This is a genomic window from Paenibacillus radicis (ex Gao et al. 2016), from assembly GCF_014641555.1.
GTDB lineage: Bacteria > Bacillota > Bacilli > Paenibacillales > Paenibacillaceae > Pristimantibacillus > Pristimantibacillus radicis.
This window is the reverse complement of record NZ_BMHY01000003.1, coordinates 272,075-327,321: the sequence shown is the minus strand read 5'-3', so window position 1 is coordinate 327,321 and position 55,247 is coordinate 272,075. Positions and strand designations below refer to the sequence as shown.

Below are 55,247 nucleotides of genomic sequence, written 5' to 3'. Positions count from 1 at the left end.
GTAAGAGTAAGAGTAAGAGTAAGAGTAAGAGTAAGAGTAAGAGTAAGAGTAAGAGTAAGAGTAAGAGTAAGAGTAAGGACAACCAGCACTCAGTCCATAACAAAGAAGTTTACTAAAATATACATTAGAGCTTAAGTTGTCACAAATTTAGTTTTGTCAAATATCCTACATCGACGTTTAGCTTCCATGTTTTATATTTTATCATTTAAAATAGTTGTTGTTGAGGGTTAGGGATCATGTTCAGGCAGATGTGGCTAGGTTGCTCCTGATCGGGTAACCTAGCTAAACCATGAAACATGATCCCTTTACTTTTCTAAGGTTTTCTTTTTAAGGAAAGGCTTTATTTAAATAAGCTAGCAAAATATTGTATAGACTATGCAGAAATATAATCTAATTTGCTTTCAATTTTTTTTATGTTTGACAAAATCAAATCAATATTTTTATCCTCTAATAATTTTGCTTTGTCTCCTACTAAATATAGTTCTTTTTTTATTGTATCTAAATCAATTCCGTTCTCAATAAGAGTGACAATTTCAACAATTTTTTCATCAATCTTTGAACTTGTCGTTATATTTTCAAAGAAATAATTTAAGGTTTTAAACAAATGTACCCCTCCGTATTTACTTACAGAAGGTGTTTTAATAGCATCAACTCCAAAAATTTTAATAAATCCAATAATAGTATCGAGTTTAGTAATGTCATTATAAAATAAATATAAGAACTTATCGTTTTCATATAAATCGGCGTTTAATGTAATAGAGTTGATTTGAATATCTCTTTGAGTAAATAAGTTCATCTCTACTTGAAATAATGATATATTTAATAAAAGCTTATCATTTGAAGATTCATTAGATATAATCTCGCCTAGTATTTTTTCAATCATATACCTGTACTTGTCGTGATTAACAATACTAGTAAGCCTTCTAAATAACTTTGAGGTTATGGGTTTATCCCATAAACTATATAGACAGATCTCAATAGATTTCTTGACTAAATCGTATATTAGCGATTCATTTACATTTTTTAATTTGTGTACTATCGCTAGAAAAAATAAATAAGCATCATTATTATTCGATATGTTTTCGGTTAAAATATTATCAATAATGTCAGTGTCAGGCTGATTCTCATCAATTAAATTGATTAACAATTCAATAACTATATGCCAATATGGGTTTCCAATATATTGATTTATTATTTGGTTTCTTTGTGTGAAGTCACCCTTTAGATCACTATTTTGATAAATCCAAAAAGCAGTGTAGTACTCCAAGAATGTTTTGTGAGTGAAATTATTATCAAAATACAACGATCTATTTTTAGCATATTCTAAAAACTCGTCTGCCCATCTACTAGATTCAAATGCGTCATCAGTTAATTTTAACTTGTTTTGAATGATTCTAGAAACTTCATCTTTAACTAAAGTGTATGTAATATTACCATTCCCTACGTTATCTTTATTCCTACTAAGGGATTCATATTGCCAAAAGGCTAGATTAGCGAAAATACTATCTTTTCTGTTTTTAACTTTTATATCTATTTCTAGTTTCTTTACTTCATCCCATTTCTCAACAAGGGTTCGAGTACAACTTCTATATATCTCTAATTTTGAGTGTGGTAAACGACCGTTGTTTCTATAAAGAATCATGATTAATGATAAAAGAAGTGGATTTGCGATCAATTCCTCATCGATATCTTCTTTCAGTTCAAGAAAAGACTGAATTTCTTGTTTTGCAACTTCATCACGAACAGCTTCACATTGATACCATTTTGTTGCATACTCTTTAATTTGTGTATCATTAAATTCCTTCATTGATAGTTCAATAAATATGTCTGAATCCAATTTGACTTCTTCATATCCAATATACCTTGATGTAACTATTGCCTTACTCATTGGATATGTGATTAAAAAGTTTTCAATATCTTTCTTCACATCATATTTTTCATCCTCATTGAAAATTTCATCTAGACCATCAAAGAAAATTAATGTTAATTGAGTATCTAGTATTCTTTTTAATTGGACTTCTGAGAAGTTAACGACACTAAATTCTTTTTCAAGAAGGTATGATATATATTGAGTAAAATTGGTGCTAGAAGACTTTTTTTGTGATAAATACTTTCTAAGCTCAATTCTGATAGGTAACCCATTAAGAGATTCAGAATATTCAAATTCATTCGTATTTCCTTCAAGCAAGCAACAAATGATATATTTAATCAAAACTGATTTACCAGCTCCAGGATCACCTAAAATTACAATATTTTTCGATGATGAGGTGAAAATATCTTTAAAATCAATAGTTGTATTTCTCATTTCCCTCTCAAGAAAATTATCTTCCTCAGTAGATACACTATAATTTTTTAATGTGAACTCTGGCTTTACATAAATATCATTAAGTTTTTTCATTCCTCTTCTAATATCCGGAGATAGACCTAATCCAATATAATTAACTTCATTGAAGTTGTTTAAAGCAATTTTTTTGTAATTCTCAAAAAAGTTATCATAAGAGAAGTTATCAGCTATCTTTTCTTGTATCGTTTCTCTTATTTTTTTTAGCTCATTAAGAGATAATTCTGTGGAATGAGCTATTTTATTTAAATTAGAATCTATACCAATAATCATAAAGTAAATTTCATTATTACTAAGTATTAAATCGAATACGTGATCTTTTAGTAACTCATCTTTAAGGGTAGTAACAAATTCAGATAAAAAATTAGGAGGCAGGGTCTGAAGATCAAATTTTTCTTCAATTACTGAATGATTTATAATTGATTTTCTAAATAGCAGCTTTAGTAATTCTTCTAGTAGTTGTTTATCTTTGAAAAAGAAATCTAAGCTACCACCCAATGCCTCAGGATATCTATTTTGAATTATTGCTGTTGCGTTAGTAAGAGCTATTTTGAATTTTTGATCTAATTCTGTTTGGGTTATTTTCTTGCCTAATTGATTGAAAATCAAATCTCCAGTTTTCTCGAGCAAATAACTACCCACGCTGATTAAAAAACTAGTAGCAACCATTAAACATCTCTCCTAGATTATTTTGTGATAATTATACTAAATAATAGAAGATATTGATAGGTATATTTTACTACATACTTTGGTTTTATGTTGTACTTTATGCATACTTTAACTTTAAATCCGGAAATATTAGACTCAAGAATAAGGTGACGAGTAATATGGTTGGATAGTTCCATCTCCATGAAGATTAAGTTTAGCTCTCCGAATCGCATCCCAGCTTATTCTCATCAATAAGTATATGATTCATCTGCGTGATGCAGACAAGCAGCACATGAAACAGTGCCTGCATCGTGCCTACATGAACGTATCCCCGCAGTAATCTAAGTGGAACAGAGTAATTAATACTTTTCGATAACTTCTCTTAGTAGTGACAAATTTAATTAGTTCGACTATATATTTCTTTATGAAGAGAGCGAATCGGCATTGTCGCTAGTAAGAACTCGAAAAATCGCGTCGGGCACGGATGGGAGGGCTGAGACAGGTTGGGAGCAAGTAATCTGTCTCAGCCCTCTTTGGACCTTTCTGTCAATAGCTTGCAAAAAAGACGTTCTACCGCGCAGGCTGAAAATTTCATTGTTCGAAGTCGTTACGTCCATCCGAGAGAGGTTGAATGATCCTAAGCTTTTGTAAACTGAATTAACTCATATAAATTCAATATCCCACGCATCTGAGATTCGAGGATCTTATCCAAATAACCCCTGATATTCTCAGCCACATTCACGAGCGCTTGCAGATCAGTATGTTCTACCGCAGCGATAGATTGCCTGAAATTCACCGTTTCTTCTGAATACACAGTGCTTTGCAGCATTTGAATCAACCTGATTTTTAGCAAATGAGATCCGCTGTATCGACGATAATGGTTGGCAGGATCCCGATCGGCCCTTACATATCCAGCTTGATCCCAGTAGCGGATCGCAGATTTGGGAATCTGCGTCAATTCGGATGCTTCTTTGATGGTGAAGAGTTTATCGGCACACCAAGCTTTACTTTCGATAGAGTAAACTCGAATATCCTCGATTAACCTCTCTAATTTCTCTTTTTCCTCGTACAAAGCGATTTCCTTTTCCCTGATGATCCACATTGCATATTGCGGTTTGTTTTGATGGAGACAACGAAGAACCTCAGCAGTCACTTCCATTCCGAATGGCTGGGCCATGGCTTGGATACACGACAGATAGGCTGCATGCAAGTCCGTATAAATGCGATATCCATTTGGTGACCGTTCAGTTGGAGGGATTAGGCCTTTAGCCTCGTAATTCCTTATCGTACTGGCGCTGATCCGGAACCTCTCCGCCAGTTTTTTGGGACGCATCGTCAACTTGTCATCTCTCCCCGCCACATTTTTAAAGATTAAACTTCCTTACAAGGTTTTCAATGAAAACAGCTGATATTCCTTCTCTTATTGTGCATAACCTTCTAATTTGCTTACGAGTAGTACAATGGATTCGAAATGAAGAGAAGGAGGTTTTTGGATATGGTGAAAGGGTCCACGATTTTCCGCGAAGACATGGCGATTGAAGAAATAAGTGAGGTGGCGAACCGTTATATCGAGTCTGAGTGGAGGTCTTTGTACGAATCGATGCATGAGCAATTGACGGCTGCTTTTGCTGAAATTGAAGATGCGGCCTATGGACTTTATTTGGATCAGCTTATGCCGTTCGTATTCGAGCAGCTGGAGGATGCCGGCTTCAGCACGATGGAGAAGCTCAATGAGAATGATTTCGTTATCGGCAAGCGCTTGATTTTCCGTAACTCTCTTGAGAAATGGGGTACGGAAGACAACAGATCCAGAATATTTTGGAACATAATCTATGACAAGCAAGGCAGCCCAATTGGCACCATACTGACGGAAATTCCCCATTCTCATCTGAAATTCGACATACCTTCGGCACCGGTCATTTACTCGCTGCGGGAGAGTGTCAAGGAGCAAGTGTTGCAAGGCATCCGGCGAATAAAGGAATCAGGCTGAGTTAAATAGAATAGAGGTATATTTGATATTGAAGGTATGCTTAGGCTCTTGCATGAGAGAGTCCTGTTCAGAAATTATTCCAATGGCGAAATGGACACGGAGACCAGAGGGATACTGGAATTTGAGGGATTGGCGGAAAAGTCTGCAGGGATTTTCTCTAGCCGGCGCCAAACGATCACTCATTATAGCGCTATTGCTGGCAAAGCCGAGGTGCAAATTGATTATGAGGCCATATTGTCGGCAGATTTACCCAATGGATTGAAAAAAGGAGAAAAGCTTCAGCTTCAGGGGAAGTCTGTATTTGAAATTCAAGAAGACAAAATATTGGTCATTGAAGATTATAGTTAAGTAGCTTCGATCTTGGGGTCGCCCTTTCGTTGTAATTAGTGCTTTTCTAACTTGTATATTCATTATTTCCAAAGTATAGTATTCATATATTTTCATCTATTTTCATATATTAGGGAGAGATGAAGTTTGAAGAAAAAAACGATGGCCGCAATTTTAGGAGTAACGATTTTGGCAAGTATGAGCACTGGAGCATATGCGGCGACAAAGCTGCAAGAAATTAAAGCCTACTTGAATCCCGGTGTTAAAGTTAAAGTAAATGGGACGCTCGTGCAGCTAAAGGATGCTAAAGGAAGTGCAATCGTACCTATCGAGTACAAAAATAGCAACTACGTTCCAGCCAGGGCGATAGCGGATGCACTAGGTGTAGCCGTCGATTATGACCAAGCCACACAAACGATTATTTTTGGAGAGAAGGTCGAAGGCACGGCTTTGTCTGTTGGCTTCGATGATATGTATTACACGAAAGACCCGGCTTTCACTTCCTATAAGGGCAAGGATTACAAAGAGGCCTATTTCAATAATGGTACTGGAGACCGCAGCGTGAACTTTATGCTGCATCCTAATAAACAGTATCAAACACTTCAACTGCAAATTGCCGCTATCGGCTCCGACCTTAAGAATATTACCGTTAAAGATACTAAAAAAGATATTATCTTAAAAGAAGTTGAGCTTATTAAAGCAGAGGATGGCTTGACAACGATTGAGGTTAACGTTGGCGGAGTTGAAGAATTGTTTGTTGAAGGCAGTATTTCTAGCGGGGGCACCGTATTTGTTCCGCTAACAACTTCGCATTATAAATAACACGATAAAGGCTGGAAGCTCTTCTCAAGAGAGCTTCCAGCCTTTTCACATTCCCTATTCCTTCTCCGCCAGCGCAAACTCCCGATACGCCGAAGGCGTCATCCCGACGACCTTTTTAAATGCGGAGTAAAAGTGGCTGCTGTTGACGTAGCCGCATATTTCCGCTACGTCGCTTACTTTATGCTCGTCGTTCTTCAGCAGTTCCTTCGCCTTGCCGATACGGACTTTGCGGATGTACTCGCCGGAATTGATGCCGGTCATCTCCTTGAATAGCTTGGAGAAGTAGTTGGGCGTATAGCCCGCGACTTCGGCGAGCATCTCAACACTCAGGTTGCTGTCGGAATAGTTGTTCTGGATGTATTGAATTGTTTCTTCAATTTTACGGTAAAATTTATTTTCCTTGAGATGCTGAATGTTCTCGAGGCTTTTCCGGTACTCATCGAACTGAGTCAGCAGCCAGTGCTTCGCTTGGCCCAGCGTCTCCATCTCCGTGAAGATGAGGTTCAGCTCACCGAACCGCATCCCCAGCTTCTTATTCTCGTCATTGAGCATCTGATTCATCTGCGTAATGCAGACGAGCAGCACGTGAAACAGCGCCTGCATCGCATCTGCATGGACGTATCCCCGCAGCAGAGCAGCCATATTTTCCAAGCCTTCCACGAACCGTTCCCGGTCGTTGCGCTTGATCGCGGCCGTCAGGCTTTGTTCAATCTCGGTAGGGAGGTCGAAGCTATGCGCGAGCATCTCCTCCACGTATTGCGGATAGATAATTCGGTTTAACCCCAGTACGAACCGTTGCTTCGTCATCTCCTGAGCTTGAAGGTAAGCGTTCGGGCAATCGCCCCAAGCGTCGATCGGGCTGCTGATGCCAATTGTAACGGTGATGTCCAACGTTACTGCAATTGAATCTTTGACGCTAGCCAGCTTGGCTAGCAAATGAGGGAAGCCGTCCTCGACGCTCTCTGATTCATTGATGAGCAGTACGATTTCACCCTTGGGCATTTGCAGCGCTTCGTATCGGAACTCATCGTTCAACAGCTCTGTCACGCTCTGGAGCAGAACGGATTCGAGCACCATTGCGCTTTGCCCATCCAACTGCGAATATCCGTCAATCTTAATGGAGCAGAGCAGCAGCCGGTCGAAATCAATGCGCAGCTTAAAGTCGTCTGTACTTTGGCTAGTCACGCCCTCGGATTCATCCGTTGTCAGCTTCCGCCGGAGGAAGTTGTTCTTCATGAGCTGCTGGCTGTCGCGATTTTTGTTCTCAAGCGATTGCATATGCTGCAGCGTTTCCGTGTAAACCTGACTAATTAAAGAAATGTCGCTCGAGGCAGTGCTGCCGACATTGAACTGTGAGCCTTTGAATAACTCCGTAAGTCGTTGTACGGGATTGTATAGCTTTTTCGAAATAAGGAAAATCAGCGCCAGGCATAACAACAAAATAGAAAGACATACGCCAAGCAGTTCATTCCGTTTGTCTTGAATCGGCTGTATCAGGCTTTGATAGGGCGTAGACCCGAGAACGTACCAGCCGGTCGTCCGGTTAATGACGAACGTAGTCAACGTGCGGTCATTTCCCTGTTTATTGATGACATCGCCCGACTCCGCAATTGAATTCCTCGCAGCTTGGAACGAAGGGGTATCCTTGATGTTTTGCCCAATCTCATCAATATTGCTGTGCGCGATCGTATTGCCGTCCACATCGACGAGCATCAGAAGATCGCCTGTCTTGGACAAGTAATCGCGGACGAGCAGGTCATCGTTCAAATTAATGATAACGGTCTGCTGCTCACCGTTTACGCTGCGGTTCGTATATTCCATGCTAATGATGTATTTTGCTTTTTTATCAGTAAGGAAGGACGGGGTCACTTCCGATTCTTTCAAACGGGTCAAATAAATGGTACGCGAGTCGTTCACGCTTTTCTGGAATGAAGCATCTCGTTTCAAGTAGCTGTCCACATCAAAGCCTGGCTCGCCTTCGACGATAAACTCGTCAAGGACGGAGTTGTAGACGAAGATGGACTGGATGTAGGGATTGATCTGACGGATGTTGGATATTTGAAGCCGGGCTTTGTTGGTTCCTAAAGCGTCATGGGATCGGGAAGACAAGAAGAGCTCGATGTCTATGTTGATCTCAAGATTCAAGTAGATCTGGTCCATCTCTTTAAACAGATTGTCGATATTTTCGCTCAACATTTCCAGACCCTTCACCTGCTCGCGGGAGATCTGGTTGTACAGCGTCGTGGAATATAAGTTGGAAAAGATTAATGTAATGGTCACGATGACGATCATGACCAGAATCGTGAAAGATAAGAGAGTACGAACGAATAAGGAATTATTCTTGAGTCTGAGCCATTGAAACATCGATTTGCCTCCCTCCCTAGCAATATAAGCGCTGTCAATTCACGTTTACTAGTATAGACAAAAACGATCGCGAATGGCTAGTAAAAAGCTGCCATTCGCGATCGCTGCAAGTTTTCGTGAACGCTTGGAGCGATTCAGTTCGGATTACTTCGCCAAGTAAGCGTCCAACTGTTTTTGGACCTCGGTCACGATTTTGTCTGTGCCCGCATCTTTCTCTTTCGTAATGAAGTTAAGGACATCTTTGTCGACGTCTTTAATGTTGATGCCTGTCATCAAGAGCAGGCCAAGCTCGCTCAATATTTGCTCACGCTTCGCGCTCTCCGTCTTGATGCTCGCTTGGTCCGGAACGAAGTAGTTAATCGTCGAGACGATGTTGTTCGGACGGTTGATGAATGCATCGTACTGCTTGTAGTAGTTAGCTGTGCGGGAGGAGTCTTCCTTCTGGAACTCTGTGCGCCAGAAACCCCATTGACCCGCCCAGTCGAGATAGTTCGTTGGCTGACCATTGCCTTGGCCGTCCATGTAGGATACTTTGCGTCCGTCAACTTTGTACGTTTTGTCAATAATACCATACATAACAGCATCATACAGTTTCTCGTTCGTTGTCAGCTGCTCGAGGAACATGATCGCTCTTTCTGGATTCGAAGCATTTTTGTTGATTGCGACTGCGTTACCGAGAGGCGATTCAAGAACCCATTTGCTGTCCGGATAGAACTCGGACCATACTTTGACCGCGCCTTTCTCTGCAATCTGCGGTTTGAACGTGTTCGGATTTTCGAGAATACCGCCGTCGATTTGGTTGATAGCCGCGCCCATCGTACCCGCGCCGAAATCGCCTTCGGTTCCTTTTGTAGCCAGCAGGTTTTTTGGAATGATGCCGTTTTCGTTCCATTTTTTCATGTACGTAACGTATTCTTTGAATGCTTCTGTTTGCTCCCAAGGAATTACGGTATGTTTTGGATCATCGATTTTAACAACAAGTCCGTGGAAGTTCAGATCCTCATAGCCATATTTCTCTTGGAAAACACGGCTGATATCGCCGAACCAGTTGTCTGGACGGAACGAAATCGGAAGAATCGCAGGATCTGCCTTTTTCATCGCATGAAGCATAGCGTCCAGGTCTTCTACGGTTTCAACTTTATCTTTCGCATAACCGCCTTTGGCTGCCAGATCACCACGGTACCATACGATCGGCTTGCTAGTTTTCTTAATTGTCCATGGAGCCGCATAGACGCGGTCATTGACTTTAATTGGATCAAGCAGGTTGTTGTCCGTGTATTGTTTGTACAACGTTGGCGCATATTCCGGAAGCAGGTCGGTGATGTCCAGGTAGCCGCCGCGGTTCATCGCATTCGGGAAGTCGAGCCAGTTGCCGTCAAAGTTCAGATCATAGTTGTCACCGGATGATTGGAGCAGCTTCATTTTGTTCTTGAAGTCATTCCAGTTGACATAGTTGATTTCGAATTTGGCGTTCAGCGTGTCTTTCGTCAATTCGGATACGTACTGCCATACTTCGTCTGTAGCTTGCGGCTTATCGCCTGGGAAGTAGAAGCGGAGTGTTACAGGCTTCAATTGTCCGTCTTTCGAAGCGCTTTCATTTTTGTTACTTGTTCCTTTGGTGCCGGATTCGTTGTTGCTGCTGCCGCAAGCGGCCAGTGATACAGCGATGACGATAGCAAGTAAGCCGGCTGCGATGCGTTTCGTGTTGATCTTCATGTGAAATCCCCCTGTTCATTCTTATTTATTATGTGCTTCACGGCTGCTGCCGATCAAGCCGAAAGTTGGGGATGGGCATCACATCAGAGCAAATGTCCGATAATGCCCATCCGGCGGGGCGTCCGATTAACCTTTGACCGCGCCCATCATAAGACCTTTGACAAAGTAACGCTGCAGGAACGGATAGAGGAAAATGATCGGCCCGATCGTAACGATGGTAGCCGCCATCTTAACGCTCTCACGAGGAACCATCTGATCGGTACCTGTCGACAGCACGCTGGAATTCGCGAGGTAATCGACATTGGATACGATCGTCCGCAGCATTAATTGCAGCGGTTGCAGCTCGGTTTTGTCGATCAGCATCAGTCCGAGCCACCAATCGTTCCAGTAGGCAAGACCAATGAATAGACCGACTGACGCGAATACAGGAACGGACAGCGGCACAATAATGGACAAAAGCGTACGCACTTCGCTGGCTCCGTCGATTTTAGCCGATTCATGCATTTCCTCAGGTATCGATGAAAAGTAGTTGCGCATAAGGAATATGTTGAAGCCATTCACCAAGGATGGAAGAATGAGCGCCCACAAGTTGTTATGGAGATGCAAATATTTGACGTTAATAATGTACCAAGGCACCATACCGCCGTTGAACAAGAGCGTCATCAGCACATAGCCGGAAATAAAACGGCGATATTTCAGCCGGCGCAGCGAGATCGGATAGGCGATCATGGCGCTGATAATTAAGCTGGCAACTGTGCCGATGATGGTGACGAGACTGGTAACCTTGTAGCCGGTCAGTACTACGTCCATACGCTGGAACAGGAACCGATAGGCGGTAAAGTCGAAATTTTTCGGAAAAATGTTGTAGCCGTGCATCAGAATGTCCGTTTCTCGTGTCATTGAGCTCGATAAAATGATGACGAACGGAATGATGCACAACAACGAAACAATCGTCATGAATGCATATAAAATGATTTCTCCCGTTGGAACAGTTGAACGACGGGTGTTCATAGTAGCACCTCCATAAGGGCAAGTTTCTCTTTTAGAATAGGGTGGAGTCGCTTTCGTACTTGCGGGCAACACGGTTGCTGACGTAGACAAGCACGAATGCCAGTACAGACTGATAGAAGCTGGCAGCGGCCGCCATGCCCATGTCTCCAGAGCCCTTCAAGCTGCGGAATACGAAGGTGTCGATAACGTCTACGGTTGAATACAGCTGTGCGCTGTCGCCAACGAGCGAGTAGAACATGCCGAAGTCCGAGTTCATAATGTGACCAATCGCAAGCAGCGTCAAGACAATGATGGTTGGCCGAAGCAATGGAATCGTGATATACCAAATCTGCTGCATCTTCGTAGCCCCGTCGATGCGGGCGGATTCATACAGCGTATGGTCGATGCCAGTCAGGGTCGCGAGATAAATGATGCTGTTGTAGCCGACACCCTTCCAGATGAAAATAATCAGAATGAGAAACGGCCATGCGTTCGGATTGGAATACCAGTCAACCTTGTCAAAGCCGAACTTGACAAGCAGCTCGCTCAGCATGCCGTGCTCGTAGCTTAAGAAGTTGTAAGCGAACACGCCGACGACAATCCAAGAGATGAAATAAGGCAGCAGCGTGAGTGATTGTGCGGTCCGTTTAAACCAAGTCGATCGAATTTCGTTGAACAAAATCGCGATACCGACGTTCACGACTGTACCGACGAAGATGAACATCAGGTTCAATAGAATCGTATTGCGTGTGACGCTTAACCAGTTATCCGAAGTGAAGAAAAACCGGAAGTTCTCATAAATGGGATGCATCCACGGACTGGCAAATATGCCGTTGCTCAAGTTAAAGTCCTTGAAAGCGATGATGATGCCAGCCATCGGAAAATAGTTGAATAATAAAAGAAGGAGCATGGCAGGAATGGCCATCAGATAAAGCACTTTGTGTTTGTTTAGTTCACGTAACAATGAATCCTCACTCTCCGTTCATAGGTGGCCTGATATGCCGGTTTGAATCCGTTTACAATTTAACGGTATCACGCATGGAAGAGGTTATATACTTCACGTTTCGATGATTTTATTGGATTTTCTAAGATTCCGAATGGTTCAATTGCTACGATTTTGTTGCTTTATTACTTTTAAAATGCCCGAAAACCGCGGTTTGTAAGCGTTTTTACGGAAAAGAGCAGATGTGCTTGCAAGTCGTATGAAAATCCGCGCATAGCTGTTAATGACCTTTGAGAAATTAGTTGCAATAACATCCTATTCGGCGTATATTGATATTAGTTGCAATAGCATCCTATTGGAAAAGGGGGAAACATCATGGAATCGGAATCGCATGGACATTACATTTCGGCGATTTATCGCCATATGCAGGTGTTCATTTCAGCTGAGCTGGCACCGTATCGGATCGGGAGCGGCCAGTATATTTTTCTTATGGCGATTGCGAATCAGCAGCCAATTACACAGAAGGAGTTAAGCGAGAAGCTGCTCATCGATAAGACGACGACCGCGAAGGCAACCGCGAAGCTGGAAGCGGAAGGCTATGTAAGAAGGGAAGCCGATCCGGCAGATAACCGCTATCAGCTGCTTTTTTTGACAGAGTCGGGTCATGAGGTCGTACCTAAGGTTCAAGAAGCGCTCAATCGCGTGAAGAGCAAATCGAAGGGCGGCATGAGCGAAGAGGAGTATGAGTTGTTGTTGGGACTGTTGAAAAATGTGCTTCGCAACATAACCGAATGATACTTGGGAGGGTGTAAGGGATGATTGCACAACCTTTTATCGCTGTTGAAAATTGTAAGGATGAAATCAAGTATTATCAAAGCGTCTTTGGCGGCGAGATCACGATTCTTCGCAAGCAAGGAGAAGAGGTGCTGAACGCGGATCTGCTTGTTGACGGAGCAAGCCTTAAGTTTGCAGATACGAAGGCAGCGAAGCCGGTACAGAAAGGCGACTATGTAAGAGTGTTTCTGAAAATCGATACGGAGGAGGCGTTCCGGAAGATTTATGATGATTTTGCATCGAGCGGGACGGTTCAGACGGAAGTGTACGAGGCTCCGTTCAACGGACTGCTCGGCATTGTGACCGACCGGAACGGCGTGTGCTGGGTATTGTCTTACTATCGCGCTTAGTGCGAGGAAAGGATACGGGGTTCCCGGCTAGGGGCATAGCTCTTGCGAAGGATGAAGGATAGTGAGCTGAGCTGCTGTTGCTGCTGTTGGGGCTGAAGGTACGCGTTCCGCGTGTTTATCACAGAAACAAAATACAAAAGTGCAGGTTGATGAGCTTCAAACGGTTCAAAGCGGGGTTCAAAATGTAAAAGTACATTTGAAACGGCTCTTATTCGCTCTATGGAGCTATTTTGGGACAATCAAAATGCACTTTTGCATGTTGAAGCGATAAATCACCGAATTAACGGCTTACAACCTGCACTTTTACATTTTGGCTGACTGCTTGGAGCAACCAATTGCCATTAGAGAGGGGTCAGCGGTATTGCTCCAGCAGCTTGTTATAAAAAAAGAGGGGCCGCGAATGCGGCCCCTTCTTCTTAATGCTTAACCCTTAACGGCTGCTGATCAAAAATAAGTCGCCAAAAGCCTCGGGGTCTTTGTAGCCAATTCCGCTGTTGTACTCCACCCATCCCATACGGCCTTGGCCGTCGTTGTTGTTAACCAACAGGGAGAACTTCAACTGCTGGCCCTCTAACGGTTCGGTGACGCCAATCTCCTCCCAAGGCAGCGCCAGCTCATAGGTGGTCGTTCCATCTTTGTGGCTGATGCCTGCCTTCAGGTCGTCAATCTCCCCAAGCTTAAAGGACGGCGGGCTCAGCCAGCGAAAAGTCATGGTGGAGCCGTTTTCATGCAGCGCAGCCCCAAACTCATGAGCGCCCTGGAAGCCCCCTGACTCGTTGGCGACTCGAAAAGAGAACTGCAAGCTGTCGCCCAAATAGATGTTAAAAGGTGTCTCACGCTGTACGTGGTGCTCGTCTTTAATCTGTAGAGCCAGATATACGTTATCCTTATCCCATGAAATCCAGCCTTGACCGCCAAAATTCTCCGGGCTGCTGTAGTCCTGTATACGCAGCTGAGACTGACGATTGAGCGGATACGCATGCGATAGATCCCATTCTTCGAGTGAACCGTCAATGGTGAGCGGCTGCTTCTGTTTTTCCGCGACATAGGTGTAGGTTAGAAGGGAGGTTTCCTGCAAGACGGCTCCTGCACGATCTTTAACGATGACCTCTTCCGGTTCATCCGAATAGAAGGGCAGTGTCGTGCTGATCTTTTGATTGGGCTGGATGGCATCTAGTGAATAAGAGTTCTTATGTTCTTCCTTAGACTCCAGGCTGCGCAGGCTCCATTTGCCCAACAGTGAGCGAGGAGACAGATTAACGATGTCTATACGCGTGTGTACCTGTCCGCTCACTTGATCGAAGAAAGGCGTTCGTGTGAAGCTCAGCGGTTCACGGACATGAACATATGCAGCTAACGGCGCAGAAGCAGCTTCCGTCCGCAGCAATATCGGATAGTGCCCTGCTTTTACATTTGCAGGAATCTGGATTTGTACTTCGTCAGCAGTTTCGGAATTCACGAGCTTCCATCCATCTGGCAGGGTCGTCTTTAGTTTGAGCTTTACATGAGGCTGCTGACCCTGCTTGACGAACGATATTTTGGCGGCATCACCTGCGAAAGCTTGAACCTCAATCTGTTGGGGCAGCAAATTAGTTGCAGTAATGGCGTTGTGCAGGAAGCTGACGGTTGATTGCACGACTTGATCCCAATACTTAGAATCTTGATAGTTGTGCCCGCCTCCCTCCAGTGTAATCATCTGCTGATAAATACCCGCCTTGCTTAACCGGTCGGAAAGGAGCAGGCTTTGGTTATAAGGGACCGTCGTATCGGCCGTGCCATGAATAAGAATCGTTGCGGGAAATCTTTCATGAATGCTGGTAATCGATGCAGGGCCATACAGATCAATGACCGCAAACAGCTGAGCAGCATCCTGTGGCGTTGTCCCATGCTGATTAGCGTAATCTACGGCTAGCAAGCCTCCTGCTGAATCACCGCCAATTGCTGTGGTGCGGGTGTCGAAACGATAGGTTGCCTGGTTTTGACTAAGCCAGTTAAAGGCATCGTCAACATCGGCGAGTGCATCCGCTATTGTTCCATCTGAATCAGACTGGAGATTGGCTCGAAGGCGATAGTTGATGGAGGCTACGACATATCCGCGGCTCGCCCATTCTGTAGCAATAGCCTTTGCATCCCGTTTGTCCCCGGAGTTGAAGCCTCCGCCATGAATAAACACAATGAGGGGACGAGCAGAGTTTCCTTTTTGTACAGGTTCGTACAGATCGAGTGCTAGTGCCTCTTCTTTGCCTTGATAATTTAATTTGTTAGCATAGACAAGTTCCTTGTGCAGTTTAACCTCGAACTTAGGCTCTAGCAGCCAGCTTGCTTCTTTCTTTGTAGGGCCTAAATTCTGAAAGTCTGCAAACCGCAATAGCAGTACAATGACAATTGCCAATGATGCGAACAATACGATGATTAGCTTTTTTCTCCCCAAGTCGATTCCTCCCTTTCCTGCATTATTTCAATTTTTACTAAAATATGTAAGGTACTGTGTTGCGAAAATGATGTTCAATATTACGCATATCGCGAGCGTTGCTGGAATTCCTCCAATTGGATATATTTATATAAATGCTAACAACTAGGCCGCTAAGAGATGCAGTCTATGCTTTCGCTCGTTACCTGTCTTTTGATTGCATGGATTGTCAGGCCTCTGTAACTGCGGAATGATAAGCTCCTTATGAAAGGAGGGAACGCTATGGATTGGCTTCAACGTATGAACCTTGCCATCGACTATATCGAAGACAACTTGGATCAGGATATTGATTACGAGCAGATTGCTAGAGTTGCTTTATGCTCGGTCTATCAATTTCAGCGTATGTTCTCATTTGTACTTGGAATGCCTTTATCGGAATATATAAGGCGCAGGCGGTTAACACTTGCGGCTTTCGACTTGCAGGACAGGAAGAATAGAGTGACGGATATCGCCTTGAAATATGGTTATGAAACGCCCGAATCATTCTCACGAGCTTTTCACAATCTGCATGGTCTGACTCCTACCTCTGCGCGACAGGCAGGCAGCCAGTTAAGAGCTTATCCTCGGCTCTCCTTTCAAATTACGTTAAAGGGAGTTGTCGAGATGATTTATCGAATTGAGGAACGGGAAGCTTTTCAAGTGTTTGGACTAGAAGATGTATACGGAATGGACACTATTGCGAACCACGAGGGAATATCGATCCCGGAGGTTTGGCAAAACATAAGTAACAATGGCGAGTTTGACCGATTGGAACAGTCGATCATCGGAGATTGGAGAGCGGAAGGCCATTTCGGTCAGGAGCTTGGGGCGGTATTTGCATTTGATTCCTACAAAGTGACAAGCAATACTACATTTCCTTATCTGATCGGGTGTTACAAATCAGCGCAAAGCAAGGTCGAAGGCTATACCGTGGTGGATGTTCCAGCCTCTTCTTGGGCTGTGTTCTCCACATTGAATGACGGGAATGGCAGCGGCAAGTATGATTTGAGCGCATTGCGAAACCGGATCTTTTCCGAATGGCTGCAAACCTCCAAATACAACATCATTGACGGCGGTAATTTTGAAATGTATTGCACCAATCAGGACGGCTATGAGTATTGCGAATTATGGTATCGGATCGAGGAAAAATAATAAAATAAGGCTGCGCATCGAAAGCAAGCTCGAGGGCTGTGACAGGTTAAGTGAAAGTGACTTGTTGCAGCCCTCTTTGGGCATTCGTGAAAAGCCTGCATTGCTAGGGGAACGCGCGTTTGGTAAAATGGACGAAAATCCATTATTAGGGGTGATCGAATGGATATTGCAATGGAGCTGATTGACAGTATGCTGGTCAAATTCAAGTCCGAAGGGAAATGGACGCTTCAAGCGATTGCACAGCTGTCAGAAGAGGACATTACTTGGTCTCCAAATGCAGAAAGTAATAGCATTGCTAATTTAGTTGCTCATATTCATGGCTGTGTCCACTCGCGAATCGAAACCATCTTTTTCGACATTCCCGATACAAGAGACAGGGATCAAGAATTTGAACGTGGACTTCAAATGTCTAAAGAGGAAGCTTATGACCGGATCAAGAAAGCCTTCGATACCATCATTCAATATCTCGAGCACCTTCGCTCCAAGCCGGAATTAGTGATGTCTCAGCCCTTTCTCAATCGCCCGCCCCTTACATATAGCCAAGTCAATAATGAAACAACAGTTCTGAACCTGATGATCGCGATGGTTAGAGAGGTTCACTATCACACTGGACAAATCATATATGCAGCAAAAGTCAGGAAGGGACAACTTGAATGGCAATACGACTAAAGCAGTCCAATAGAGGATGTATACGATGAAACTGGAAAGACTCTTATCGATCATTATTTTGCTGCTTAACCGTCGTATGGTGCAAGCCAAGGAGCTTGCAGAACGGTTCGAAGTGTCCGTACGGACGATATATCGGGATATCGAAGCCATTAATAGGGCTGGAATTCCCATCGTTACCTATCAGGGAACCAATGGGGGAATCGGGCTGGCGGAAGGGTATCGTCTGGACCGCAATGTATTGACCAACGACGAACTAGCCGCCATCGTCACAGCCTTGCAGAGCATCTCCACTTCATACGGCAATGAACAGAATCTGCAGCTGATGGAGAAAATTAATAGTGTTGTACCTTCTTCCTCTTCCGAGGATTTCCGGGATAAGACTAATCGTGTGCTGGTTGACCACTCGCCTTGGGACGGGAATGAAAGATTGCGGCCCAAGCTGCTTTTATTAAAGGAGGCAGTAGACCGATGTCTGGTGGTCAACTTCACTTATTCCAACGCTAACGGGGAAGTGTCGTATCGGGCGGTGGAGCCGCATCGGCTTATTTTGAAAGGGAGACAGTGGTATCTGCAAGCTTATTGTCTGGAGAAGAAGGAGTTCCGATTATTCAAGCTGAAGAGAATGAAGGAATTGGCGATTGAGAGGGAGCAGCCCTTTTCACGCCGAGAGCTTCCCGCTCAGGAAAGCTTAGCAGGGAAGACAGTGAACGACCCCTCTATGGCCATAGAGTTCGTCTTGCGATTTCAGGCCGATTCTCATCATTTGGCTGAGGAATATTTCGGTATCGAAGAGATTGTTCCGATGGCTGATGGTAGCTGGCAGGTCAGGAAGGCTTACCCGGAGGATGAATGGTTGTACAGCTTCATCCTTGGTTTTGGTCATCATGTGGAGGTGCTTGAGCCCCTTCATTTGCGGGAGACGATTGCCAGCCGTGCACAACAAATTGCGAATATATATAGAAATGATAAAGCAACCTGACAGTCAGCTGTCAGGTTGCTTGTTTTATACTAGGCTCATCAAACGATAGGGAGAATGATAAGCGATGACACAACATAATCCATATATTGAACCTGCACGGATTGAGGAGATTCCTTCCTTCACGTTAGCGGGAATTAGCGCCGTCACGACCAATGCAGTTGAATTAAGCGGCAACGGCAAAATAGGCAAGCTGTTTGAACAATTCTACTCGCGCAATATTGGCGGGCAATTGGCTGACCATACCGAGAAGCCCGGCCTCTATAGCTGTTATTTCAATTATGAACAGGGCGATGCTGGACAATATGAAGTTATGGTGAGCTTACAGGTGGAAAAAGATTTGCAAGCAAAATATCCCGAATCCGTTACGACGTTCACCGTTCCAACTGCCACCTATGCCGTATTCGTCACAGAGCGGGGACCTGTCATCGAGAAGGTTCAGCAAGCATGGGCCGGCATCTGGCAATGGTCGCGGCAACCCGGTAATGAGCGGACATTCACAGGCGACTTTGAGTTTTATGGACCGGATATTGATATGAATGATGGGCAAATGGAAATCTACATTGCCGTAAAGCAGTAGTCTAACGAACCGAACCGGTTATACCAATGTTCGAGGTGCATAAGTCCAATACCAATATTCCGCATCTTTCTGATCCAAATGGAAGCCTAATTTCGTCAACACACCAGCACTTCCGATATTGTCGGGCTTACACCTGGCGACGATGCCTTGAACTTCCTCTTGTTTCAATGCCCAATTGATCAGGGCGTGTGCGGCTTCGAAACAGTAGCCTTTGCGGCGGCGGCTTTCATTTGTAGCAAAGCCTATCTCGATGATGCCGTTCTCATCGGGATCGCCTTGAAAACCAGCACCGCCAACGATTTCTTGCGTATCCTTATCAACAATAATCCAGGAATCGAAACCTCTCGTTCCGTTATTCCGAATGAGAAGCTCGCGAAAGAAGGGGATAGCTTCGTGAAAATCCGTTACGGGCCATTCGCCGTTCGTCTTAAATCCCAGAGCTTCTATTGCCTGCGTATCCCGCTTGGCTGCGGCCTCCAGAAGCGGAAGCTCAATGGTTTGTACAACTAGCCGATTGGTTACAATTTTCATAGGTTCATTCACCGTTCCTTATTATAATTTTTTTGAGTTTCAACAGCGATGCAATTTTTTTAGACCCGTGTTCCTCACTCCTTTTCTTTAAAAATAAACACTAAAGGCGGCAAATGAACATGAGTTCATTTGCCGCCTTTAGTTAGAATATGACCCTGAATACGCCTTGAAACAAAATAAACCGTGCTGAGTTCAGCACGGATCGAGGCGCAACAGGGAAATACTACCCCAGGCTTTAAAAGATCTCCGCTGTTCTTAACGAATCATCTGGCGGAGAAACAAACTTAAATACACATAGTCAATTCGACTATGCACCGCTTCTCACAACCAGTTATGCGATTACTTCGTTAAGAACAACAAATCTCTCCTTAGGCTTAGTTGAACTTATTATATGCAGAGGCTTTAAAGGTGTCAACAACGCTGCTGCCTCATCATTACGTTCGGTTTTTGAGCCGGATGATGAGCGCTGCCAAGCGCATAAGGCAAGCTGTGGTGGTCGGTAGAAAGTAGGAGGAAGATGAACGCACTCGAAGAGGATATTTACATCTTTCACATTAGGTTTATTACACAAGTGCAGGCTTGCTATTCTTTTGCTCTGCTTCTAGCAGAAGTCTCAGCTTATTGCGAGTATCCGTACCGTTCGCCGGAGTGTTGATATACATTTTCATATTGTTGTCTTCGGCTACCAGAAAGCTGGTCAACTCAAAGCTCAGTTGTCCAAGCACAGGATGTTGGAGCAATCTGAATGTGTCACGGTCTTTATTAATTTGATGCATAGGCCACCACTGATCGAATTCCTTACTGGATGCTCTAAGCTCCTGCACAAATTCCGTGAACCAAGAGTCTTCAATATATGGACTGCATGCTGCTCTGAACTTGCCTATCATCGCCTGTGCGCTGCTTTCCCAGTCAGGGAAGAGGCGAGCAAAACCGGGGTCTGTGAACATAATTCGCATCATGTTGCGGTCGCTGCATTCTAGCTGCTTGAAATCATAGAACACAAGCTCAGCCGCACGATTCCAAGCTATAATATACCAGCGATTGTCCACGATAAGGGACGGCGATTCTGCCATGTTGTCCAGCACATGCTGATGCATCGGGTTAACCTCGGTAAAGTTAGGAGAATAAGAAGGAGGGACGTGCTGGGCAAGGGAATACATATGCACAATTTCCTCGCGATTTAGTAGAAACACTCGAGATAGGCTCTCTAGTATTTGTGTAGATACTTGAATCGGACGTCCTTGCTCAAGCCAGGTGTACCAGGTTACACCTATTCCCGCCAGAGAAGCAACCTCTTCTCGCCGTAGACCCGGTGTGCGGCGGCGTGGTCCTGCAGGCAAACCTGCCAGCTTAGGGGATATTTTGGCGCGGCGTGTTTTGAGAAAATCCCCAAGCTCTTTATATCGCTGCTTAACGTTATTCATAAAGGCCACCAGCCCTTCAGTACGTAATCATTTATGTGAAAATCCTGCATCTTATCGAAGGATGCTAGTATTATAAACGAATGTTTGTTTAAAAGCAAAAGAAGCAAGTCTCTTCACAGTAACAATGTGATGAGACTTGCTTCTTTTTATAAGTTTTACTTAGTAGCGGGCACCGAAGACAACGCCTTGCGGAGCGATAGCATCAATTTGAGCAAGGTCTTCTTTTGTCAGTTCAATGTCTAATGCGCCGAGATTTTCCTCAAGGTAAGTAATGCGTTTTGTTCCTGGAATTGGCACAATATTCTCGTATTGAGCGAGCAGCCAAGCTAAGGCTAGTTGAGATGGTTTACAATCTTTCTCTGCTGCAAGCTCTTTTATTTTGACCACGAGATCCAGATTTTTTTGGAAGTTGTCTCCCTGGAACCTCGGAGATGTACGACGATAATCATCCGGTGCAAGATCCTCGTAACGCTGAATTTGTCCGGTTAGAAATCCGCGGCCAAGTGGACTATAAGGTACGAAACCTATGCCTAGCTCACGGCATGTCGGCAAGATCGAATCCTCGACATCACGATCCCACAATGAGTATTCAGTCTGTAGTGCTGTTATTGGATAAACCGCATGTCCACGGCGAATAATGTCTGCGGATGCTTCCGATAGCCCGATGTAACGGATTTTCCCTTCCTTAACGAGCTCTGCCATGGCTCCTACTGTTTCTTCTATTGGAGTATCTGGATCAACCCGATGCTGATAATAGAGATCAATATGGTCGACACCGAGACGTTTTAGACTGGCTTCACATGCGGCTTTCACATATTTAGGACGACCGCTTACGCTTAAAGAACCGTCTTCCCCGACAACAGCGCCGAACTTCGTCGCTAAGACGACACCGTCTCTTCGGCCCTTCAGAGCCCGTCCGAGCAGTTCTTCGTTTTCACCTAAACCATAGACATCCGCAGTATCAAGCAGAGTGACTCCAAGCTCCAAGGCCCGGTGAAGAGTACGGATCGATTCCGCCTCATCCCGCCCGGCGTAGAAGTCAGACATGCCCATACATCCGAGTCCGAGGGCAGATACCTCCAGTTTGCTATTTCCAAGCGTTCTTGTTTTCAAGTCAGTCTCCACCTTTCTTATTAGGGAATATCAATAACAGGTTTTCGAGAAAACATGATCCCTAACACATCATACTGAGTACTGCTCGATATAGACAGAAGCCTGTTTATACTGGTATTAATACTACTACCATATATCAGATATGTTTTAACATAAATTGCCCTGAACTTAATGTCTTATACCTATTAGTGAAAGAGGGACACTATCTTTTGCCGGAATCACGTGAATATAAACAACCCGCAAGGCAGACACCCCATACAGTGTTCGCCTTGCGGGTTTTATTTTTACACGCGATAGACAACAGCCTCATAAGGCTGTAACTCCATCACGTTCTCTTGATTGGTTCTTTCAGCATAATTGCTGATGACGATCTCGCCCAGCTTAGCAACGCCGCAGTCGGCTACATTAATAGCAGCTGGCTGCTCCGAAATGTTCAGCAGCACGAGCCAAGACTCGTCGCCTAACGTTCTCGTATAGGCATAAATCTGATCATGCTCATCCAGATAAGTGGTGAAGCTGCCGTATACCATCACTTCATTGCGCTTGCGCAGCTCGATGAGTTTCTTATAATAGTAGAACACGGAATTCGGATCGCTTAATGCTTGCTCTACGTTGATATCTTTGTAATTCGGATTGACGGCGATCCATGGCTTGCCTTCGGTGAAGCCGCCTTGCGGCGAGTTGTTCCACTGCATCGGCGTACGCGAGTTATCGCGCGACAAGTGCTGCAACTCCTTCAGCACTTCCTCCGGATCACGGCCTTTGCCGACTTCTTCCGCGTACTTGTTCTTCATCGAGATATCGTTATATTCATCGATGGAGGAGAAGCGGATACCCGTCATGCCGATTTCCTCGCCTTGATACACATAAGGCATGCCCGGCAAGGTATGAATGAGGGTAGCGAAGCAGGTAGCAGATTGCTCCCGGTATTCGGCATCATTGCCGAAGCGCGTCACGACCCGTGTATGGTCGTGGTTGTTCAGGAACTGCGAGTTCCAGCCCTTGCCCCACAAGCCTTCATACCAGCGTGCTTGAATTTGCTTGAAACGCTGCATATCCCAATGGGCCATATAGTCGCATACTTCAAAATGGAACATCGTATTCAATTCGCCCCGTCCCTCGCCGACGTATAGCACGCCGTCTTCCGGACTTACGAACGGAATTTCACCGACGGTGAACGCATCGTAATGCTTGAGCACTTTATCATGCATTTCCTGCAAATATTCGTGAATGCCCGGGTTATTGCCCAGATAGGAGATGTCGGCAGGGTTCTCGGCATCCGGGAAGCCCGGAAGCTTGGCAAGCAGATTGATGACGTCCATCCGGAAGCCGTCGATGCCTTTGTCGAGCCAAAACCGCATCATGGCATAGATTTCTTCACGAACCTTCTCGTTCTCCCAGTTCAGATCGGGCTGCTCTTTGGAGAAGGAGTGGAAGTAATATTCACCGGTCGTGTCGTCATAAGTCCAGGTAGACGGAGCGAAGTAGGAACGCCAGTTGTTCGGCTCCTTGCGCCAGATGTAATAATCGCGCTTCGGATGGTCAATGGCGGAACGTGATTCCTTAAACCAGGCATGCTGATCCGAAGTATGGTTCACGACCAGATCCATAATCAGCTTCATTCCGCGATCATGTACAGCAGACAGCAGCTTTTCGAATGTAGCCATCGTTCCCGCCTTTGGCATAATGGAACGGTAGTCCGAAATGTCGTAGCCATTGTCCACATCTGGCGATTCATAGCACGGGTTGAGCCACAGGACGTCGACACCTAAGCTTTGAATGTAATCCAGCTTCTGATAAACACCTTCCAGGTCGCCATATCCGTCGCCGTTGCTGTCATAATAGCTGCGCCAATATGCTTGATAGACTACAGCTTCTTTCCACCAGGTTTTGTTCATGTTGTATCTTCCCTTTCTCACTCCAACCGCATAGCTCCGTCTTACTGCGGAACATCTTTTTTTATGCAGGTCGTATTTCGTCGTTAATCGTTGTAATTCAATTTCAATGTTAAGTGCGGTTCATTATTGCTGCTTATTTCACTGCGCCTTCAGCTACACCTTTGATGATGTGTTTTTGCGCTATGAAATAGAAGATGACAACTGGAATGATAGACAGCGTTAGACCTGCCATCGCCAGGTTCCATACAATCGTAAACTCTCCAAAGAAGTAGAACGTGGAGAGCGGAATCGTCCGCAAGCCTTTATCCGAGAGCGTCAGGGATGGAAGCAGGTAGTCATTCCACATCATAATAACGTCCAGAATGGCGACGGTAATGGTGATCGTCTTCAGCATCGGGAATACGATCCGCCAGAATACGCCGAACTTGCTGCAGCCGTCCAAAGTAGCTGCTTCTTCAAGCGCAATCGGTACGGACTTGATAAAGCCGTGATACAAGAATACGGCCATGCTGGCGTGGAAGCCTACGTTCATGAAGATCAGGCCGCCATGCGTATTCAGCATCGGGATATGCAGCGTTGTGCCAATCCAGCCCATGACCTGCATCAACGGCATCATCAGCGTCTGGAACGGAATAAGCATGGTCGATACGAGCACCATGAAAATAATCTGGCTCAGTCTATTATTAGAGCGAACGAGCATCCATGCGGTCATGGACGCCAGCACGACAATGAACAGCAGAGAGACGAGTGTGACGAACAAGGAGTTGCCGAAGGCCGTCATGAAATTCATCTTCTGCATCGCTTGCGCATAATACTCGAAGCTGAAGGAAGATGGCAGTGCTAGTGCATTCTCATACAGCTCGGAGCGGGTCTTGAACGAGTTGACGATCATAATGTAGATCGGCGACAAGAAGAGGAGCGCTATAACGACAAGCAAAGCTTCCAGAATCCATTTGCCTGTTTTCTTCATTACATCTGCACCTCTCTTTTCTTCGTGATGTACACCTGAACGAGTGTAACTGCGGCTACGAGCACGAAGAAGAGAATCGCTTTCGCTTGACCGATACCATAACGGCTATAACCGAAGATTTCGTTAAAAATGTTCATCGCGAACATTTCAGTAGAGTTGATCGGACCGCCGCCAGTGAGCGACAGGTTGACATCGAATATTTTGAATGCGCCGGATAGCGTCAAGAATAGGCAAATAGTAAAGGATGGCATCAGCAACGGGAAAATAATCTTGGTCAGCTTATGCCAAGCATTGGCGCCGTCAACCTTTGCTGCTTCCATCAAGTCGTCGGGAATACCTTGAATTCCCGCAATGTAAATAATCATGGTATAGCCCGCCATCTGCCATGCGAATACGATCGCGATCGCATACAGCGCATAGTCGGGATTAAGCAGCCAGTTGAAGAAAATGCTGCCCATGCCGGTATTTTCGCCGACATAATTGAACACATCGGTAAAGATGAACTTCCAGATATAACCGAGGATGAGACCGCCGATGAGATTCGGCATGAAAAACAGCGTTCTTGCAATGTTGCTCGTACGCAGCTTAGACGTCACGAGCAGAGATAGGGCGAGGCCCATAATATTAACAATGACCAGCGCTAAAAAGGTAAATTTAATCGTCAGCCAAGCCGACTTCATGAACCGGTCGTCCTGGAAGACATGGACATAGTTGTCGAAGCCCACAAATACCTTCGGGTTGGCCGGAATGCCATCCCAACTGATGAAGGAATAATAGATGCCTATGGCAAAAGGCACGAGGACGACGATAGAAAAGATGAGGAGCAGAGGTGCAGTAAATAGAGCGTACCAGGCTCTATTCTTGATCGCTTTCATATGCGTTCACTCATTTCGGAGTAATTTCGATCGATTCGTACGGTAGTTCAAAGAGAGAAAACTAACCTGACAAGCAGGTTAGTTTTCCAATTATTAGCTTCTGCTTCGCACACTGAGCATACTGTGTTTATTGCTTAGGTGCTTTTGCCCACACTTCATCCAGCTTCTTCAGGAGTTGATCTCCCGTCATCGTTGGAGTCAGGAAAAACTCTTGGGCAACCGGAGCCAGATCGTTCTGGATGATGCCTTGCGGGAAGTAAGTCAGCGCCCAAGGAATCGTGTTGCCGCTCACTGTAGCTTCAGATACCGCTTGGGAAAGCGGGTCCAGGTTGCTTGTTTCGATATTTGTCATCGCTGGAATGAACTTAAATTCGTTTACAATGATGTTTTTGCCAGTCTCGCTATTGTACAGCCATTCGAAGAATGCGTTAGCCGCTTTGATCTGATCAGCGGATGCTTTGTTGTTGATGACCCAGATCGCAGGGATGTCTACAGCCAGCTTAGTGTTGCCTGCAAGCGGCATCGCCATCATACCGGCATCGATGTCTTTGTAATCTTGCAGCATGCCGTAGCTCCAGTTGCCTTGGTGAACGATTGCCGTTTTGCCGGTTGCGAAGTCGCCCATTTGCTTATCGTATGTGACTTCAAGCGGGTTCTTAGCCAGCTCGCGAATGGCTTCCATGTATTGGCCGAATTCTTGGAATTCTTTCGTATCAGCCATTTTCACTTCGCCTTTGTTCAACTTCTCGATGAATCCAAGCGGATCTTGTTGAAGCGCGAAAGGCGTGTTCAGAATGTGTCCGATTAAGAAGTACGCTTCTTGGGACAGGCTGAAGCCGTTAATGCCTTTGGCTTTGCTTTCTTCCAGGAAAGCTTTGAAGGATGCAAGGTCCGTAATTTTGGAAGGATCGACAAGAGCCTTGTTGTAGACGAAGCCGAAGCCTTCTACGCCTGTCGGTACGCCGATGATTTTGCCGTCAATTTTCACTTCCATGTTGGGAGCGATATTTTTAACGTAAGATTCATTGCTCATATCGTAGTAGTAAGATTGGAGCTTCGTCGTCTCAGCGCCTGTCTGAACACCGAAGATAGTAGGACCTTCACCTGCGTTCAGCTTCGCTTGCAGTTGAGTCAGGTAGTTGTCTCCAGCGGAGCCCCATACGTCAATTTCATTGCCTGTTTCTTCTTTATATTTCTTGGCCATCGATTCCAGCTGGTCTGCGATTTCAACTTTGGATTGGAAAAGCGAGATTTTCGGCAGCTTCTCGGATCCGTTATCACCGCCCGAACCACCTTTATCTGCATTGTTCCCGCCGCAAGCACTGAGGATGGTAAGCAGCATTACAGAGGTAATCGTGATGGAAATAAAGCGCTTTATTTTTGTCATTTGCAAAAGCCTCCCCTTTTATGGATGTACCCTTGATTATAAACAGCCAGGTAAAGAAGTCAATAAAAAACTCGTAAAAAATATATATTTTACTTAAATGAAAACGGTTATTTTAAGTAAAACGTATCATAAAATATTAAGTAAAACGAAAATCGTTTTACTAACTGCAGAGGAAGGCGATTTGGACAGTTCCTACAGTTGCAGTCGTTCTAGCGATTAATTTGTCTGTGAAATGTGTAGGTAAAATGCTTGTAAAGTGCTATAATAGATTTTACTTACGCAAAAACGATGAGGAGGTTTACGGGATGAGCAGTTTGAAAGAGATTGCCCAACTGACGGGCGTATCTATTTCGACCGTATCCAACGTATTGAATGGACGAAAAAATGTATCGCAAGAAACGAGAGACCGGATATTGCGATGCTGCGAGGAGCAAGGGTACGTGCATGATGCCTCGCCCAAAAAAACCAAATCGGAAAGAGATAAACGTATCGTTTTTATTTTTAGCGATTTTGATCGCGAGTTTTATTTGAAAATCATTGAAGGGGTCAGTACCTGTCTGAATGAAAACGGGTATGATCTCATCATTTGTACGAATAAATCAAGTGATAATTTTCTGAAGAGCAGCTTTGCACGCGGCACCATTAGCTTGGATGGAAGTCTGTCGGATGAGTACTTCAAGGCGGTGGCCAAGCCGGAATTTCCTGTTGTGCTGATGGACAGAGTGCTGGAGAATGACAATAAAAATACGAAAAGCGTCGTCGTCGACAATTATCCGGTGATGCGGCAGCTGGTGCAGTCTTTAGTAGATCGCGGCTTTCAGCGCTTCGGCTTTTTGGGTGGACTTGGTACTTCGCTGGATAACAAGGAAAGATTCTCGGCCTTCGCCGATACGCTCCAAGAGAATGGAATTGCGTTCGACCAGTCGTATTACTACCACGGCAATTACCGGGAGAAAAGCGGTTATCAAGCGGCTAAGCTCATGATTCTGAGCAATGACTATCCCGAAGTGCTGGTGTGTGCCAATGATAATATGGCGGTCGGAGCGATGAAGGCGTTCGAAGAGCATCAGATCTCTGTGCCGGGGAACATCTCCATTACCGGCTTCGATGATTCCGACGCGGCAGCGCTGGCCGGATTGACGACAATCAAAATTCCGCGATACGAAAGCGGGTTTCTGGCTGCCAAAGAGCTGCTAGAATTGATTAAAGGCAATATGAATCGAGAGACCGTTAAGATCGGCGCGTCTATTATTTGGCGGCAATCTGTTCGTACCTAAAGCTTTGAGTTTGTTAATAATCTAGCGTTTATTCCAACCAGCCTGAGCTAACCGCTCAGGCTGGTTTTTCTTTATAGATACCCGTCTGAACGATTCGCAAAACAGTTTAAGAACATGGGAATCTACTAGCTAGTAATAACGGTTCATATGTTATATATTTCTTTTGATAAAATCTATGAAATTGCTAATTTTTAGCATATAATTGACGAAGAAAGTCGAATTTTTAATGAAGCGGGGGAGACATGAAGGTGAAACTGAAAGGTTGGATTGCAGCACTGGCAATTGTCACAGCTGTTAGCTTGACCGGTGCGATGACTGCACTAGCGGCAAAGACTTCAGCCGATTTTGCCGATTTGAAGGATTTGGACGCTGCAACGAAGGCGAAGTTCGATGCGTTAATCTCAGCGGGCGTGTTCAATGGTGTCGATGAAGCGAATTTCGGATTGAAAGAAGAAATGAACCGGGCGCAGTTTGCCAAGGTAGCTGCATTAATTTATGGACTGAATACGGATAACGCTCCAAAGACATCATCGTTTAAGGACGTTCCTAGCGATTCTTACGCTCTGCCTTATATTGAAGCGGTTAAGGCTGCGGGAATTACTGACGGGGTAGGTGCCGATAAATTTGATCCAACTGGGAAAGTAACGAAGGAGCAGCTTGCGGCCTTCCTTGTTAGAGGACTTGGTCAACCTGTCGACAATCAAAAGAAAATCGAGGACACAACCGTCTCAGATTGGGCCAAAGGATATGTTGATGCAGCTTTGGCGTTGAAGCTTCTGAGCAACAATGCGGATGGTTCGTTCGGCGGTAAAGGGAATGCTACGCGTGACCTGCTCGTGTTGTCTTCATACGAAGCAGCTAAGCAAGGGGGCAAAATCGATTTGCCGTCGCCATCTCCATCGCCGACTGTGACGCCGTTACCTACGGCGACTCCAGCACCAGCATGGACGCCGTCGCCAACAGCAACACCAGAACCAACAGCAACACCAGAACCAACAGCAACACCAGAACCAACAGCGACGCCAGAACCGACGGAGACACCTGAACCAACAGCGACACCAGAAGAAACGGAGCCGCCAGCAGAGACTCCGCCGCCGGCAGAGACACCACCAGTGGAATCCCCGGTAGTGACGCCAGTACAGACTCCGCCGCCATTCCCTACAAACCCTCCGTTCCCATTCCCGACGCCATACGTGCCACCGATGCCAACATTTATGCCGCCAATGCCAACTTTTTTACCTGTGCCTTAAGTCCATGATTGGAAACAAATCATGTTTTTATGTGGACAACAAGCAAGCTGTTCTGTTTATGCAGAGCAGCTTTTTTGTTTTTTTCAAGCGGCGTAGCTCCAGGGGATATATCCATGTATTGACATGGAAAATCACCATATGTTAGCATAGCTTTAATTGATACGGACGGAGGGGTTACGTGTGCTAAATTAATTCTTCGATATGGCTTGCACAATGAATGGAATAGTGATCTAAGGCTATTTGTGTGCAACGTAATCGAAGAATGGTTTGCCTGCACGGAAACCCAGTTTAGTTATATGCGATTGAGGCTACTGAGGAATTGGCTCCCCAATCGCATAGACTGGATTTGAAGAAATTTGTAATGGACCTTTATGATTTTTATCCGGTGAATGGACAGTAAGTCTGTCTGTCATAGGGTGATGATCTTGTAGTGTTCATTTTCAATTTCTTTTTCGATTACTTCACGCACAGGCCAATAGCCTGTGTTTTTTTATTTTTTATAAACATTGGAGGGATTTACACATGAACGAACGACTGATAAAAATAGATGGAATTGAAATATGTACGGACAGTTTCGGAGATCAAGCCAACCCGGCTATTTTGCTTATTATGGGCGCCCAATCCTCCATGATTTGGTGGGAAGAGGAGTTCTGCCAGTCGTTAGCGGATACGGGGCGTTTTGTCATTCGTTATGATAATCGCGATGTGGGACGCTCAACAACCTACGAGCCTGGCCAGCCGGGTTATACGTTCGAGGACATGGCAGATGATGCTATTCGAGTATTGGATGCCTATAAGATTGCGCAAGCACATCTTGCAGGCATGTCCATGGGCGGTATGCTGGCTCAAATGATAGCTTTGCGGCATTCGGAAAGAGTGCTTAGCGTAACTCTTCTGGCTACATCCAACTTTGCGCCGCCTCTCCCTCCAATGGAGGATCGAGTTATGAACTTTTTCTCAAATATGGGGGAAATAGATTGGACTAATGAGCAATCGGTCGTCCAATTTGCGGTCGATAGATCTAGAATACTGGTGGGCTCCAAGCATCCTTTTGATGAGAATAACGTTAGTTTGCTGGCTAAAAAAGAATTTGCAAGAAGCAACGCGATAGCGAGCATGAATAATCACGGTTTGCTGGCAGGCGGAGAAGTCTACCTGGCTAGAACGGGGGAAATCAGTGTACCCGCTCTGATCATACACGGCACAGAGGACCCCATTATTCCTTATGAGCATGGGAGGCATCTTGCTAACGAAATTCCGGATTCGGTGTTACTGACATTGGAGGGAACGGGGCATGAGCTTCATCCTGACGACTGGGATTTAGTGATTAATGCCATTGCTACTCACACTTCCTATAATGAATGATGATCGAACTGCTTTAGCATGATTAATTAATAAAATAAGACATTGCTAGCGGCGGCGTCCTGTCTGAAACAGGAATTTCACGCTAGCAATGTCTTCATTTAGACCTGGTCATTTCGTTCGAGATGCCTTCCACCAGTTGTCGAGCTGCTTGTTAATTTCAACAAGCACTTGATCAATATGAGCCGCCTTCAACTCCTCATTCACTTTCATAAGTTGAGTATCAGCATCCTTGCTCCCAATCCACAGCGCCTCATACTTTCGATTGATTTCTCCAATCGCTAATAAATCTTCTCGAATATTCCCTTCATCCAGTATAAAGCCTGCTGCCGGCGACATTGAAAAGCTGGCTGCATACTCCCGGTAGTCATTCAGCTTGTTGTCGGTCTCCAAACCAACCGGAACCGTAATAAGATTGTTGGACGGCGATGCGATTCCGCGCATCATCTCTTCCATATCCTTGAACTGCAGTTTCCCAGAGCTAGCCTTTTTGAAGCCATGGCGTAGCAAATTGGACAACTCACTGTTCGTGTTCACAAGCGTTAACAATTGAAAGGCTTCTGCCTTATTAGCGGACCATGATGCCAAGCCGTTAATGCCATTAACGGCTTCAAAATTCATTCCGTCTTGCAAAAGATGCGCATTCACATTTAGAATGGGGTCTGTTATGCCCAACTGCAACTTGCCATTGTGATAGGTGGAAGGATAGGCATAGGTCACAAAGGCAAAGAAATTGCCTTTCAATACTTCTTCGAATGCTTGTCCTTCCTTCGTATATCCAGCTTCCTTATATGCTGACATCGCTTGGATCAATTGGTTTACATCTTGTTCCGCGTAAGGATTGAAAGCAAGAGGGGCACCGCTTTCTGTGTGGCGCACTGCAATTCCACTGCTTAGAAAATCATAGCCGGTCATTTCTTTCCCCGACCCGAGCCAGATGTATAGCGGCACAAATTTCTGATCCAGCTTGCTTTCTTCAGCCGCCATTGACAATGCCTTCTCTAATGCTGCTAAACTGGCTATTTGCTTGGGCAGTGTAATCTTGTATTTTTCCTGGATACGTTTATTAATAAATAGATACAGGTTGGCTGCAGCAGTCGGCATAGGATGTATGCCAAAGATTTGATGATCTAATGTGACCATCTCCCACGAGCTGGGAAGTATATGATCATACAACAGCTTCCCGTCCTTCGTCTGCAGGTAGTTATCTAGGGGCTCCAGTAAACCATCCCTGACGGCAGCCGGGTAGGTGCGAATGTCCACTTCAGACGAGCCTGAGCCTGTATTCAGCAAATCAACCTGCTTGCCTTCCTGCTTGAATCTCCGGATCAGATCATAATATTGCTGAACGCTGTTTGCATTGGCATTTACGAATTCCACAACGAAGTCGGTGCCGTTTGCCAGCAGCGTATTGTTAAATTCGACGAGAATATCTTTGGACGAACTATATAGCAAATCGCTGTCGGATAGCCAAATCAGCTTCTTTTTGCCGGGCCATAACGTCTCATAGTCTTCAGGCTTCAGCACTTCTTGGACAGGCTCCTGGCTGGCAGATGGAGCGGAAGCTTGCTTGGTCTCACCCATGCAGCCACTAATTAAAAGCATAATTATGCTCAAAAAGAGTATTGAAATAATCGCTTTGCAGCGTATATCTCGCCAGGCGCCAGCTTTATAAGCCATCGCAGTACGCCTCCTTCCCAAACATTTCCGTTCCGATAAATCATGAAGGACGGAGCAGGGTATCCTCTATGTTTTATCGATTACTTAAATAGGCAAATATGTGTTTATGATAGATGGCGTTCCAAGGTTAACGAGATGCGAGCTGTATCCGCTGACTGGCTGCTGACTAATTCCGTTCGGTACTTGGATTAAGGCATAGGCAACGGAAGTACTGCTTGCATTGGTCACAGGACCAGTCGTGACGACCGTCATATTACTAAGGTTCCGGTACGTATAAGTCAGTGTGACTTCCTTAGGTGCGCTTTGATCGGAGAAATAAGTTTGTGCCCAGGCGCCATTGCTGATATAGCCGTTAGTAAACTTGTAGGTATGGCCAAATTTAGTGCCTGTATCGGTACCGGCAAAGGCACCAACTGGCCACGCCAACAAGAGAGCGGCGCTTAGAGATAGCAATGCTAATCTTTTTTTAGCTGCACGAATCATTATAAATTCCTCCTTATATTCCCTGCTCCTATTAACAAATAAAGACATATAAAGAAAAATAAGTCAATTTATTTTTTGGATTTTAATTCTTGAACGTACAATTGCATAGATTTGTGAAGGATAAGACAGCTAGATTACCAGTTTCATATTTTGGAAATACTTAATTATAACTGTTAATGAATTGCCTGCTGATGGCTGATCTTATCGGAATTATGTGCGATGCCATGACAAATAGAGATGAAGCTGCCATAACAGCTCCATCTCCTCTGCAATTCAGTAAAAAAAATTTGTATTTTAAACAACTGAAAATTATATTCTCCAACCAACTCTACATACTGCAATGCTTTTATTAGAGGGTTACAGGTGTCGTTATTCCAGCAATATTAGATACATGAGAATAGAAACGATAGTTAGTTCCGCCGATTGTTACTTCACCGCCCACTAATCCTTGCAAGGTTACATCGACTCTTCCGTACTGTGAATTAAACTTTTTCTTGAAAACTGTACCACCGCTATCCCCATGGTTAGCTGTCCAACTCGCTAATCTTAAATCATACATAGTTGTATAGCCAGAACCGTAGCTTAGAACATCAGTTTTCCCTTGGTACTGGCCGCAGGTTGTGCCTGTTGTAAAGCCTGTTTTACAAGTTTCCATTCCAACTACCTCTGCTGTAGGTGATTCGACGTATCTAACAGGATATGTCACAGTGGTAGAACTAGTTGCCTCGAATACATCTGTAGATTTTATTGTTGAACTATCAAGGGATACTGTCAGGGAATCTGCGAATGAATTACCGCTATTTCTATACAAGGAGTTTCCAATTTTGTTGGATGATGATTTTGTCGGTTGATACCATGCATCTTTTGTTGTGATCCCATTAGAACCTACCGTTGTACAGTGGCCGGCTGTAACGAGTACAATGTTTCCTGAAAGGGTATTTGCGTAAAAACCCGTACTACACCCACCGGAGTAATCTGAGAAAATTTTAGTACCAGCAACCAAAGGTCTGTGATTATTGGATAGATCAGAAATTGCTAGAGGCGATACATCGCTTGCTTCTGTAAATTCTAGCATTTCGGAATCAACTAAAGAGGTTACTTTTTTTCTTATATCCGGAGAGGAATCTTTTAAACCGATAATAATTCTATTTTTTTGAGTATCTATATGAATTGTTTTTAATCCATCAAGATCTGAGTAGCTATTGCGCAGTTTTTCTAGTGCTTCGGAGAGAGCTTCAGAGGTAAATGTTACTCTTTTGATTTTAAGTTTTTCAGGTTTTGGGAATTTTTCTTTTACTCTTTTTATAGTATTATCAGTAGCTTCTACAAGATTTAGTGTAACTTCACCCGTTTTTATATCATAGAATAGATCGCCATTTGGAATCCGTTCGGCTTTCAAACTTTCTCTGTAATCAGAAATGCTGTCTAATAATTGATCTCGTTCCTCAAGTAACAGAAATTCATCTTTTGTTAGTGGTATGCCTACAATTCTTTCATAGGTATTATCGCTTAAAAGCAGTTCACTTACATATTTGGTGCTTGAATTCAATCCATGCAATTCTCGATATTCAATTGAACTTTCTAGGATTTCTAGATCAATACTATTTCCTGGGTTTGCGGTAAGTGTAGCAGATGGAATTAAGAGAGCGATAACCAAAATAAGTGAAGCTAAAAATGTTCCTTTTCTTTTTACCATACTATTTCCTCCTTTTTTTGACTTCCCCTAACATAGAAAGTATAATCTTCCATGTAAAAGGAAAAATATATTACTCCAATCATTTTTAACTATATTAACAATTTTGTCAATTATTAGATTAATATTTTTGGAGAAGGGTGGAACTAATATGCGAAGGCTGATTTTATGTATGCTTATACTGCTATTTGTTTCTTCTTGCGGGAAAGGGGGCTATAAAACATTGATAGAGAATTATCTGAATAAATTAGGAGTTGCAGTTTTTGAAATCGAATTGTCAGAAAAATATATTCTAAATAATGATGAGCTCAAAGGAAATACTTTACTTTCGGAACATCGTTTACAGAAATGGGGAGTACAAAGCGCTGATCCAGACAAGTTTTTTAAAAAGGAAGTTAGTGTTTATAAAGTGCTTGTAGATAGAATTCCTTATAAGGATTCGATAACAACAAAACAGAATATATATTTAATTATTGTGGAAAATGAGGTTATTGGAGGATATGTATTAGAGGATAATATTTATCATTCTCTACATGGGGAAACATTGGCTGAGATAAAGGGTGTTGATTATGCGTCTTGGAAAAAAAGATGGTCACAGTGATTTCTTATTTTTTTGTAAGCTATAAATGGTTGGTATAGGTAGAACAGGAGAGACAAATTCTTTGCGAGATGACTACCAGGCTCTTTCAAATATTAGCTTGGGAGGTGTCCTATCATATTCAAACTGTTTTGGATTTCTTAGCTTCAAGCTATTGGGCAAGCAAACGACCTCCTGAAAAAAATAAAAAGTCCATCCAAAACTCATTTTGCTATGGGGTGTAGGATAAAGATAAAATGATTGCGTTTGCCAGGGTCATTACGGATGAAGCTAATATGTATTACTTATGCGATGCCGAGTGGATGACGGGGATACTAAGCACTAAAGATGCATAGTTAGTTGAAAAATACGGTTTCGAAAGGATAATGAAAGGTTCATAAGACGGCTGTTACAGGCTCAAGAAAAGCAATCAGTAAAATTATTAAGGCCACTAAATAAGGTATGCATGTCGCATTATTGAAGTATCCAACAGCTCATCTAGAGTGATAAAATTGAATGGAGAATGCCTATTAGGATAGTAACAGTTCAGTGAAACGGCAGGTGGAGAATGATGAATTTTACGAAGCTAACTTCATATTTGGAAGCGTTTTATAAAGAGAAAAATATACCCGGGCTTGGTGTGGCCATGTATCACAAACACCAGCCTGTCTACGAGCATTATACCGGTTTCTCGGATGTGGAGAATCAGGTTCCTTTTAGCAGGGATAGCATTTTCAGATTGTATTCTGCCACAAAGGTTATAACCGTCACAGCTTTGCTGCAGCTTCTGGAACAAGGGAAGTTCAAACTCAGCGATCCGTTGCATGAGTACATTCCCGAATTTAAACATATGTCCGTTCGTCACACATTGCCAGATGGAACAGAGGAACTGCTTCCTGCTCTAAATCCTATTACAATTGAGCATCTATTTACAATGACGGCGGGTGTCGAGAAGATCGATACGGACGCTGTTAATAAAGCGATTGCTGAAAGCAACGGAGAAGGCCAGACACTTTCCGTCATTAAGGCGCTGGCGCAAGAGCCGCTGCTCTTCGAGCCTGGCTCGCACTTCAAATATACCGTTTGCCATGATGTGTTAGCAGGGCTGCTTGAGGCAGTAACAGGGCAGACCTTCGGTCACTATTTGCAGCAAAATATTTTTGACCCGCTGGGTATGAAAGATACTTCGTTCCAGTTGAAAGATGAAAGCCGATTCTGCAAGCTGTACAATAGCTTTGATGCCCGTACCCACCGGGCGGCAAGCATTGGCGAAAGCTTTAACCTTCAGCCGGGCAAAGCTTATGAAAGCGGCGGAGGCGGATTATACTCCACGGTTCCTGACTATATTGTGTTTGCGGAGGCGCTATGCAACTATGGTCTGGCGCCTAACGGCGAGCGTATTCTGAGACCGGAGACGGTGAATGCGATGCGCATAAATCGTCTATCTCCCGTTGCGCAGCAGGACTTTAACCGGTTTGGCGGGGAAAGCAAGTATGGCTATGGCTATGGCCTAGGCGTCAGAACCATGGTGAATCACGAGGATAATAATTCACTTAGTCAAAATGGAGAATTTGGCTGGGATGGCGCTAGAGGCTGTTATGTGGTCATCGATCCCGATGCGGAAGTGACGCTATTCTATGCCCAGCAGGAAAATGCTTCTCCGTGGTATCGCTATCACGGCACGATACGGAACTATGCTTATGCGAGTGTTTGGTAAACAACAGGATTGATAACGCAAATAGACCGGGGCTGAATTTGAGCCCCGGTCTATTTTTGCAGGAAATCACTCTTGTACCTCTCTCGAGATAGAGTCTTAATTACCTTATATTCAAGCCCGGACATGTCTTTAACCATGTACTTGTTATATTAGCAGAACACAATATTGATTTTAGCGGGATCAGGAAAAAGGCTATCCATTGCAGATGACCTTAGAACTTGCCGTTTCACTGTGCAACTTAATTTGAATCTATTCGTCTGGTTTACCAGATAACCCTAGATCGGAGGCGTTACATGAAGTGTAGAGCGGCAATTATAAGTCTTATTATTTTGACGGCATTATCAGGCTGTTTAAAGACAGCGCCCGCAGCTAATCCTCCATCAAGAGATGTGAATACGGATGAGCAGAGCTTTTCTTTTGAAGCGGGGGTGGCGGCCAATCCTTTTTCAGTATGGGATGAGTTAGCTGCAAGGCAATATGAAATAGTATCAATCGATTCCCCGGAAGATCCGGATCTCTTCAATCTTTATCTGGAAGGGGTGTCACATTCGGATCCTTACGTTGAGTGGTATGCATGCAACAAGCTTATTGCATATAGCGAACATCCGGAAAAACAGAAGGCAATAGATGCGATAGAGAAGCTGCTTGTATCGACTGATATTAATGTGGTGACAGCTGCAAAATTTGCGCTGGAAGTTTATCAGCATAATTTTAACGGCCCTGCTTTTAGCAGGTCCCCTGACGGTAAACGAGTTGCTTTCCATCTATTTAATGAAGCTCGTTACAATGACGGTGAAGTGTGGATATATGATTTTGAGCAAAGTACTGTATATCCTTTAAAGGGTCAATGGCTTAGTGTAGAGGATCTGAAATGGTCGGGAGACAGTAATAAATTGTCCATTGCGTATGGGGGGCGGACTTGGGGCTCTATTGATTTGGTAGACCCGATGACTGGAGAGTCGTTGCTTGAAAATAGTGTTTATGATGTTCTTGAGAAAAATAAACTGTATACGGCAGTGAAACAGGCGAGACCGGACCCGTATTATCGGCTTGTGGAATGGAGTCCGGACAGCACGAAAGCGATGATGTCCTATTCTTTCATGGATGATGATAATAAGGTTCAACAGGGAATTGTCATCTATGACCTAAGAAAAGCCGCATATACAACAGTCATGCCGTATGCATCAGGAGAAGCTCCATATCCAGAAATTAATAAACCTGAGGGATTTAAATGGTGAAAATAATAAGGAAAAGGGAATTGGACGTATCCAATTCCCTTTCGTATTTATAGCTATCACTGCGCATAAGGTTTACCCACCTTCTTCTCTAGCAAGCCTTGCAGTTTGCCGAAGAAGATGGCGACCACGAGGTAGAGAAAGCTGACGGAGAGGAAGGCTTCCATCACCTTTAGTGTGTCGGCGGCCATCAGCTTCGCTTGGCCCATCATTTCAGTTAAACCAAGCGTGAAGCCGAGTGAGGTTTCCTTGATGATGACGAGAAATGTATTGCCGAGTGAAGGCAATGCAACCCGGTAGGCCTGCGGGAAAACGATGCGCCGGAACGTCTGCAGCCGTGTCATGCCGATCGATTGGGCAGCCTCCGCTTGGCCTCGGTCAACCGAGTCGATCGCTCCCCGAAAGATCTCCGCAAGATACGCGCCGTTATTTAAGCTGATTCCCATCACGGTAGCCTGGAAGGCATTGATCGCACTTAGCGCCGGAAAAATTTGCGGCAGTCCATAATAGAGCAAGAAGAGCTGGACGAGCAGCGGGGTGGAACGGAAAAATAAAATATAAGCATTGCCCGCAGCACTCACCGCTTTAACCCGCGAGCGGATCATCGACTCCAGCAGGATGCCGAGCATAACGGAGAAGATCATGGACAGCACAGCGAGCATAAACGTCAGAGGCAGATAGCTCAGCAACTGCGGCAGGCTTCTTATAAAATAGGCGAAGTCGAAGTTCATCGCCTTACTCCGCCGGCTTGCTTATATCTTCGCCATACCATTTTTCTGCGATTTTTTTGATCGTGCCGTCCTTACGCAGCTCCTCCAGAGTGGCATTCACTTCTTCAACAAAAGCTTTGTTGTCGTCCGTAATCAGAAAAGGGCTTCCGGCCGGAATGACGACAAACTGGCTGCCTGCAAGACGAAGGGGCTGACCGGTCTTTTTAATTTGGGCAAGTGCGGCCGCTTTGGTCGAGAAGGTTGCGTCGAGTCTGCCAAGCAATACGTCGCGGAACGCTCCTTCTCCGGTCTCATAAATGACCACTTCGATTTTCCCCTCAGGATCGGCTTCTTTAATATAGTTCAGCATAATTTTGTTGCCTGCAACGACGCCGATTTTCTTCCCTTTCAGATCCTCAAGCGAATTGACGGTCTTATTGTCTTTCTGGACGACGAGTTGGGCACCGGAATAGACGTAAGGATCAGTGAACAAGTATTTGGCCTTCCGCTCTTCGGACAGTGCGATTGAGTTGACGATCGTATCGATCTTCTTGGATTCCAGCGCTCCGAATAAGCTTGCGAAGTCAGTTAGCTGGTACTCAATTTTGAAATTCAGCTTTTCCGCAATGTTCTCCCAAATCTCGATTTCATAGCCTTCCAGTTTGTCTCCATTCTCCGTGTTTTTGAAGGTATAGGGATAAAACGCCCCATTTGTTCCGATGCGAACGATTTTCTGTTCTTTCGGGGAGCCTGCAGCAGGTTTATCTGCTTTCGCTCCGCAGGCTGCCAGAAGGGAGACTGCTGCTACCGCCAAAACTGCTCCAGCCAGCGCTTTTCTCAATATGTACCATTTGTTCTGTTGAGTTGTCACTATAATTACCGCCTTTTTCATAGAGTGGATAGTGCTAGTTTAATGAATGGAAGAGGGCTTCTTGCCGAGCAGCTGCCCTGCAAAATCTGGATCCTCCAGCATCGGCCGCCCGATCGCAACGAAATCCGCGAGCTGCTCCGCGACTACGCGTTCCGCTAAAGCGCTCTGATGAATGCCGCCGACGGCGATAACGGGCAACGCTGTTTTGGATTTTACAATAGCCGCATAGGGTATTTGATAGCCGGGATGAACGTCCAGAGGGCGGACAGGCGTTATGCCTCCTGAACTGACATGAATAGCATCTAACAGCGGCTCCAATCGGCTGACGATATCCGCAACCTGCAGCGGGATCAGGCCAGCCGGATCGTAATCCGAGGCGGATACCCGAATCTGGACGGGATAATCCGGTCCGACGGCCTCGCGCACCGCAGTTACAACACGCAGGACGAATAGGAGTCTGTTGTTCACGGTGCCGCCGTAATCGTCCGTACGCCTATTGGCAACAGGCGATAAAAATTGATGCAGCAAATAGCCATGCGCGGCATGCAGCTCAATGCCGTCGAATCCGGCTTCCTGGCTGCGAAGCGCAGCCCTGCGATAACGATCGATAAGGAGCGCCAGCTCAGCTTCGCTGGCGGCGAAGGGCAGTCCGTATTCGGCGTTGAAAGCAATGGAGCTTGGAGCGAGCAGTCTCTCGGAGGGAAGCGGCTGCGATTTGCGTCCGCCATGCGACAGCTGGATAAAGACACGAGCGTCTTGGGCGTGCACGGCTTTTACTACTTCGCTAAGCGGCTTGATGTGGGAATCGGAATAAATGCCAATATCGTCTTGATACAGCCGGCCTTCAGGCGATACGGCAGTAGATTCGATGATGACCAGACCGACATCGGCTGCACGCCGTCCATAATGCTGGACATGATAATCTGTCGCATGCCCTTCTTGCGTGCCTTTGTGCTGCTGCATTGGCGCAAGGATCAGCCGGTTCTTGAGCTGGAGCTTGTTGATTCGGCCGGAGGAATGCAAGGAAACGGTCATGGGAGAAACTCCTTTCATTTTATTCATATAGGATTAATTGGTTATTGACGTAATTATAGGGGGATTCAATCTCTTTAATCCAATATCAAGTTCGCTATGGCTTTAATTGATCCAGCCTATGAATTCGATATGTCATTTGATATTGGAGTTCGTGCGCAGCCGCCCGTTAAGATAGAGAGGACGAAGAGGATGGCCGTTTATGGCAACGATAGGGAGGAAGTGCAATTTGAGCTTCGAATTTGGAGTCTACACATTTGGTGATTTGACACATGATCCGCATAACGGCCGTCCGATCGGTGCGAAGCAGCGGTTGGAGGAAATTGTGGCAGCAGCTAAGCTTGCCGAAGAAGCCGGTCTTGATGTGTTTGGATTAGGGGAGCATCATACGCCGAACTTTGCGGTGACGGCACCCCCTGTTGTCTTGGCTGCGATTGCCCAGCATACGAAACGCATTAAGCTGACGAGCGCCACGACCGTATTAAGCACGGCAGATCCTGTGCGGCTGTTCGAGGATTTCGCAACGCTTGATCTGCTGTCGGACGGCAGAGCGGAGCTCATTGCCGGGCGCGGCGCGATGGCGTTTTTGGATACATACCGGATATTTGGCTATGAGCTGGCTGATTATGATGCTTTGTTTGAGGAGAAAATCGGGCTGCTGCTTCAAATCAATAATAATGAGCAGCTGTCATGGAACGGCCGTTTTCGCCCCGAGCTTATTGATGCGGGAATTGCGCCACGCCCATTGGGAGGGAAGCTTCCTCTGTGGATCGGAGTGGGCAGAACGCCGGAAAGTGCAGAGCGGGCGGGCAGGCTCGGAACGGGTCTGTCATTCGCTCAGCTCACCGGAGACACGAACCGGCTGAAGCCGCTTGCCGAAGCGTATCGGGCAGCGGGCAAGGCGGCCGGCTATACGCCGGATCAACTCCCGATTGCCGTATGCGGACACGGTTATATAGCGCGCACCTCGCAGCAGGCGCTGGATGAATATTTTCCGTATCACGCCAATTACTTCGAGCATATTATGCAAAAACGCAATCCGGCTGATCGTCTGACCCGCGAGCAGTTCGAGCTGTCAACAGGGGCGAATGAGGCGCTGGCAGTCGGCAGTCCCGAGCAAATCGTAGAGAAGATACTGTATCAGCATGAACGGATTGGTCACAACCGCTATATATTGCAATTGGATATCGGAGGTGTACCGTTCGCCAAAGTGGCTCGTTCCATTGAATTGCTGGCAACGGAAGTGATGCCGGCCGTCAGGCGAGAGCTGAGCAGAACAACTGCCGGGAAGGAGACGGGCGGACCGCTGCGCTAGCTTTTATCCAATCCAATCAGGGCAATCCGGTTCATAAAAGAGACGTTTGACCTACACGCTTCAAGCGTACGGAACAAGCGTCTTTGTCATTTCGTTTTGCATCGCTAAGTGATGTATTGACCAAATCTGTGAACATGTCTAAAATGGGATTAATGATAAAATCATACAATTGATTCCATATCATGAGTCGAACAGACCTCTGTAGGCGCGAAGCAACCTTGCTTCGGCTTTTTTTGCTTTTTGCTGGCGATTCCAAGAGAGAAGAGGAGAAGGAGTATGGACCTGTTGCAATTGAAATATTTTCAAACGGTTGCCCGTCGGGAGCACATTACACAAGCAGCTAAAGAGCTGAATATTGCGCAGCCGTCCTTGAGCCAGACGATAGCAAGACTGGAGGAGGATCTGGGCGTTGCGTTGTTCGACCGGCTCGGACGCAACATTCGGCTTAATGAAGCGGGAAGAATTTTCTTACAGCATGTGGAGCGTGCATTCGGCGAGCTGGAGAAAGGAAAACGAGAGGCGATCCGGATTTCCGGCAGATATGAGGAAGTCATTACGGTGGCTTCGATCCATTTGCCAATGGTATCGGAGATGCTGGCAACCTTCGTATCGAAGCATCCCGAAACGAGATTCCGGTTTCAGCAAGGCTGCTATAATTCGATGAAGCAGCTTCTGAAGGATAAGGAAATTGATATATGCTTATCCGCGCCTCCCATCGAGCTGCCGAATACGACTAGCATTACGCTGTTATCCGAGGAGCTGAGACTGCTCGTACCGGCTGGTCACCGTTTTGCCTCCCGGGAATCGGTGCATTTGGCTGAGCTCGAGAAGGAAGCTTTTATCGGACTGAAAGCTGGCTTTGGGCTGCGGGATGCGACAGACGGGCTATGCCGAAAAGCGGGATTTTCGCCCAACGTTATTTTTGAAGTGGAGGATCCGGCATTGCTTCATAAGCTTGTCCGTGCGGGAATCGGCGCCGCTTTTATTCCCGCTCTTTGGGACATGGATAGTACAGACCCTGCGACGGTATCGGTGCGGATTGCCGACCCGAACTGCTTCCGTACAATCAGTCTGACCTGGTCGGAGCGGCAGGAGCTGTCGCCAGGCTTCGAGCGTTTCCGCATTTATGTCATCGAATATTTCCATAAACTGCAGCAGCGATTGGCTAGTACGTCCGCGAGTGGAGAGAGCTCGCGTTCTATCATAGGCTTGGAATTATTAAAGTAATATCGATTTTGGTATTGGAAGAGGAAGGAAGTGCGCCCTTATAATCATTTTGCGGCCTAAATACCCATTAAATTCATAGGTTAACTGTGAAACGTAGGGGGTGCCCTAGCTGTGACGCAGTCCGGTAGAGAATAAGCCGAGCGGGCTGCGCAGCGGATAGGGCCGACAAAATGACAGTTTAAGGAGTGTTCGAACATGTACAGAAAGAAAAGAGGAACTTTACAAGCGGTATTGTTACTCATGCTGGCGTTCGTCTTGCTGCTGACGGCATGCGGAGAGAAATCGGAAAAGGCGGGGGCATCGGCAAAGGGTTCGGGTAAAAAGCTGGTCATCGGCTCGACGGGAGGCTTCTATCCTTACGTGTTCCAGAACAGTGAGACGAACAAGCTGGAAGGCTTTGAAGTGGATTTGTGGCAGGAGATCGCTAAGCTGACAGGCTACGAGGTGGAGTGGAAGACGTCGGAATTCAGCGGTCTGTTCGGATTGCTGGACACAGGGAAGATCGATACGATTGCCAATTCCATCGCTGTTACAGAGGAGAGAAAACAAAAGTATCTGTTCAGCGAGCCTTACGTGTATTCCGGTGCGCAGCTTGTCGTGAAGCAAGGGAATGAAGCCATCCAGTCGCTCGAAAGTTTGAAGGGTAAAAAGATCGGCATTCAGTCGGGCACCAACTTCGCTAACTTGGTTAAGGAGTTCGATAAGAAAGGCGAGATCGAAATCGTGAACTACGAGACGGCAGAAGCGGGCTTCCAGGACGTCGCAATCGGGCGTATCGATGCAACTTTCGCGACGAAGGCATCTGCACTTGGCACGATTAATAAAACGAAGCTGCCGCTTCAATTGGGAGGCAAGCAGCTAACGACGATCCCTGCCGCCAATCCATTCTTGAATAATGACGGGAACAAAGAATTAGTTAACCAGGTGAACGATGCCCTCAAGAAGCTTCGCGAGAACGGCAAGCTGGCCGAGATTTCGGAGAAATGGTTTACGCAGGATTTGACCAATCCGGATAATTAATATCGATAGCGCGCTGGAAGGGGCGAAGACCATCTATGTTTGATCTGGTATATTTGCTGTCGGCGCTTCCCCGGCTGCTGCAATTTATGTATTTGACGATGACGATCGCCGTGCTCTCCATGCTGTTTGGGCTCGTGCTGGGGCTGGTGCTGGAGACGGCGATCAGGCGCAAGCTATTTCTGCTTGCCCCTTTAGCCAAGGTGTATATTTCCTTCTTCCGGGCAACACCGCTGCTTGTGCAATTATTTATTTTGTACTATGGACTGCCCCAATTAATTCCTGCCTTCGGCGAGATCAATGCTTATTGGGCTACGGTAATCGGCATTACCTTGAATTGCGCAGCGTATTTGGCAGAAATTATCCGGGCGGCGATCCGTTCTATCGAATATGGTCAATTTGAGGCTTCCCAATCAATTGGCATGACTCGCTGGCAGGGCATGCGGCGGATTATTCTGCCGCAGGCGCTCCGCATTGCGCTGCCGTCCTTCGGCAATACCTTCGTGACTGTCGTGAAGGAGACGTCACTTGGCTTCACGCTGGGCTTGACGGAGATGATGGCGCAGGCGAAGCTGATGGCGGCCGATACCTATAAGTTTCTGGAATCATTCCTGGCGGCGGCTATCTTGTATTGGCTGGCCGCCATCGTGTATGGCTATATTCAAAGCGCTATGGAGAAAAGGGCCAACCGCCCTTACGGCCATGAAGTATAACCGGTGATGAGGAAGCAGTCGAGCTTGCTAGTCCGATAATGAACCTGCTTCAGCAGCCGCAGCAAGTATCGGGCAAGCTCTTGCAGACACAGCGGAAGCGCCGTAAACAGGTGAAAGGAAGCTAGCGGACGTTTTGGAGGAATAGGGCTTAACAAAGAAGCAGGAAGCGGGCATGATGCGCGCTTCCTGCTTCTTTGTTGTTGTGGACCAACCTGATTCGGCGGACCGTTAGCCCAACCCTGCTTGCACAATTACCCTGCGGCAGACTCCAACTCCCGCTGCAGCTCGCGCTCGATCACTTCCAGAAATTGATGCTTGAACGCCATCCCTCGAATGACTGTCTCTCCGATGATGAAGATAGGCGCCGAGCTGACGTTGGCGACATAATAAGCATGATGCAGCGCTTGGCGGTGCTTCTCACGGTATGTGCGCTCCTCCAGCGCCTTGCGGTAGGCGGCTTTATCCAAGCCAACCTCGCCTGCCAGCTCCGTCAGCACATCGATTTCTCCGATGTTTTTGCTCTCCAGGAAGAAGGCTTCATACATCCGTTTATTATAGGCTTTCGCCTTGCCGTGTTCGATGGCAAACTGATAGCCCTCGAAGGCCAGATGCGTGTACGGCTGAGGGGAGAAGGGCGGCTTCACGATCGGAATGCCCAGCTCTGCCGCGATCGGGTAGACCCGTTCTTTCCAATCCTTTGTAATATACTCGCCCTCGGGGCGCAGAGTAGGCGTAGGATAAGGCCGAAGCTCGAACGGCACATATTCAACCTCGATTCCTTTTTCAGCGGCAGCTGCCTCTAGCTCGCCTTCGGCAAGAATACAATAAGGGCATACGAAATCCGAATATACTTGAAGCTTTAACGTCATAAATAATAGCTCCTCTCCATCTATTAGCTACAGCCGTCAATGGTGCAACTGATACCGGTGCTCCATTGCTCCAGCCGTTGTTTTTTTAACTCTGCATCGATTGCTTCGAGAAATTGCTCTTTGTATAAGAGCCACTTGATCGTTGTTTTTCCGATGACGTAAGTTGGTGCGGCCGTAATATTGGCTTCGTATAGGGCGTGATGCAGCGCCTGCTTATGCGCTTCCCGGTAGGTGCCGTTCTCCAGCGCCTCGCGGTACTCTGGGCCATTCAAGCCGAGTTCCTCGGCTAGCTCTGTCAGCACGCTGATATCGCCGATATCTAGGCCATCTAAGAAAAAAGCTTTATACATCCTCGAATTATAGGCTTCGCCGATGCCCGCTCTCTTCGCGAATTGATAGCCTTCAAAAGCCAGATGCGTATATGGCTGCGGAGAGAGAGCGGGCATCCGCATCGGAATGCCGAGCTGTTCTGCAATCGGATAGACCTTTTCCCTCCAACTGGTTTGCATATAGCCGGCCTCGGGACGGAGGGTTGGTGTCGGATAGGGCCGAAGCTCGAATGGCAGATGCTCGATCGTTACGTCCCGTTCCGCCGCCGCTGCTTTCAGCTCGCCATCCGCGAGCAAGCAGAACGGACACACGTAATCAGAGTACACTTTGATCGTTAACGGCATGGCCGGCGCTCCTTTCGATAGGGGAATGCTTGCGTCTCCAAGAGCTGAAACCGGAGCCGGACGACAGGGAATCTTTGAATTGCCAAGCCTGCTCGAGCACGATGGATGCCAGCACACCGACAACCAGTCCATTGTTCAAAATCGGCTTCAGCACATCCGGCAGTACAGCAAGGCTTGCCGCAGGAATGAACATGCTGCCGACTCCGGCGAACAACGAAAACGCCACAATGGTCAGCTTCTTCTCATTCTGCAGAACCGCGCCAAGCTCTTTCAGTCCGGCGGACAGCAGGTGGGCAAATGAATAAAAGATGACGGCGAACGCTACGGGCACAGGCACGGACGCAAGCGCCGCGGTTAGAAACGGAAAAAAACCGGCAATGATCAACAGAAGGCAGCCGATAATAAAAGGCAGTCTCTTAGTCATGCGTGTAGATGCGACAAAACCGGCAGTATGAGAGTTGGATACGCAGCCTACCGCGGAGAAGGCTCCGGACAGCATCTGGTTAATGCCCATCACGATACCGGACCGGCGATAGCGGTCCACGGGTTCGATTCCAATCGTTTTTTCCATAACAACGATAGCTGCAATCATGTTAATAAGCAGCGGAAGCGTGATGACCAGCGTCGTGAGCGTAATGCCGGAGTCGAACAGCGGCGCGCCCCAAGCGAATAATTGGGGAATGAGAACAGCCGAGTCCGGCAGCTTGGGCAATGCAGGAATCTGGCCAAGGAGCAGGAATAGGCCATAGCCCGCCGCGATCCCGATCAGAGCGGAATAGTTACGCAGCCAGGCCGTCTTGCTTCGGCCGCATAGAAAAGTAAGAAGAAGGGTCGCTATGGCGGGAACCGCAATGCTCGCATGGATGTAAGGGTCCTTATAGCCGACGCCAAGAATACCCTTCACGATAGGAGAACTGAACTGGAAGATGAGCAGCAGCAAATACGTGCCGGTAACGACCGGAGTGAACAGCTTTTTTAGATGACGGATAATATGAAAAAAGCTCAACAGCAGGATGACTACCCCGCCCAGCAGCAGACCCATCTCCATTTGACGAAGCAGCTCGGCGCCGGATGACCCCGGCGTAAGGTTTGCGGCAAGGAGAATGAAGACGCCCCACCATACGCCGGCAGGGCCCTCCAGAATCGGCAGCTTATGACCGAGCGTTACTTGCAGCAGGGAGGATACGCCGATGACGGTCAGCGTTCTTTGTAAGAGACTGATCGTCTCAGCATCCGACAGCTGAAAGGCTGCCGCCACGACGATAGGCGCCACGAGGCCACCCGTCAGAAGAAAGAATGCCCATTGAAGCGAATCAAGCAGCGTTCTCACGAGCGGTTAGCCCCTTTGATAATGCGATGATGAGCGGCGGACCTCATACACGGGCTTCCGTCTGCAGGGCGGATGCCAGATCAAGTACAAGCGTCTGAAGCGTCTGAACGCCGCTTTCGTCGACATAGATGCCATGCTCATCGATGTGGCCCGGATCGGCTACAAATTGAGCGGGCAGCACGTTGGCCTGAAGTCCGCGCAGAACGAGACGGAGATTGTTCAGTGCGTTAATCCCGCCTTTGCCGCCTCCAGCCGCAGCAGCAATGGCAACTGGCTTGCCCTTGAAATAATCGCTGTTCAAAAAGTCCAGCGCGTTCTTCAGTGCACCGCTGATGCCGTTATGATATTCGGGCGTCACGATGAAAAAAGCGTCGGCCTCCTGAGCCAGCTTCTGAAGCTGAGCGACGGTATCCAGCTCCTGCTGAGCCGGATCTCCGTTGAATAGCGGCAGTACATGACGGTGAAGATCGAGCAGCTGGGAGTTGCCTTGCTTATCCCTCAGCAAGCGGTACACGACATTGATAACGGCCTTGGTGTTGGCTCCGGCACGAGGGCTTCCGCTAATGAACAAAACATTTTTACTCATGGGTCACACGCTCCATATCTTGATTTATGATGTTAAAACCACCTATTCCGGGTTTGTTAGTATTATAACGAGCGAATGAAAAAAACTTCCAATACCAATTTCATAATAGGTTTTATAGACCGGAAATTATGAACATATTGCTTGAAAACTATTATTTATATTTTTGGTTGACAGGGTAAAAATTTCCATCTATGATAGGTTACAATTCAAATTGGAATAGGAGGAATTACATGGCTGAACTACGATTGTCTGGCGGTTTGGGGCCGCACAAGGAGGCACAATTACGTCCTTTTCTGGAGGAGCAAGGCGTCTATTATGAAAGATGGGAGGAGAATCTCACCCCTTCATCGTATGAGAGCCGACTGCTGTTGTCGGATGAGGAAAAGGCTGAGCTGCTCCGTATCTATGAACCCTCGATTGTGGATTTCGCAGAGCGGAAAGGCTACAAGCAATGGGATATTGTGATCTTGTCGGAACAGACTCCCGATATGCTGCAGAAATTCGGCTCGCTTCATTATCATCTGGACGATGAAGTGCGAATTGTGCTTGGAGGAGCGGGTGTATTTACGATTAAAGGTCAGGGGGACACCGGTTATTTCGAATTGACGGCATTGCCCGGCGATGTTGTTGTGGTGCCTGCCCGCAGGCCGCATGCCTTCCGCTTGTCAGAGCAGCCGCAGTTTATTGTTGTCCGGTTGTTTGAAGGGGAGGCCTCCTCGGTCACTTATCAGGTAGAGGATTCGACATTTGCTGTCAATTAAAGTCGGAACGATAGCTTTCAAATAATACAATTGATTGGATAAGTAATATTGGACGGCTGAGTAGAGGGAGAGTACAGTCTAAATTGTAAAACATTCCAAAATAATAAATTACTAACAATTTGTAAAATCATAGATTGGAAAGGGGAGATGCAGGCCGGATTCATGGTTTGAAATGAATAAAGATATAGGGAGTGGTTAGAATGTGCCGAATATTTGGATATATCGGTCATGATGATGTCGATCCCGGGCGATTGAAGGCTGTCTCCGATCAACAGTTGGCAGGCGGACCCGATCAGCAATCGGTATGGGCAGAGAGAAACTGGGCAATCGGCAATAACCGGCTTGCGATCGTCGGACTTGATGGCGGCGAGCAGCCTTACAGTCTTGGCGATTCGATACGCATCGTATTGAATGGCGAAATCTATAATCATCGGGAGCTCCGAAGCAAGCTGGAGGCTAAAGGCTATACGTTCACGGATCATTGCGACGGTTCGATCTTGCCTGCTTTATATGCGGAATACGGGCAGGACTTTGTCCGTTATCTGGACGGTATGTTCGCAATTGCGGTCATCGATTTACGGGAGGGGGTTGTGCTCACCCTGGCAACGGATCCTTCTGGCATTAAATCCCTGTATTACTATTGGGATGAACGGAATAAAACGCTTTATTTCTCGTCTGAGCTGCCATCCTTGCTGGCATTCGGCAGTGTGCCTTCGAGCTTATGGCTGCCGGGGGTCGACTTTTATCTGACGACGAAGGTGGTATTCGGAGAACGGACGCTGTTCGATGGTGTCTATGCGCTTCCGCCATCATCGCTGCTGCAAGCAAGATTAGGCGAACGGCCGGCCCTTCGCCGCTGGAAGACGCTGCTCGTATCGGAGCCTCTTGGCGGAGACTTTCATTCTGCCGCTTCATCGCTTCGAGGGCAGTTGGACCGCGAAGTGCAGGCGCTGCTGCTTGCGGACGTTCCGGTCTCTTCGATTAACAGCGGGGGATTGGATTCCAGTCTTATAACCGCACTGGCAAGCCAAAGACAGGCGGGTATTCATTCCTTTAATTTATCTTACGTTGGTGATTGGCCGCTGGATGAGAAAATCTACGCCAGACAAGTCTCCGAACGGTACGGAACGACGCATCATGAGGTTCTGGTCGATCCACGGGACTTTGAAAAGCTGCTGCCGCTTGTGGCAGAGCGGCTGGGGCAGCCGAATGCCGATCCGATTACGCTGAGCAGCTACGCTTTGTTCGAAGCGATTCATCAAGCCGGCTTCAAGGTGACGATTTCCGGTGACGGAGCCGACGAAATGTTCGCCGGATACGACCGCTTCCTGGAGGCTTCCGAAGCGACGGATAATTGGATCAAACCTTACGTCGCCTCGCTTGGCGTTGCTTCGCCGGAATTGCGCAAGGAGCTGTACAGTGATGATTACCGCGCTTTTATTCATGACAACGGTTCGATCGGGGACCAAATTTCGGACAGCCTCCGAACCGCTCATCACCGGAAGGGCAGACTGGATGCCATCTTGGATTTCGAGCGGGAGTACCGGCTGCCTTCCTATCACTTAAGACGCGTCGATCATCTCAGTATGGCGCATTCTGTTGAAGTGCGGGTGCCTTATTGCCAGCCGCGTATTCTGGATTTGGCGGGCAAACTGCCTGTGGACTGGCGTATTGGGGAAGGGAAAGTGAAACGCTTGCTGTACCGGGCGGCGGAAGGACAACTGCCGGATGCGATTCTGAACCGGAAAAAGCAGCCGTTCACGCTGCCGATCGACGCTATGATGCGAAAGGGGCTTCCTCTCTATGAGGCGGTGGAGCGAGTACTCGATCGGGACACGCTTCGCAGACATAATCTGTTCAGCCCGGCAGCGGTAGAGAAGCTGCTGCACAAGCAGGCGACACAGCCTGACGGCAAGACGGCATTGACGCTGTGGTCGCTCGTTATTTTTCAGCTATGGATCAGTCAGTATCAAGTTCAAATTGGTTCTTCCAAGCAATATCAATTTGAGGGGTGATTCATATGCAAACGTATTTGGCGCATGCCGAAGGGAGTGTGTCATCCTCCATCATTATTGATGGAACGGAGCTGCCTGCTTCGCCTGACGCTATTATTCCGATCTTAGAAGGCATTAACGACAATCTGGATCATGAGGAAAGGCCTTATGGCCTGATTTCTAAGTATGTCGTCATTCGTCCGTCCAAGCATCCGATGTACGATTTGAACTATTTGTTCTTCCAACTGGTTCCGGGCAATCCTGTAACCTTTGATTATTCGGGAAGCTGCGGTCATTCCATTCTGGCTGCAATACAGGTCGCGATGAAATGGGGCTGGCTGCCGAGTGCAAGCCCGGGATTGCGTGTCCGTGTCTTTGTGGAAAATGTCGGAGACTCGCTCGTCTGCGAGGTCGACCATGCGGTTCGATCCGGCATGAATTGCACGGCGCATTTCATTGTGGACGGCCAGACGCCGCTGTCGAGTCTGCTGCCATCTGGGGCACTGACAAACCGGCTTTACACGGAATACGGCGATTATGAGGTATCCATCGTATCCTCCGGCAATCCGTATGTGTTTGTAAATGCCGCAGAGCTCGATATTCATTCGGAGCAGGGATTGTTTGAAGCGGGAGCGGAAACGCTGGGGCGGCTGAATGCCATCCGCAGGGCGGCTGCGTCACTGCTTGGCTGGAACCCGGATGGCGTGTTTCCGAAGGTAGCGGCCATTGCCAGCTATGAACCGGAGGAGATCGCGTTCAGAGGCGTATCGATTCCGTCCTGGCATCCAACGATTGCGTTGACCGGAGCTGCCTGCATTGGTGCAGCCGCGGCCATTGAAGGCACCGTCGTTCATCGGCTGGTTCAGGATACGTTGTCTGCGGGTTACCGTCTGCGGGTGAACACGAAAGGCGGAAGCACTTATATCTCAACGGCGACAACCGGAGGCAAGCTATCGGACTATTTGCTGTACAGCAGCATTTCCGAGAAAAACGTGCGCTTGCTCGGCGCGTTGCCTTTTAAGAAAGGAGCAACTTACGAATGGGAGTGGCAACGCAAGGTATACGCATAGATTCGTTATTGGAGGAGTTGGATCGTTACGCCGTATTGGCCGACGATACAGGCCGCACGCAGCAAGGTTCGCTTGATGCGCTCAAGGCATCGGGTTTGCTAGGCAGCCTTGTGCCGCTGGAATATGGCGGTCTCGGTTATGATTCTTTATTTGCAGGCAGGCTGATCGCCTCGATTGCAGAAGTTGATCCTTCAATCGCCATTATCGTCTTTCAGCATTTCTCGGTCGTCTCCCGGATATTGGAGTGGGGCAGTCTGAAGCAGCGAACGGATTATTTGCCAAAGCTTGCGAACGGACAATGGCTGGCCGCATCCGCATGGTCGGAGACAGGTGCTGGCGCAAATAAACAGAATATTTCGACAGTTGCAGATCGGACAGTGGATGGCGACTGGGTTATCGGAGGTGTGAAGTCGTTTACGACTGGATCCGGATTGGCAGATTTATATCTGGTGCTTGTTCAGACGGGGACGGGTGATCCCGGTTCGCTGTATGGCAATTCGGGGCAATCATTTTTTCTGATTGAGACAACACAGGGGATTACCGCTGATGCGGATACGAATTTGTCCGGGATGCGGGGCTCCTCGACCGGATTTATTAATCTGCATCAATGCGAAGTGGCAAACGAGCAGCTTATAGGTCCGCTAGGCGGAGCGCCTCGCGTCATTAACGGCATTCGCGAGTGCGGGCTGACATTGGGCTCGGTGTCGCTGGGTATTAGCGAGGCGGCGTATAAGCTGGCGCTGGCGCAAGTGCTGAACCGGGGGCAGCAAAGCAATCCGGTACTGCAGACGGCGTTGTCTGAGCTGCATATGCAGCTTGAAGCGGTTCGGGCGCTGGTAGAGAAGGTAGCGGCGAAGGAGGGGGGCGACCAGCTCAGTCAGATCGCCTACCAGTCCAAAATCTTTGCTTCGGAATCCAGTGAAAAAATCGTCCGCGAAGCTCAGCAAATCATCGGCGGATCAGGCTATGTGCGCGGCAAAAAAATCGAGCGTCTGCTGCGCGACGCAAGAGCTGTCTCGCTGATGGGGCCCGTGAACCGGCTGGCGCGGGAAATTATCGGAAGGGAGCTGATCTCATGAGCGGGGCAACCTTCGACCTTGTGGTCGAGAACGCCCGTATCGTGTACCGGGACCGCATCCTGACCGGAAAGATCGGTATCCGGGACGGGAAGATCGCCAAGCTGCTGCGCCAGGACGAAGAAGCGGCAGCGGATCGCACGATCGATGCGGAAGGGCGGTATGTACTTCCAGGTCTTATCGATTCGCATGTTCACTTCCGGACGCCGGGTTATGAGCATAAGGAGAATTGGCACTCCGCTTCAAAGGCAGCCGCAGCGGGTGGTATAACGACGGTACTGGACATGCCCAATACGAATCCGTACACCGATACGGCAGATCGGCTGCGGCAAAAGTCAGCTCTCGTGCAGGGTCAATCTTATGTCGATTACGGCTTTCATATCGGAGTCGTACCGGGCAAGGCGGAGGCGCTTCAGAAGCTGAAACGCGGAGAAGCGGCGAGTATTAAGCTGTTTCTTACGGGCCACCGCACGGCTAAGCACATTATTGATGACGAGGCGGAGCTCGACTATATTTTCCGGCTGGCCGCGGACAAGGCAATCCCGCTGACACTGCATGCGGAGGACGATTTTGTCCTCCGGTTATTCCGCCAATCGAGCGGTGAGCCTTCCAACTTAACGGAATATGAATCGGTGTATCCGCGCATCGGAGCAATTACGGCTGTAGCGCGAGCACTTCGATTCGTCCGCAAGTATGGCACAGCCGTTCATGTGCTGCATGTATCGTCAGCCGAGGAAGCGGAGCTGCTGGATGCTGCGGCAGAGGCGGGGTATCCCGTTACGTACGAGACGACTGCGCATCAATTATGGTTCGATCATGCAAGTGCGCTGGAGCTCGGGACGAAGGCCAAGCTTAGTCCTGCTATTCGTGAGCCGCGTGACCGGGATCGGCTCTGGCAGTCGATTGCACGCGGCACGCTCACGTCAGTCGGCAGCGATCACGCGCCGCATTCCAAGGCGGAGAAAAGCTTTGATTTCCATGATGCGCCGCCTGGCTTGCCGGGCGTTCAGGAGCTGCTCCCCGTACTGTTGACGGGATTGAAACGGTATCTTCCCTCATTGACCAGAGAAGAGAGACTTCTAACTGTAGCAAAATTGCTTGCTGCAGGGCCAGCGGCTCGCTTTGGACTTGATCAACAGAAGGGGAGCATCGAAGTCGGGTTGGATGCGGATCTTCTGATAGTCGACGACGAGAAGAAGTGGACATTTACCGAAGCTCATGTACGGTCGGGCAGCGGCTGGTCGGCTTATGAAGGGGTTGAACTCGAAGGGGAAGCGCTAGTGACCATTGTAAGGGGACAAGTGGTCTATGACCATGGGCAGTTTGGCGAGGAAATCGGTCAGCCTGTCTCCCTCCGGCGGGAGACGCCGGATGTCTTC

At 46.9% G+C, this 55,247-nt stretch carries 48 protein-coding genes (1 of these 48 cut by a window edge); 24 read left to right on the top strand and 24 right to left on the bottom strand.

Annotated elements, in window-relative coordinates:
* Positions 1–373: 373 nt before the first annotated feature.
* Both IEX98_RS10095 and IEX98_RS10090 read right to left on the bottom strand, forming a co-directional pair.
* Positions 374–3,010, bottom strand: coding sequence for an NACHT domain-containing protein (locus IEX98_RS10095; protein ID WP_188888848.1), 2,637 nt, complete (start codon positions 3,008–3,010; stop codon positions 374–376).
* A 616-nt stretch (positions 3,011–3,626) separates the two neighbouring features.
* Positions 3,627–4,322, bottom strand: a complete 696-nt coding sequence (locus IEX98_RS10090) for a MerR family DNA-binding transcriptional regulator (protein WP_188889337.1) — start codon at positions 4,320–4,322, stop codon at positions 3,627–3,629.
* Between the two features lie 162 nt (positions 4,323–4,484).
* Between IEX98_RS10090 and IEX98_RS10085 the strand changes: the two genes are divergently transcribed.
* The 3 genes from IEX98_RS10085 (at position 4,485) to IEX98_RS10075 (ending at position 6,128) form a co-directional block, all read left to right on the top strand.
* Positions 4,485–4,979 (top strand): DUF6022 family protein, encoded by a 495-nt coding sequence (locus IEX98_RS10085; protein ID WP_188888846.1) that lies wholly within the window; start codon positions 4,485–4,487, stop codon positions 4,977–4,979.
* Between the two features lie 36 nt (positions 4,980–5,015).
* Positions 5,016–5,327, top strand: coding sequence for a nuclear transport factor 2 family protein (locus tag IEX98_RS10080; protein ID WP_229692077.1), 312 nt, complete (start codon positions 5,016–5,018; stop codon positions 5,325–5,327).
* Positions 5,328–5,453: 126 nt separating this feature from the next.
* On the top strand, positions 5,454–6,128 hold the full coding sequence (locus IEX98_RS10075) for a stalk domain-containing protein (RefSeq protein WP_188888844.1): 675 nt from the start codon (positions 5,454–5,456) through the stop codon (positions 6,126–6,128).
* Positions 6,129–6,182: 54 nt separating this feature from the next.
* Here the strand turns inward: IEX98_RS10075 and IEX98_RS10070 are convergent, their stop codons facing one another.
* The 4 genes from IEX98_RS10070 to IEX98_RS10055 form a co-directional block, all read right to left on the bottom strand.
* A complete protein-coding gene (locus IEX98_RS10070) occupies positions 6,183–8,492 on the bottom strand; it encodes an AraC family transcriptional regulator (RefSeq protein ID WP_188888843.1) in 2,310 nt (769 codons plus the stop codon).
* 144 nt (positions 8,493–8,636) lie between these two features.
* Positions 8,637–10,208 carry an extracellular solute-binding protein gene (locus IEX98_RS10065; protein WP_188888841.1) on the bottom strand — a complete coding sequence of 524 codons (1,572 nt, stop codon included), beginning with the start codon at positions 10,206–10,208 and terminating at the stop codon, positions 8,637–8,639.
* 126 nt (positions 10,209–10,334) lie between these two features.
* A complete protein-coding gene (locus IEX98_RS10060) occupies positions 10,335–11,219 on the bottom strand; it encodes a carbohydrate ABC transporter permease (protein WP_188888839.1) in 885 nt (294 codons plus the stop codon).
* A 31-nt stretch (positions 11,220–11,250) separates the two neighbouring features.
* Positions 11,251–12,162: an ABC transporter permease gene (locus tag IEX98_RS10055; RefSeq protein WP_229692075.1), complete on the bottom strand. Its 912-nt coding sequence runs from the start codon at positions 12,160–12,162 to the stop codon at positions 11,251–11,253.
* Positions 12,163–12,516: 354 nt separating this feature from the next.
* Here IEX98_RS10055 and IEX98_RS10050 point away from each other — a divergent pair, with 354 nt between their 5' ends.
* Both IEX98_RS10050 and IEX98_RS10045 read left to right on the top strand, forming a co-directional pair.
* Complete coding sequence (locus tag IEX98_RS10050; RefSeq protein ID WP_188888837.1) at positions 12,517–12,936, top strand: MarR family winged helix-turn-helix transcriptional regulator; 420 nt, start codon at positions 12,517–12,519, stop codon at positions 12,934–12,936.
* Between the two features lie 20 nt (positions 12,937–12,956).
* A complete protein-coding gene (locus tag IEX98_RS10045) occupies positions 12,957–13,325 on the top strand; it encodes a VOC family protein (protein ID WP_188888835.1) in 369 nt (122 codons plus the stop codon).
* 430 nt (positions 13,326–13,755) lie between these two features.
* On the opposite strand, the gene IEX98_RS10040 is transcribed toward IEX98_RS10045, so the two are convergent.
* Positions 13,756–15,756 (bottom strand): prolyl oligopeptidase family serine peptidase, encoded by a 2,001-nt coding sequence (locus tag IEX98_RS10040; protein ID WP_188888833.1) that lies wholly within the window; start codon positions 15,754–15,756, stop codon positions 13,756–13,758.
* Positions 15,757–16,017: 261 nt separating this feature from the next.
* On the opposite strand from IEX98_RS10040, the gene IEX98_RS10035 reads away from it, so the two are divergent.
* The 4 genes from IEX98_RS10035 (at position 16,018) to IEX98_RS10020 (ending at position 19,151) form a co-directional block, all read left to right on the top strand.
* Positions 16,018–16,926, top strand: coding sequence for an AraC family transcriptional regulator (locus IEX98_RS10035; RefSeq protein ID WP_188888831.1), 909 nt, complete (start codon positions 16,018–16,020; stop codon positions 16,924–16,926).
* 159 nt (positions 16,927–17,085) lie between these two features.
* Positions 17,086–17,595 (top strand): DinB family protein, encoded by a 510-nt coding sequence (locus tag IEX98_RS10030; RefSeq protein ID WP_188888829.1) that lies wholly within the window; start codon positions 17,086–17,088, stop codon positions 17,593–17,595.
* Positions 17,596–17,620: 25 nt separating this feature from the next.
* Positions 17,621–18,574 (top strand): helix-turn-helix transcriptional regulator, encoded by a 954-nt coding sequence (locus IEX98_RS10025; RefSeq protein WP_188888827.1) that lies wholly within the window; start codon positions 17,621–17,623, stop codon positions 18,572–18,574.
* A 64-nt stretch (positions 18,575–18,638) separates the two neighbouring features.
* Complete coding sequence (locus IEX98_RS10020) at positions 18,639–19,151, top strand: GyrI-like domain-containing protein (RefSeq protein WP_188888825.1); 513 nt, start codon at positions 18,639–18,641, stop codon at positions 19,149–19,151.
* 18 nt (positions 19,152–19,169) lie between these two features.
* On the opposite strand, the gene IEX98_RS10015 is transcribed toward IEX98_RS10020, so the two are convergent.
* From IEX98_RS10015 to IEX98_RS09985, 7 genes are all read right to left on the bottom strand, one after another.
* Positions 19,170–19,682, bottom strand: coding sequence for a GNAT family N-acetyltransferase (locus IEX98_RS10015; protein ID WP_188888823.1), 513 nt, complete (start codon positions 19,680–19,682; stop codon positions 19,170–19,172).
* A gap of 563 nt (positions 19,683–20,245) precedes the next feature.
* Positions 20,246–21,106 (bottom strand): helix-turn-helix transcriptional regulator, encoded by an 861-nt coding sequence (locus IEX98_RS10010; protein WP_188888821.1) that lies wholly within the window; start codon positions 21,104–21,106, stop codon positions 20,246–20,248.
* 159 nt (positions 21,107–21,265) lie between these two features.
* Positions 21,266–22,219, bottom strand: a complete 954-nt coding sequence (locus tag IEX98_RS10005) for an aldo/keto reductase (protein ID WP_188888819.1) — start codon at positions 22,217–22,219, stop codon at positions 21,266–21,268.
* Positions 22,220–22,503: 284 nt separating this feature from the next.
* Positions 22,504–24,117, bottom strand: a complete 1,614-nt coding sequence (locus IEX98_RS10000) for a glycoside hydrolase family 13 protein (RefSeq protein WP_188888817.1) — start codon at positions 24,115–24,117, stop codon at positions 22,504–22,506.
* A 133-nt stretch (positions 24,118–24,250) separates the two neighbouring features.
* The gene (locus IEX98_RS09995; RefSeq protein WP_188888816.1) at positions 24,251–25,087 is read right to left on the bottom strand and encodes a carbohydrate ABC transporter permease; all 837 of its coding nucleotides are present in this window, start codon (positions 25,085–25,087) and stop codon (positions 24,251–24,253) included.
* Entirely contained in the window at positions 25,087–25,962 is an 876-nt protein-coding gene (locus IEX98_RS09990) for a carbohydrate ABC transporter permease (protein ID WP_188888815.1), read from the bottom strand. Before IEX98_RS09990 ends, IEX98_RS09995 begins: the two co-directional genes overlap by 1 nt.
* A 127-nt stretch (positions 25,963–26,089) precedes the next feature.
* The gene (locus IEX98_RS09985; protein ID WP_188888814.1) at positions 26,090–27,349 is read right to left on the bottom strand and encodes an ABC transporter substrate-binding protein; all 1,260 of its coding nucleotides are present in this window, start codon (positions 27,347–27,349) and stop codon (positions 26,090–26,092) included.
* Between the two features lie 305 nt (positions 27,350–27,654).
* Between IEX98_RS09985 and IEX98_RS09980 the strand changes: the two genes are divergently transcribed.
* From IEX98_RS09980 to IEX98_RS09970, 3 genes are all read left to right on the top strand, one after another.
* Complete coding sequence (locus tag IEX98_RS09980) at positions 27,655–28,626, top strand: LacI family DNA-binding transcriptional regulator (RefSeq protein ID WP_188888813.1); 972 nt, start codon at positions 27,655–27,657, stop codon at positions 28,624–28,626.
* Positions 28,627–28,874: 248 nt separating this feature from the next.
* Positions 28,875–29,876: an S-layer homology domain-containing protein gene (locus tag IEX98_RS09975; RefSeq protein WP_229692073.1), complete on the top strand. Its 1,002-nt coding sequence runs from the start codon at positions 28,875–28,877 to the stop codon at positions 29,874–29,876.
* A 522-nt stretch (positions 29,877–30,398) separates the two neighbouring features.
* Positions 30,399–31,241, top strand: coding sequence for an alpha/beta fold hydrolase (locus IEX98_RS09970; RefSeq protein WP_188888811.1), 843 nt, complete (start codon positions 30,399–30,401; stop codon positions 31,239–31,241).
* A 108-nt stretch (positions 31,242–31,349) separates the two neighbouring features.
* Here IEX98_RS09970 and IEX98_RS09965 read toward each other — a convergent pair whose 3' ends face one another.
* From IEX98_RS09965 to IEX98_RS09955, 3 genes are all read right to left on the bottom strand, one after another.
* Positions 31,350–32,918 (bottom strand): DUF3502 domain-containing protein, encoded by a 1,569-nt coding sequence (locus IEX98_RS09965; RefSeq protein WP_188888810.1) that lies wholly within the window; start codon positions 32,916–32,918, stop codon positions 31,350–31,352.
* Between the two features lie 84 nt (positions 32,919–33,002).
* Positions 33,003–33,401: a hypothetical protein gene (locus IEX98_RS09960; protein ID WP_188888809.1), complete on the bottom strand. Its 399-nt coding sequence runs from the start codon at positions 33,399–33,401 to the stop codon at positions 33,003–33,005.
* Between the two features lie 349 nt (positions 33,402–33,750).
* Positions 33,751–35,097, bottom strand: coding sequence for a hypothetical protein (locus IEX98_RS09955; protein ID WP_188888808.1), 1,347 nt, complete (start codon positions 35,095–35,097; stop codon positions 33,751–33,753).
* A gap of 220 nt (positions 35,098–35,317) precedes the next feature.
* On the opposite strand from IEX98_RS09955, the gene IEX98_RS09950 reads away from it, so the two are divergent.
* The 3 genes from IEX98_RS09950 to IEX98_RS09940 all read left to right on the top strand — a co-directional run bounded on the left by IEX98_RS09950 (position 35,318) and on the right by IEX98_RS09940 (position 38,626).
* On the top strand, positions 35,318–35,695 hold the full coding sequence (locus IEX98_RS09950; RefSeq protein WP_188888807.1) for a hypothetical protein: 378 nt from the start codon (positions 35,318–35,320) through the stop codon (positions 35,693–35,695).
* Positions 35,696–36,239: 544 nt separating this feature from the next.
* Positions 36,240–37,388, top strand: a complete 1,149-nt coding sequence (locus IEX98_RS09945; protein ID WP_188888806.1) for a serine hydrolase domain-containing protein — start codon at positions 36,240–36,242, stop codon at positions 37,386–37,388.
* 293 nt (positions 37,389–37,681) lie between these two features.
* Positions 37,682–38,626: a hypothetical protein gene (locus tag IEX98_RS09940; protein ID WP_188888805.1), complete on the top strand. Its 945-nt coding sequence runs from the start codon at positions 37,682–37,684 to the stop codon at positions 38,624–38,626.
* A 56-nt stretch (positions 38,627–38,682) separates the two neighbouring features.
* On the opposite strand, the gene IEX98_RS09935 is transcribed toward IEX98_RS09940, so the two are convergent.
* Genes IEX98_RS09935 through IEX98_RS09925 form a run of 3 tightly spaced genes read right to left on the bottom strand, consistent with a single transcriptional unit; the run spans position 38,683 to position 41,239 of the window.
* A complete protein-coding gene (locus IEX98_RS09935) occupies positions 38,683–39,354 on the bottom strand; it encodes an amino acid ABC transporter permease (protein WP_188888804.1) in 672 nt (223 codons plus the stop codon).
* Between the two features lie 4 nt (positions 39,355–39,358).
* Positions 39,359–40,204 carry a transporter substrate-binding domain-containing protein gene (locus IEX98_RS09930; RefSeq protein ID WP_188888803.1) on the bottom strand — a complete coding sequence of 282 codons (846 nt, stop codon included), beginning with the start codon at positions 40,202–40,204 and terminating at the stop codon, positions 39,359–39,361.
* A gap of 39 nt (positions 40,205–40,243) precedes the next feature.
* On the bottom strand, positions 40,244–41,239 hold the full coding sequence (locus IEX98_RS09925) for an oxidoreductase (RefSeq protein ID WP_188888802.1): 996 nt from the start codon (positions 41,237–41,239) through the stop codon (positions 40,244–40,246).
* Between the two features lie 226 nt (positions 41,240–41,465).
* On the opposite strand from IEX98_RS09925, the gene IEX98_RS09920 reads away from it, so the two are divergent.
* The 4 genes from IEX98_RS09920 to IEX98_RS09905 all read left to right on the top strand — a co-directional run bounded on the left by IEX98_RS09920 (position 41,466) and on the right by IEX98_RS09905 (position 45,508).
* Entirely contained in the window at positions 41,466–42,551 is a 1,086-nt protein-coding gene (locus IEX98_RS09920; protein WP_308421776.1) for an LLM class flavin-dependent oxidoreductase, read from the top strand.
* Between the two features lie 276 nt (positions 42,552–42,827).
* On the top strand, positions 42,828–43,778 hold the full coding sequence (locus tag IEX98_RS09915) for a LysR family transcriptional regulator (RefSeq protein ID WP_188888800.1): 951 nt from the start codon (positions 42,828–42,830) through the stop codon (positions 43,776–43,778).
* A gap of 195 nt (positions 43,779–43,973) precedes the next feature.
* Positions 43,974–44,798, top strand: coding sequence for an amino acid ABC transporter substrate-binding protein (locus IEX98_RS09910; RefSeq protein WP_188888799.1), 825 nt, complete (start codon positions 43,974–43,976; stop codon positions 44,796–44,798).
* A 35-nt stretch (positions 44,799–44,833) separates the two neighbouring features.
* Positions 44,834–45,508, top strand: coding sequence for an amino acid ABC transporter permease (locus tag IEX98_RS09905; protein WP_188888798.1), 675 nt, complete (start codon positions 44,834–44,836; stop codon positions 45,506–45,508).
* Positions 45,509–45,759: 251 nt separating this feature from the next.
* Here IEX98_RS09905 and IEX98_RS09900 read toward each other — a convergent pair whose 3' ends face one another.
* Genes IEX98_RS09900 through IEX98_RS09885 form a run of 4 tightly spaced genes read right to left on the bottom strand, consistent with a single transcriptional unit; the run spans position 45,760 to position 48,967 of the window.
* Positions 45,760–46,377, bottom strand: a complete 618-nt coding sequence (locus IEX98_RS09900) for a DsbA family oxidoreductase (protein WP_188888797.1) — start codon at positions 46,375–46,377, stop codon at positions 45,760–45,762.
* A 23-nt stretch (positions 46,378–46,400) separates the two neighbouring features.
* A complete protein-coding gene (locus IEX98_RS09895; RefSeq protein WP_188888796.1) occupies positions 46,401–47,051 on the bottom strand; it encodes a DsbA family oxidoreductase in 651 nt (216 codons plus the stop codon).
* On the bottom strand, positions 47,023–48,381 hold the full coding sequence (locus IEX98_RS09890; RefSeq protein WP_188888795.1) for a purine/pyrimidine permease: 1,359 nt from the start codon (positions 48,379–48,381) through the stop codon (positions 47,023–47,025). The genes IEX98_RS09895 and IEX98_RS09890 overlap by 29 nt, the downstream gene beginning before the upstream one ends.
* A gap of 43 nt (positions 48,382–48,424) precedes the next feature.
* Complete coding sequence (locus tag IEX98_RS09885; protein ID WP_188888794.1) at positions 48,425–48,967, bottom strand: NADPH-dependent FMN reductase; 543 nt, start codon at positions 48,965–48,967, stop codon at positions 48,425–48,427.
* Between the two features lie 230 nt (positions 48,968–49,197).
* Here IEX98_RS09885 and IEX98_RS09880 point away from each other — a divergent pair, with 230 nt between their 5' ends.
* The 5 genes from IEX98_RS09880 to IEX98_RS09860 form a co-directional block, all read left to right on the top strand.
* Positions 49,198–49,728 carry a cupin domain-containing protein gene (locus IEX98_RS09880; RefSeq protein ID WP_188888793.1) on the top strand — a complete coding sequence of 177 codons (531 nt, stop codon included), beginning with the start codon at positions 49,198–49,200 and terminating at the stop codon, positions 49,726–49,728.
* A gap of 200 nt (positions 49,729–49,928) precedes the next feature.
* Entirely contained in the window at positions 49,929–51,743 is a 1,815-nt protein-coding gene (gene asnB / locus IEX98_RS09875) for an asparagine synthase (glutamine-hydrolyzing) (protein WP_188888792.1), read from the top strand.
* A 5-nt stretch (positions 51,744–51,748) separates the two neighbouring features.
* The gene (locus tag IEX98_RS09870) at positions 51,749–52,792 is read left to right on the top strand and encodes a PrpF domain-containing protein (RefSeq protein ID WP_188888791.1); all 1,044 of its coding nucleotides are present in this window, start codon (positions 51,749–51,751) and stop codon (positions 52,790–52,792) included.
* On the top strand, positions 52,762–53,871 hold the full coding sequence (locus tag IEX98_RS09865) for an acyl-CoA dehydrogenase family protein (protein ID WP_188888790.1): 1,110 nt from the start codon (positions 52,762–52,764) through the stop codon (positions 53,869–53,871). The genes IEX98_RS09870 and IEX98_RS09865 overlap by 31 nt, the downstream gene beginning before the upstream one ends.
* A protein-coding gene (locus tag IEX98_RS09860) for a dihydroorotase (protein WP_188888789.1) crosses the window boundary here: on the top strand, positions 53,868–55,247 show its 5' portion. The gene runs 39 nt beyond the window's last position; the window shows 1,380 of its 1,419 coding nt (coding positions 1–1,380); it begins with the start codon at positions 53,868–53,870; its stop codon lies beyond the right edge, outside the window. The genes IEX98_RS09865 and IEX98_RS09860 overlap by 4 nt, the downstream gene beginning before the upstream one ends.

Bases quoted from the DNA above. Each gene is read 5' to 3' on its own strand.
- IEX98_RS10095 (WP_188888848.1), bottom strand. From the start codon at position 3,010: ATGGTTGCTACTAGTTTTTTAATCAGCGTGGGTAGTTATTTGCTCGAG.
- IEX98_RS10090 (WP_188889337.1), bottom strand. From the start codon at position 4,322: ATGCGTCCCAAAAAACTGGCGGAGAGGTTCCGGATCAGCGCCAGTACG.
- IEX98_RS10085 (WP_188888846.1), top strand. From the start codon at position 4,485: ATGGTGAAAGGGTCCACGATTTTCCGCGAAGACATGGCGATTGAAGAA.
- IEX98_RS10080 (WP_229692077.1), top strand. From the start codon at position 5,016: ATGCTTAGGCTCTTGCATGAGAGAGTCCTGTTCAGAAATTATTCCAAT.
- IEX98_RS10070 (WP_188888843.1), bottom strand. From the start codon at position 8,492: ATGTTTCAATGGCTCAGACTCAAGAATAATTCCTTATTCGTTCGTACT.
- IEX98_RS10065 (WP_188888841.1), bottom strand. From the start codon at position 10,208: ATGAAGATCAACACGAAACGCATCGCAGCCGGCTTACTTGCTATCGTC.
- IEX98_RS10060 (WP_188888839.1), bottom strand. From the start codon at position 11,219: ATGAACACCCGTCGTTCAACTGTTCCAACGGGAGAAATCATTTTATAT.
- IEX98_RS10050 (WP_188888837.1), top strand. From the start codon at position 12,517: ATGGAATCGGAATCGCATGGACATTACATTTCGGCGATTTATCGCCAT.
- IEX98_RS10045 (WP_188888835.1), top strand. From the start codon at position 12,957: ATGATTGCACAACCTTTTATCGCTGTTGAAAATTGTAAGGATGAAATC.
- IEX98_RS10035 (WP_188888831.1), top strand. From the start codon at position 16,018: ATGGATTGGCTTCAACGTATGAACCTTGCCATCGACTATATCGAAGAC.
- IEX98_RS10030 (WP_188888829.1), top strand. From the start codon at position 17,086: ATGGATATTGCAATGGAGCTGATTGACAGTATGCTGGTCAAATTCAAG.
- IEX98_RS10025 (WP_188888827.1), top strand. From the start codon at position 17,621: ATGAAACTGGAAAGACTCTTATCGATCATTATTTTGCTGCTTAACCGT.
- IEX98_RS10020 (WP_188888825.1), top strand. From the start codon at position 18,639: ATGACACAACATAATCCATATATTGAACCTGCACGGATTGAGGAGATT.
- IEX98_RS10015 (WP_188888823.1), bottom strand. From the start codon at position 19,682: ATGAAAATTGTAACCAATCGGCTAGTTGTACAAACCATTGAGCTTCCG.
- IEX98_RS10010 (WP_188888821.1), bottom strand. From the start codon at position 21,106: ATGAATAACGTTAAGCAGCGATATAAAGAGCTTGGGGATTTTCTCAAA.
- IEX98_RS10000 (WP_188888817.1), bottom strand. From the start codon at position 24,117: ATGAACAAAACCTGGTGGAAAGAAGCTGTAGTCTATCAAGCATATTGG.
- IEX98_RS09995 (WP_188888816.1), bottom strand. From the start codon at position 25,087: ATGAAGAAAACAGGCAAATGGATTCTGGAAGCTTTGCTTGTCGTTATA.
- IEX98_RS09990 (WP_188888815.1), bottom strand. From the start codon at position 25,962: ATGAAAGCGATCAAGAATAGAGCCTGGTACGCTCTATTTACTGCACCT.
- IEX98_RS09985 (WP_188888814.1), bottom strand. From the start codon at position 27,349: ATGACAAAAATAAAGCGCTTTATTTCCATCACGATTACCTCTGTAATG.
- IEX98_RS09980 (WP_188888813.1), top strand. From the start codon at position 27,655: ATGAGCAGTTTGAAAGAGATTGCCCAACTGACGGGCGTATCTATTTCG.
- IEX98_RS09970 (WP_188888811.1), top strand. From the start codon at position 30,399: ATGAACGAACGACTGATAAAAATAGATGGAATTGAAATATGTACGGAC.
- IEX98_RS09965 (WP_188888810.1), bottom strand. From the start codon at position 32,918: ATGGCTTATAAAGCTGGCGCCTGGCGAGATATACGCTGCAAAGCGATT.
- IEX98_RS09960 (WP_188888809.1), bottom strand. From the start codon at position 33,401: ATGATTCGTGCAGCTAAAAAAAGATTAGCATTGCTATCTCTAAGCGCC.
- IEX98_RS09955 (WP_188888808.1), bottom strand. From the start codon at position 35,097: ATGGTAAAAAGAAAAGGAACATTTTTAGCTTCACTTATTTTGGTTATC.
- IEX98_RS09945 (WP_188888806.1), top strand. From the start codon at position 36,240: ATGATGAATTTTACGAAGCTAACTTCATATTTGGAAGCGTTTTATAAA.
- IEX98_RS09940 (WP_188888805.1), top strand. From the start codon at position 37,682: ATGAAGTGTAGAGCGGCAATTATAAGTCTTATTATTTTGACGGCATTA.
- IEX98_RS09935 (WP_188888804.1), bottom strand. From the start codon at position 39,354: ATGAACTTCGACTTCGCCTATTTTATAAGAAGCCTGCCGCAGTTGCTG.
- IEX98_RS09925 (WP_188888802.1), bottom strand. From the start codon at position 41,239: ATGACCGTTTCCTTGCATTCCTCCGGCCGAATCAACAAGCTCCAGCTC.
- IEX98_RS09915 (WP_188888800.1), top strand. From the start codon at position 42,828: ATGGACCTGTTGCAATTGAAATATTTTCAAACGGTTGCCCGTCGGGAG.
- IEX98_RS09910 (WP_188888799.1), top strand. From the start codon at position 43,974: ATGTACAGAAAGAAAAGAGGAACTTTACAAGCGGTATTGTTACTCATG.
- IEX98_RS09905 (WP_188888798.1), top strand. From the start codon at position 44,834: ATGTTTGATCTGGTATATTTGCTGTCGGCGCTTCCCCGGCTGCTGCAA.
- IEX98_RS09900 (WP_188888797.1), bottom strand. From the start codon at position 46,377: ATGACGTTAAAGCTTCAAGTATATTCGGATTTCGTATGCCCTTATTGT.
- IEX98_RS09895 (WP_188888796.1), bottom strand. From the start codon at position 47,051: ATGCCGTTAACGATCAAAGTGTACTCTGATTACGTGTGTCCGTTCTGC.
- IEX98_RS09885 (WP_188888794.1), bottom strand. From the start codon at position 48,967: ATGAGTAAAAATGTTTTGTTCATTAGCGGAAGCCCTCGTGCCGGAGCC.
- IEX98_RS09880 (WP_188888793.1), top strand. From the start codon at position 49,198: ATGGCTGAACTACGATTGTCTGGCGGTTTGGGGCCGCACAAGGAGGCA.
- asnB (WP_188888792.1), top strand. From the start codon at position 49,929: ATGTGCCGAATATTTGGATATATCGGTCATGATGATGTCGATCCCGGG.
- IEX98_RS09870 (WP_188888791.1), top strand. From the start codon at position 51,749: ATGCAAACGTATTTGGCGCATGCCGAAGGGAGTGTGTCATCCTCCATC.
- IEX98_RS09865 (WP_188888790.1), top strand. From the start codon at position 52,762: ATGGGAGTGGCAACGCAAGGTATACGCATAGATTCGTTATTGGAGGAG.